The sequence below is a fragment of the Pseudomonas sp. SYWMCR5 genome (genome assembly GCF_057197165.1).
This window is the reverse complement of record NZ_JBXUNH010000001.1, coordinates 1,190,636-1,248,306: the sequence shown is the minus strand read 5'-3', so window position 1 is coordinate 1,248,306 and position 57,671 is coordinate 1,190,636. Positions and strand designations below refer to the sequence as shown.

Below are 57,671 nucleotides of genomic sequence, written 5' to 3'. Positions count from 1 at the left end.
CAGCGGCTGCGCGCCGAGGTGCTGGTGATCGGCGCCGGGCCTGCTGGCTGCGCAGCGGCCAACCGCGCCGCGCAGGAGGGGCGCGAGGTGCTGCTGGTGTCCCGTGGCGAGTCGCCCGCGCGGTATGCCCGGCAAGCCGGTGCTGCGCTGGCGCCGCTCGATCCGCGGGTGCGCTGCCTGTTCGGAGTGGAGGTGTTCGGTGCCTACCGTGAAGGTCGCCTGCTGCTCGGTGCGCCGATCGATCCCGCACGCGGCGCCGTGGCGCTGGAGGCCGACGAGGTGATCCTGGCCACCGGGCGCAGGGTGGTGCCGACCCTGGTCCCCGGTGCCTGGTTGCCCGGGGTGATGGATGCGCGCACGGCGCTGGCACTGGCTGCCGACCGTCGCATTGCGCCGGGCAAATCGGTGGTCGTGCTTGGCGACGGACAGCAGCAGGCCCTGGCCACTCGCCTGCGTCAGCTGGGTGTGCAGGTGGTGGCGGTGGCCGAGGTCGCTGAGCTGCAGCGGGTCATTGGGCACAACCGGGTCAGGGCTGTACAACTCGAGCGCCTGCAGCCCTGCGATGCGCTGGTGTTGGCCGGCCCCGGGCTGTTCGACGACAGCCTGAGCTTCCAGGCCTCGGCCAGCGGGCGGCTGCAACTGGTCGGCGCGCGTTCTTCGCTGCGCCGCGCAGGCAGTGCCGCCGAGCCCGACCCGGCGCTGGCCCCCGCCCAGGACGCAGCCGTGCTGCTGTGTCCGTGCTTCGATGTGTCCGGGCGCGAGGTCGATGAACTGCTGGAGCAAGGCATCGACGACCTGGAGGTGATCAAGCGCCTGACCTCCTGCGGCATGGGCCCGTGCCAGGGCCAACCGTGCTGGGACTCGCTGCGAGCCTACGTCGCCGGACGCCTCGGCGTGCCGGTGCTGCAACTGGCCCGGCCGACCCTGCGCCCGCCGCGCCGGGCCCTGACCGTGGCCCAGGCTGCCGGTCTTTGCGACGTCGTGGAGCCACTGCAATGAACCTGAATGCCCAACTGCCCAAGCGTTGCAGCATCCTTATCGTCGGCGCCGGTATCCAAGGCCTGTCGCTGGCGTTCAACCTGGCCGAGCGCGGTGTGCGCGACATCCTCGTGCTGGATGCCGGCTACTGGCAGGGCGGTGCGTCGGGACGTAACGGCACCCTGATCCGTGGCGCCTTCAGCTCGGTGGAGTGGACGCGCTTCTTTGCCTACTCCAACCAGCTCTGGCATGGCCTGTCGCGGCGCCTGGGCGAGAACGTCATGTACTCGATGCGCGGCTACAGCATGATCGGCGAGCGCACGGCCACCGCCGAACTGCTGCATCGCACCCGCGAAGTGCACCGCGAATGCGGCATCGATTCGCAGTTGCTCGACCCGGCACAGTTGCGCAATGTGCTGCCGGCCCTGGCCCACGAGCGGGTCAGCGCCGCCCTGCACCTGCCGGGCAGCGGCGTGGCGCCGCACCATGCGGCGATGCATGCCTATCACAAGGCCTGCGAGCGCTTGGGCGTGACCCTTCGCTATCGCACGCCGGTCGCTGCCATCGACCGCAGCGCTGGCCGTGTCAGTGGCGTGCGGGTAGGGGAGCAGCGCATCGATGCCGACGTCGTCGTGCTGGCCGGCGGCGCCAACAGCAATGCCCTGGCGCAGATGGCCGGGGTGCCGCTGGAGGGTTACCCGATGCGCCTGGAAGCCATGGCCCTGGAGCCGACCCGCCCGCTGATCGGCCCGGCCGTGGCCCTGCTCGACCGGCTCTGCTACATGCACCAGACCGCGCGTGGCGAAGTGGTGGGAGGCGCCGAGGTGGCCGAACGTCCACAGGACACCCTCAATGCCGACGTCCCGGTGATGGCCGCGACCGCCAAGGCCTATATGGAGATGTTCCCGCAACTGGGCCAGGCGCGTATCCTTCGCCAGTGGGCCGGGCTGGTCCACATTTCGCCCGATTTCGGGCCATTGCTGGGGGCGCACCCCGCCTTGCCGGGGCTGTTCGTCAGTGCCGGCTGGTGCTACGGCCATGCCGGGGCGCCGGCGGCCGGCGAGCTGCTGGCCAGGGCCATCGTCGAAGGGACGGTGGACGAGCGCATGAAACCCTTCGCTGTCGAGCGCTTCGTACAAGGGCGTCCGGTGGTCGAGCCGGGCATCGTGCTGAGTCATTTCGAATGAACAACCGTGAATGGGAGCATCCTTTCGCGGCGGCCGAGCCGGCCGTCCGGGTTGCCTCCCTCAGAGCTGTCAGAAAAGGATCGAACGCCATGAGCGCCGCTGAAGAATCGCCCCTGTTCGTCACCGCCCTGTCCAAGGGGCTGGCGGTCGTCACTGCGTTTCGCAGTGGCCGGCCGAGCATGAACCTGGTCGAGCTGGCCGAAGCCACGGGCCTGAACAAGAGCACGGTGCAGCGCTCGGTGTACACCCTCGAAACCCTCGGATACCTGGCCAAGGATGCCGTGACCAAGCGCTATCGCCTGACCCCGCGCTCGCTCGACCTGGGCTCTGGCTACCTGCAGACCAGCGAGCTGGTCGAGCGCGCCAACCCCTACCTGCACGAGCTCAACCGCGACACCGGCGAGAGCTGCAACCTGCTCGAACCCTGCGGCACGGACATGCTCTACGTGGCGCGTTTCCCCAGCCACAAGCAGATCCCGATCCACGTGCCGCTGGGCCGTCACCTGCCGATGTACTGCACCGCCGCGGGCCGTGCCTACCTGGCGGCGCTGCCGGAGCGCGAGAGCGAGGCCATCCTCGATGCCTCGCAACTGATGGCGCACACCTCCAGCACCGTGACCGACCGCGAGCGCCTGCGCGAGATCATCGCCAATGCGCGCAAGGACGGCCATGCCTTCGCCAGCGAACAGTACTACGTCGGTGACATCAGCGTGGCGGCGGCGGTGGTCAATGCCGATGGCTACCCGCTGGGCGCGGTCAACGTCGCCGTGCCGCTGGGGCGCTGGAGCCTGGAGGAGGCCAGGAAGGACCTGGCGCCGAAGGTGATCAACACCGCGCGTTCCATTGCCAGTGCCGTGCGCAGCCTGCGCCCCTTGACCTGATCGATACCCCGTAAACCGGGGTCGCTGCGCGCCCCAATCGCGGGACAAGCCCGCTCCCACACGGACAGCTCCCGTCTGTAGGAGCGGGCTTGCCCCGCGATGGCCTCGCAGCAACTCCACCCATGCCAACGCACCCTCGTATGCGTGACGGCCCCCGTTTGTCCGAAATAACCTGGAGTCCCCATGTCCATCCAACGTTTCCAGCCCAACAACAACCGCCTCAGCCACGCGCTGGTGCACAACGGCATCGTCTATGTCACCGGCCAAGTACCGGCCGACCGTACCCAGGACGTGCGCGGCCAGACCGCCCAGGTGCTGGCGCGCATCGACGAGTTGCTCGCTGAGGCCGGTTCCGACAAGTCGCACATCCTTTTCGCCCAGGTGTGGCTCAAGCACGCCGTGCAGGATTTTGCCGAAATGAACGCCGCCTGGGACGCCTGGGTGCCGAAGGATGCACTGCCGGCCCGTGCCACGGTCGAGGCCAACCTTGCTGCCGAGAACATCCTCGTTGAAATCGCCGTTCAGGCCGCGGTCAAGGAGTAAGGTCATGGCGACGATCAAGCATCTGATCCACGGCGAGCCGGTCGCGAGCGGCGGGCGCACCGCCGAGGTGTTTAACCCGGCCACCGGCCAGGTCATCCATCAACTCGAACTGGCCAACCGCGCCACCGTGCAGGCGGCCATCGACTCGGCCAAGGCCGCGTTCCCGGCCTGGCGCAACACGCCACCGGCCAAGCGCGCGCAGGTGATGTTCCGCTTCAAGCAGCTGCTGGAGCAGAACGAGGCGCGTATTGCACAGATGATCAGCGAAGAGCATGGCAAGACCATCGAGGATGCCGCTGGCGAACTGAAGCGCGGGATCGAGAACGTCGAATTCGCTTGTGCTGCACCCGAGATTCTCAAGGGTGAGTACAGTCGCAACGTCGGCCCGAACATCGACGCCTGGTCCGACTTCCAGCCGCTGGGCGTGGTGGCTGGCATTACCCCGTTCAACTTCCCGGCGATGGTGCCGCTGTGGATGTATCCGCTGGCCATCGTCTGTGGCAACGCTTTCATCCTCAAACCCTCGGAGCGCGATCCGAGCTCGACCCTGTATATCGCCCAACTGCTGCATGAAGCCGGCTTGCCCAAGGGCATCCTCAACGTGGTGCATGGCGATAAGGAAGCGGTGGACGCGCTGATCGAGGCACCGGAAGTCAAAGCGCTGAGCTTCGTGGGTTCGACGCCGATCGCTGAATATATCTATGCAGAAGGCACCAAGCGCGGCAAGCGCGTGCAGGCGTTGGGCGGCGCGAAGAACCACGCGGTGCTGATGCCGGATGCCGAGTTGGACAACGCGGTCAACGCGCTGATGGGCGCCGCCTACGGCTCGTGCGGCGAGCGCTGCATGGCGATCTCGGTGGCAGTGTGCGTGGGTGACCAGGTTGCCGATGCGCTGATCGCCAAGCTGCAGCCACAGATCAAGGCCCTGAAGATTGGTGCCGGCACCCAGTGTGGGTTGGACATGGGGCCGCTGGTGACGGCGGCTGCGCGTGACAAAGTGCTGGGTTATATCGACGATGGCGTGGCGGCTGGCGCCGAGCTGGTGGTCGATGGTCGCGGTTTCTCGGTGGCAGGCAACGAGAACGGCTACTTCGTTGGCGGCACCTTGTTCGACCGGGTGACGCCGCAGATGCGCATCTACCAGGAGGAGATCTTCGGCCCGGTGCTGTGCGTGGTGCGTGTGCAGAGCCTGGAAGAAGCGATGCAACTGATCAACGATCACGAGTACGGCAACGGCACCTGCATCTTCACCCGCGACGGCGAAGCTGCGCGGCTGTTCTGCGACGAGATCGAGGTAGGCATGGTGGGTGTGAACGTGCCGCTGCCGGTGCCGGTGAGCTACCACAGCTTTGGTGGCTGGAAGCGCTCGCTGTTTGGCGACTTGCATGCCTATGGGCCGGACGGTGTGCGCTTCTATACCCGGCGCAAGGCGATTACCCAGCGCTGGCCGCAGCGTAAGAGCCACGAGGCGTCGCAGTTCGCGTTCCCTAGCCTTTGAGGTTGATCTGACTGGCGCTTTCGCGGGCAAGCCCGCTCCTACAGAGGGTAAACCTGTAGGAGCGGGCTTGCCCGCGAAAGGGCCGGTCAGGCCACCATAACACTCAGCTACGACACGCCAGCAACGCCAGCAAATGCTCGGCAAAAATCTCCGGCCTCCCTTCGAACAACCGCTGCAACGGCTTCCCGCTCCCCAGGTGCGCATACAGCGCCCCCCGCTGCGCCGGTTCGCTCACCATACGCACCGCCGCCTCGATGTACTGCTCCACCGTCGCGGCAATGGTCCACCCCGGCAACCCCGCCCGCCTGAACAACCCCTCGTCGATATGCTCGAACACCTCCGGCCCGGTCTTGCATACCCCTGGCAATCCCAAGGTGAAGGCGTCGATGATGCCGTTGGTGTTGCCGAACGGAAACGGACTGAGGAACAGGTCGCAATGGTCGAAGGTGTCCAGGTACTGCGCATAAGGCTGGTGCGGGTGCACCGCGGCATCCGGGACATAGCGGCGGATCAGGCGCTGCAGCTGCGGATAGAGCAACCCCTGCGCCTGGCCGATGAGAAAGTGCAGGCGCACGCGGCGGCCATGGCGCTCGCGGCTGCGCTCGACGATCTGCTGGCAGGCCTGGAGAAATTTCGGGTTGAGCTTCATGGTGGTGGCCGCCACGGCAATGGCCACCTCGGGGCTGTCGAGGCGTTCGCGGGCACCGAGCCTGACCTCGATCGCCGAGGGCCGGTACGGCTGGCCGTCGCTGGGCAACAGCAGCAGGCGCTCGCTGAAGCACGACGGGTCGCCGACGAAGTCCTCCTCGACACTGATGTAGTCCACATGCCGCGAGCCGGTGGTCGCCGGGTGCCCGAGCGCCGCCACCTGCAACGGCGCCAGGCGCAGGTTGGCGACGAACAGGTTAAGCGGGAACATGCCGACACTGGGCATGTACAGCACCTGCGGTCGCATCTCGTCGGCGAGGGCGCGCACCTGGCGCACACAGGCGAGCAGGTCGTCCGGGGCCTCGAGCTCGATGAAGCGGTCGAACACCTTGCGCCCCAGCTCATCGACATTGCTGGCATAGCCGACCGCCCACAGCTCGAAATGTGCGCGGGCTGCCTCCAGGGTGCGCGAGTGGGTGCGGTAGATCGAATGCGCGCCGGAAAACCACTCCAGCACCACCAGCATGCGCGGCTTGCCCTTGCGTGTGCTGGTGGGCGCAGGCAGCGAGGCGATGCCTTCGGCGTCCAGCTTGCGCTCGATCAGGCGGCAGATCGAGCGCTTGATGCGGTGGCGCTGCGGCAGGTCGGCGTAGCTGCAGTGCATGTACACGTCGTGGATGATCGCCAGCGGCAACTGATCGAGGCTGTCGAGGCTGTCCAGCCGCTCGGGCAGCCAGGCCAGCAGCGCCTCGCGCTTGGAGTGCGCCGCAGGCGTGCCGAGAAAACGCGGCGACAGCAGGGCCATGAACAGCGCCATCGCCAGTTGCGGGTTCTGCGTCCACAGCAGCTCCACATCCAGCGGCAACTGCGACTCCGGCGAGTAGAGGATGCAGAACTTCACCAGTTGTTCCGGTGCCACCTCGAAGCGTTGGCTGTCCTGACCATGCAGGTTGAGGGTACGCAGGATGTGGTCGGCATTGATGAAGGCGCTGGCGGCGAACAGCGCCGACAGCCAGCGCTGGAAGTTGATCAACTGGTCGAAGCCACCGGGGCTGATCTGGAACTGCGGATCGCTGAACAGCGCGCTGATCGCACAGGTCAGGCGCGTCAGCACGTGGGCTTCGAGCTCGTCCTCCGGCACGGCCGGCGACACCGACAGCCTGAACTCCCCGGACAGCCTGCCGTAGTGGCGGTCGATGATCAGCAGCAGGCGCACCAGCTCGCGCGCCGCCTCCTCGTGCTGGCGCGTGTAGCAGAGCTGCTCGAAGTGTTCCAGGGCGAATGGGGTCTGGTTCATCACGGGCCTCAGTCTTGCACGAGCGTGTCGTCGCCGAGCAGGGCCAGGTCCAGGCGGATCTGGTCGAGCTGCGGCTGCAACGGCGTTTGCCGGTAGTCAGGGTAGAGCACCTGGCTCCAGTTGGCGTAAGCCATCTCTTTTTGCTGGTAGCCACGCACATCGGCGCTGCTGCGTTCGAGCAGCGTGGCGTTGACCCGCCCGCCCAGGCGCTGCACCACCGCGCCGCCGTTGGCGGTGAGGGTGGTGCTGTCGCTGCCGCGGACGATATAGGTGCCGCTGTTGCTGTCGGCATCGATCAGCAGCACACCGTCGTCGACCTGCAGCAGGTTGCTGCCGCTGGCGAAGTTCAGCGCCGTACCGCTGTCGCTGCGGGCGGTGACGGTCAGGTTGCCCTGGCCCGTGCTGATCAAGCTGTTGGCGCCAGTGCCCGAGCCGTTGAAGGTGATGCCAGTGGCGCCGTTGCTGCCGGTGCCGCTCAGGCTGATATCGCCACCTGCCGACTGGATCATCACACCATTGGGGCCGGTGCGCAGGAACACGCCGTTGCCATTGGCGCCGCCGTCGCTGCGCCCGTTCAGGCTGATGGCGCCATCTTGGGTGGCGATGGTGACCGAGCTGCTGGCGCTCGAGGGGTAGAAGTGGATGCCGTTGGCTTGCTGCGAATAGCCCTGGAGGCTGATCGAGCCGCTGCCGGTGGCGCGCAGGTTGGTACGTCCGGTGAGCATGCTGATGCCATGGGCGGCGGTCGCGCTACCGTCGAGGCTGAGGGTGCCGTTCTCGACGCTCAGGCGGTTGATGCCGCTGCTGTAGAAGTCGATGGCATCACCTGCGGCGGTAGTGCGGCCGACCAGGCTGACATTGCCGGAGCCGGTGGTCTGAATGATGTTGGTGACGCTGAGCAAGGCGATGCCGTGGTCCAGTTCGTTGTTATGGGGCGAGTGGAAGTGGCCATTGAGCAGGATGTTGCCGCCTTTGGAACTGATGCGGTTGGTCGAGGCGGTGCCTTTGCCCCCCAGGGCGATGGCGTCGGAGGTGCCGACCGAATCGCCACGCAGGGTGATGTTGCCAGTCCCTGTGGTGATGGCTACGCCGCGCGAGTTTCCGGTGGAATTGAGGAAGATGCCGTAGCCGCCCCATTGGGTGCTGCTGGTGCCGCTGATCAGCACATCGCCGCTGTTGCTGCTCAGATCGATGGCGGCGCCACGGCCGGATGGCGCGATGTCCACGCCGCGCCCCGAGGCGCTTGTGCCTTCCAACACCAGCTTGCCGCTGATGCTGTTGACGCGGATGTTCGAGTAGTCGCCGCTGGCATCCAGGTAGAGCGCACGGAACGAGCCGGAGCCGGTGTTGATCACCGCGTTGTCGGCCTTGAGCCGCACATCGCCGGCGCTACTGGCGATGTTGATGCGTGAACCCGGTGTGTTGGCGTTGCCGTTGCCCGCGGCGATCAGCGCCAGGGCCGGGGTTCTGCCGCCGGAGGTGTTGCCTTCGACGCTGATGTTCCCGGCGCTGGTCAGGTTGATCGAGGCGCGGGCGCTGGTGACGCTGAGCGTGGTGCCATAGCTGCCACCGCTGTTGCCGCCCAGCACGATGCGCCCGCCGCTATCGCCGCGCAGGTTGACCGCCCCGGTGCCGGAGGCGGCCACGTACAGGGCGCGGTTGCTGGCGCTGCTGCCCTTGACCGTGAGCGTACCGCTGCCCACCGAAAGATTCTGCGTGGAGCCTGCGGCGGTGGAGCAGACCAGCACGCCGAAACCTGAAACGGCATTGCCGCTCAAGGTGACATTGCCCGCGCCGCGGGCGGCGATGTTGTTGCTGGTGCTGAATACCCGAGCCCCGTTGCCGCCGCCGAGGTTGTCGGCGCTGATAGCGATGGAGCCTGCGCCATCGGTGAGCAGGTGGCTGCCGCCCCTGAGGATGAAGGCATCGCCTGTGCCGCGGGTGCTGGCCTGGCGAGCAATGATGTCGATATTGCCGCCACCGGCGTCCAAGGTGCTGGCGGAGATGTTCACCGCCGTGGCGCTAGAGCCTGATGCCAGGGTGGTCGAGGTCGCGCCACGGATGCTGATGTCGCCGCCGTTGGTGGTGATCCGCGTGCCGTTGCTGATGGCCACGCCCGTGCCGTTGCTGACGTTGGTGCTGGCGTAGCCATTGACCGGGTCGGCCGCGCTGCCGAGGGTGAGCTTGCCTCCGTTGGTGTTGATGGTGGCGTTGTTCAGGGCGATGGAGCCGTTGCCGCTGTTGTTGAAGTTCGACAGCATCGAGACGTTCAGCGACTTGCCGTCGGCGTTGCTGATGCGGGTGCCCTTCATGTTGACGTTGCGGTGGGCGATCAGCGTCAGGCTGGCATTGCCCTGGGCCTTGACGTTGTCCAGGACGTTGATGTCACCGGAGGTGCCTGCCCCGGAAGAGGTCTGCACGATGATATTGGCGCCTTCGCTGAGCGAAGCGTTGAGCGTCGCCGAGCTGAGGTTGGAACTGCGCCGTGCGTTGGGGGTGAACGGGCTGGTCCGGGAGGTGCGAGTGCTGGCACCGCTGGTGATATTGATGTTGTACGGATCGAGTAGCCAGGTGCCGCCCTGGCCGGACGCTGCGGCCAAGTTGACCAGGCCGGTAACGTCCAACGCGTTGCCGGAGGTCTCGACCAGGCCGCCCTTGCCGGCGCCCGTGGCGCTGATCACCCCTTCGAAGCGGGTGCTGTCACGCGACCAGAGGATGACCTTGCCACCGTCGCCGTCGCCCAGTCCGTTGGCCTCGATGCGCGCATCTTTGCCCATGTAGGTCGCCGTGGCCTGGTGCAGCGGGCCGCTGCCCTGGTAGTCGCCGCCCAGCAGCACGGTGCCACCGCCGGTGCTGCCGGAGGCCTCGATGCGACCTTGCTCGAACAGGCCGACGTATTCGCCGGTCAGGGTCACGTTGCCGCCATGCTCGCCTGCGCCACGGCCGGAGGCGTCGATCACCCCGCTGTTGGCGACCACGCCGTTGTCGCCGCCGTCCAGGACGATCCGGCCGTTGCGCTGTTGCAGGCTGCGCGCCTCGATCATGCCTTCGTTGTTGACCACGCTGCCGACCATTGCATCGCTGGTGCGTGCGCTCATCAGCACGGTGCCGCCATCGGCCTGCAGCAGGCCGCGGTTGGCGACGCTGGCGCCGACCGCCGCTTCATCGACCTGCAGGTTGATCAGGCCGTCGCCGTTGTAGTCGAGGGTAATCTTCTCGCCGCCACCGAGCACCACCGAGCCCATCCGCGCGATCACCGCGCCTTCGTTGCGCACCTCGCCGCCGAGCAGGGCAACGCTGCCACCGTCGGCGGCGCGCAGGGTGCCCTGGTTGATCACCGCGCCGCGCTGGCCGTCACCCTGGAAGCGCAGGCGACCAGCCTTGAAGTCGTCGTCGTTGATATCCAGGGTGCTGGCGACCAGGCCGCCAACGTTGACCGACGCACCGTTGCCGAACAGCACGCCGCTGGGGTTGATCAGGTACACCTGGCCGTTGGCGTTGAGCTGGCCGAGGATCTGCGAGGCGTCGCTGGCGGTCACCCGGTTCAGCGCCACCGCCGAGGCGTTGGGCTGGTGGAAGTTGACCTGGGCGTCCTTGCCGATGTTGAAGCGCTCCCAGGTGGCGATCATCTGCTGGCTGTTCTGGGTCACGTCCAGCACATTGCCGGCCTGGCTGATGCCGCCGCTGCCGGAGGTGATCTGGCCGTTCGTCGGCAGGGCGCCTGCGTCCAGCGCCATGGCCTGCAGCGGCATCAGCCCGTGTACCGCGCAGAGTACCGCCAGGGCCAGGGGTTTGAGTGTCGGTCGTTGGGGACGACGGGGAAGGGTGGCGTGCATGGTCGTCTCCTCAGAACGAATAGTTGAAACCGGTGCCGATGGCGTTGATCGTGGTGCCCACGCCCGGCGAGTAGCCGCTGGCAGCAAAGGCGCCGACCACGGCGAAGTTGTAGTTGGCCAGCGACTCGTTCTTCAGCAGCACGTAGTGGGCGAAGATCTCGCTGTTGCGGCTCAGGCGATAGCCCACGCCCAGGGCGTACTGGCGTGCACCCATGCCACTGGTGTCGCACTGGTAACCGGCGGCCGAGATCATCTTGCAATCGCCGGCCAGGGCGCGGGCGTAGCTGGCACGCAGGCGCCAGGCGCCGAGGCGGTGGCTGACGCCGAGCATGTAGGCGCGGCGCTTGTAGTCGGACAGGTCGCTGACGTTCTGGCTGTTGTTCACCACGCCGTCCTCGGCGTAGTGCAGCTCATCGGCCACCAGCGATAGCTTGGTATTGCCGATCTGGTAGCCCAGGCCCAGGCGGTAGCTGTAGTCATTGGACGAGGTGCCGTTAGTGACATGAGTGTTGCTGCCGACCCCACGCGAGTTGCGGCCAAGGCTTGCGACGCCGAAGTAGTCGACATGGCGCTCGGCGGCAGCCACCGCGGTGAAGCCGCCATTGGTGTAGGTCAGGCTGCCGCCATAGATATAGCCGTTGTCGACGTCTTCAGCGGCGCGGGTGCCATTGTTGGAGTAGGCGAGCTTCAGGGTCAGGCCGTTCCACTCCGGCGACCACCAGGCGACCATGCCGGACTGGCGTCGGTTGAACGCGGCATCCGAACGTTCGCTGCTGTCGGCCTTGCTGGCCGGGCCGTTGACGTTGCTGGCCATGCTGACGTTAAAGCCCGGTGAGCCGATGATGTTGTAGTAGGCGCCAGCGGTCTTGCCGCTGAACGGGTCGAGGCTGGTGGTGCTTTCCTTGAGCGGCATGTCCCAGACCCCGTAGAGCAAGGTGCCGTAGCGGTCGTCGTCGAAGGCCACGGCGGAGTTGCGCAGGCGGGTGTTGGGCGAGATCGACTTGGGCGCGGTTTCGTCGCCCGACAGCGTGTAGTTGACCGAGATGCCATATTCGAGCTGCCACAGGAAGCGCGAGGTGTCGTTGATCGGGATACCGGCGCGGGCACCGACATATGAGACGTTGTCGCGGGCACGCAGGTAGCTGTTCATGTTGCGCCCGTTGGGCGTGGCCAGTTTGCTCCTGTCGACGGGGGCCGCGCGGGTCGAGTTGCGCCGGTCGACGTACTCGGGCACCAGGCCCAGCGAGCCGTAGAGGGTCAGCTCTGTGCTCTTGTCACGAAAGTCCTCGCGGGTGCCGAGGTCTTTGGCCAGGCCCGCGAAGGCCTGCGGCGAGCCACTGACCGAGAGCCAGAAACGCCTGGCGTCGCGCTCGTCGCTGGTCGGATCGTCGCTGTTGGAGAAGGCCAGGCTGGCGTTCATCACCAGGTCGCGGTGATAGATGTTCAGGCCCACCCCGTAGCCGTGGCGGCTGAGGCTGTTCTCGCTATCGTCCCAGGGCTTCTTGTTGACCTTCACCCGACCCGCATCGGCGAACAGCGCACCTTCGGCGATGGCGCCATGGATGTTGCCCAGGTACTTGCGCAGCTCGACCCGGCCGAGCAGGCCTTCGTCACCGGCCGCTTCGCCGACTCCGTAGGCGCGCACGCCGTTGGGGCCGCCGAGGGTGAATTTCTCCGAGCTGTCGAGGTTCTTGTCGGCCCACTGGCCGCTGATGGCGGCGTACAGCGAGTAACCGCCGCCGAGCGCCTGCAGGCGGCTGAACGACAGGGTGCCCTTGTGGTAGGTGCCGGCGGCCTCGGCGGTCAGCGCGTCGAGGGCTGCGTCGAGCGGGGTGTTCTTGTCCAGGCGGCCGATGCCGTAGCCCAGGCTCCAGCGGTTGCTGCCGGCCCAGCCGTCACGCCAGTCGCCGTACAGGGTCAGGCCGCGGAACACGGCGCTCTTGCGCACCTCGAAGGCGCCAGCGGCGTCGTCGAAGTAACGGTGTTCCTGAGCCAGGTTCAGGCCGATGTTGGCGTCGCGGCTGCGCAGCAGCGAGGCATCGGCGAACAGCGACGACACCTGGGCGCTGCCGCTGGCGTTGGCGGTCTTCAGGCCTTTGCCGATGCTGTAGTCCATCTCGGCGTAGCTGGCACCGACGCTGATGCCGCTGGCGCCCAGTGGCAGGCGCATGCCCACGCCCTTGATATCCAGGCCCTCGAAGCTGGCCTGGTTGTTGAAGTACAGGCTTTCGCCGAAGCCGAAGGCGTCGTTGAGGCTGACGTTGGTGCTCATCCGGTTGCTGCCGGTGTAGTAGTTGCCGTAGTTGTCGAAACTGACCCGGCCGGTCCAGGCAGTCATCTCGCTCAACTTCAGCACGATGTCGGCGGCGCCGGGCTGGCGCGAGGGCTGCAGCACTGCGCGCACGGACACCCCGGCGATATCGGACAGGCGCAGCAGTACGCGCTCCATGTCCTGCTCGCGAATCACGCTGCCGCTGGGCAGTGCGTCGACGAAACGCTGCTGCATGCCGGCATTCAGGCGCACACCCGGGCCCGGCTCGGTGCGTACCGTGCCGACCTTGCCCTCACGCACCTCAAGGGTGACCACGCCGCCTTCGATTTCCTGCGGCGGCAGGTAGGCGCGGGCCACCAGATAACCGCGGCTGCGGTACAGCGCGGTAATGCGGTCAGCGGCGGCGCGCAGGCCGGTGAGATCGAGTTCGCGGCCGAGGTCGTTCTGCAATTCCTGCTGCAGGCGCGATTCGCTGATCTCGCGGTTGCCGGTGAGCTTGAAGGCCGTGACCTTGAAGCTGAACGAGGGGGCCGCCGAATTACTGCCTTGGGCCTGGCGCTGGTCGTCCTCGGCCTCGATGCGCACGCTGCCTTGGGGCTGCTGGCTGCGCTGCGCCGGGCGCAAGCTGTCGCGGTTGGTGTCGAACAGGGAGCCGGCACTGGGCAGGGTTTCACCCTGGGCTTGGCCGGCGAGCACGGCGGCGGTGAGTAACGTCAGGGCGCGCGGGTGCAACGCCCGGCGCACGGAGGCGGCGAGATAAGTCCGGGTCATGGCAGATTCTTTTGTTGTTTTTGTAGGAAGTGCGAACGGCGTCAGCGGGTCGGGAACAGGGTCCTGGCAACGCTTTTCGCGGCGAACAGGCGGGCGGCGTTATGGCCGACCTTGCTGACCTGGAATTGCAGATGGTCGATGGGGATGTGCCATTTCTGCGCGAGGAAGGCTTCGTAGCGCAGGTAGTTGAGCTGGCGCTCGACACGGGTAGCGCCCTGCATGGCAGCACCACAGGCGCGGTCCATGACCCGATCGTCCGGCTTGTCGTCGAGTTCGCCGACCATGTAGGTCAGATCGCGTGCGGCATAGCGCTGGAACACTTGGGTGGCGTTCAGGCCCTGGCGGGTGAAGTACGCCGGTGCTCGCTCCAGGCCATAGCGGTACCGCGTGTAGCTAGGGCACATGACCGTGAGCACCGGCTTGAAGGCGCCGTCCTGCAAGCGGTTGTCGTCCAGGTAGAGGTAGGACGAGGGGCTCGACACCACGTAGCGCACCTGGATGCCACTGGCGCGCAGGCGTTGGTCGCCGTCGCCGAGCAGGGTGTAGCGCTGCATCAATTGACCCCCGGCGGAGTGGCCGATGAACACGATTTCCTTCAGCGCAGGGAAATGCTGGCGATTGCCGAGGTAGGCGAGCAGGTCGTCGAGCACGGTGAACCCGGCGATACCGGCGCGCCCGCTCTGCGACTCGGTGCCGTGCATCCACTTGTCCTTGGGCCACAGCGGCATGTCATCGCCGGCACGGCGGTCGCTGGGGGTGAGGAAGTTGGGGGCCAGCAGCAGGGTGTCGCTGGCGCTGAAGCCTGCGTTTGCCAGCAGCTTTTCGCCGCTGTCGTAATAGTCGTCGGCGTTGCGGCGCACACCATGCAGCAGCACCACGGCGCGCTGTACGGGCAGGCTGGCAGTGTTCAGGTCGTTGTTGGCGAAGGCGACGAAGTTGTAGGGGGCCGTGTCGCCCAGGCGCAAGGTCTGGGGGGCGGCGACGGCCTGGACTGCCAGCAGGCTGGCGGCCAGGAGCAGCAGGGAGCGGGTGAGTGTGCGCAGAACGTGATGCCGCATGTAACCACCTCGTAAGAGTGCGGTGCCGGTCGTATCCCGTGGCAGTGTATGGGGATCGGCCGGTTTGATTGGAGTTATGGCGCCGATCCTAGCAGTGGTTTTTGCCGAGATAAAATATCTTGAATCGAGTGTCTTGATATTTTGAAAGTATCAAGTTGTCGTTGCCGACCTCCATACTAGAGAGATATTGGTTGGATATTTTTAATATATTTTTAATCTTCAAGCCCCGCCGCTAGCATCCCGCCATGTTCGCCCCTCCTGAGCGACACATTCGCGGATCCGAAACCATGACAACAAGAAAGACCCCGCTCTACCTGGCCATCGCCTACGCCCTGTTCGCCGCTGCCACGGCCCAAGCCGCCAACACCGCCGACCTGCCGTGCAAGACCACCGCCGAATGCGCCGAACAGGCGCGCAAGATCGGCGCCAGCGTGGACAAGTCCGCGCTCAAGGGCGGCCAGCAGGAAAGCCAGTTCGACTGGCTCAACCGCATCAACAAGGCGTCCATCGTCATGCTCACCGAGCAGGGCATCGTGCCTGCCGACCAGGGCAAGGTGATCGCCGGCGGCGTGCGCTATGCCATCGACCAGGCCAAGCAGCCCGACGGCAAGCGCCCCAGCGATGTGTTGCAGCTCGAGCAGGTGATGATCGACAAGATCGGCCCGCAGGCTTCGCTGATCCACTCCGGGCGCAGCCGCCAGGACATGTACGCCACCTATCGCCTGGCCTCGCTGCGCGCCGAAGTGCTGGACTACAGCGACGCCCTGAACGCCACCCGCCAGCGCCTGCTCAAGCTGGCCTCGGTCAACGTCGACACTCTGGTGCCGGCCTACACCAATGGTGTGCAGGCCATGCCGATCAGCTACGCCCACTACCTGCTGGCGTACGAGGCGTCGTTCCAGCGCGATGCCCAGCGCATCCACGACCTCTATGCACGCCTGAACCTGAGCCCGATGGGCACCGCGGTGCTGGCCAACTCCGGCTACCCGCTCAACCGCGAGCGCCTGGCCACGCTCTTGGGCTTCGATGGCCTGCGCGAGAACTCGCTGGATGCCAGCCAGGTCTCGACCTACGACATTCCGCTGGAGGCTGCCAGCATCGCCTCGTCGTCGGCCATTCGTGTGGGCGCGATCATTGGCGACATCCACACCCAGTACCACCAGACCCGCCCCTGGCTGCTGCTCGACGAGGGCTCGACCTACACCAGCAGCGCCATGCCGCAGAAGCGTAACCCGGGCCTGCTGATGCGCACCCGCGAGTCGGCCTCCGATGTGGTCGGGCTGGCCAACGCCACCACTGTGCGGGCACATAACGTCACCACCGGCATGACCGACTACAAAGCCGCGTTCGACGACCTGGGGCTGTTCAAGTCGGCCAACGAGATGTTCGAGCGCATGGACCTGGTGCTCGATGCCCTGCAGATCAACGCTGCCCGCGCCGAAGAAGAGCTGGACGCCGACTGGACCACGTCGATGGAGCTGGCCGACACTCTGGAGCGTCAGCACCACGTGCCGTTCCGCATCGGCCACAGCTTCGCCTCGCTGATCGTCGAGAAGGCCCGCGCCGAGGGCACGCTGCCCAAGGACTTCGCCTACGCCGATGCCCAGGCGCTCTACACCCAGGCGGCGAAGAAGTACAAATGGCAGGATGACCAGTTGCCGCTGAGCGAGGCTGCGTTCCGCGCCAGCCTTTCGCCACGGGCGATGGTCGAGAGTCGCCAGGGCACTGGTGGGCCGCAGCCGAACGAAGTGCGGCGCATGCTGATGGAGGCGGGCAAGCGCCTGGCGGCGGATCAGGACTGGATGAAGCTGCACCGGCAGAAGCTGGTGGATGCCGATGCTGCGTTGGACAAGGCCTTCGACAAGCTCGCCGGGCAATAACGGCATCGCAATCTCAAAAATCTAAGGCGTGCCCAGTCCCTGCGGGAACAACTGTCTTGCTCAAAATTTAAAGTCCAGCCCAATTCCTGTGGGAGCGGGCTGGCCCTTAGATTTTGAGCAAGACTGTTGCTCCTACAGATGTGGTGGATGCCTGGGAAACAGCGGTGTCCCCATACCTCAGAAAATTCCGAATCTTGTCGGCATCCCTTCAGTTCAAGGTTGCTTGGGAATTATCCTACGCACCACTCAGCCGTTTCTCTGTTGTTGGAGATAAGCATCGGGACTAACTTCCCCGGGTCGCCCATATGGCGACCGGGTGTGAGAGCCCGGCATCCAATACTGAGTAACGCTGTTATGGCAGCTGTGCGTGGGCAGGCTTTTGCTCTGTGTTGGTCCGGTCTCTCACCCCACCACAGCTGCCACCCTGGGGAAAGGTGATGTCCCCAGGCCTCAGAAAATTCCGAATCTCGCCGGCACCGCTTCAGTTCAAGGTGTTTGTGTAGAGGCTGACAGGTGCTTGCCGAAAGCTTTTCAGCGCCTATGAGATCGAGCGCCGCCCGCGCGGCGCTCGATCTCGTAGGCGCTGAAAAGCTTCAGGCAAGCACCTGTCAGCCCTCACGCAATCACATGCGAACACCTTGAAAGGGATGGGTGTGAGAACCCGCTATCCATTTGCAGTTCAACGGCTGCCATGGCAGCTGTGCGTGGGCAGGCTTGCGCCTGGCCGGCTGATTGATCTCTATGGACCGGCCTCTCACCCCACGTAACAGCTGCCACCCATTTGACAGCGAGCTTGTCCTAGCCCAACACCTCGCGCAATCTCGCCCGATCCACCTTCCCGTGCCACCAGGCAATCGCCAGGCACGCCACGCAATTGCCCACCACATTGGTCACCGACCGGCATTTCATCAGCCGCTCCACGCCAATCAGCAAGCCAATGCTCTCCAGCGGCACGATGTCCAGCACGCTCAAGGTCGCCGCCAGGGTGACGAAGGCCGAGCCAGCCACGCTGGTCGAGCCGAGCGAGGTGAACAGGCTGACCAGCACGATGGTCGCCAGCAGCGAGGGCGTCAGGTCGATATGCCCAAGCTGTGCGAGAAACAGCACCGCAACCATCAGGTACAGGCTCGAGCCGTTGAGGTTGAAGCTGTAGCCGGCAGTGAGGGTCAGGCGCAGGGGCTGGCTGTCGCAACCGGCCGCTTCGAGCTTTTCCACCAGACGCGGCAGGGCGGCCACCGACGAGCCGGTCGAGATCACCAGCAACAGTTCTTCCTTGATGTAGCCCACCAGCCGCGCCAGGCGACAGCCGAGCAGACGCATCACCAGCAGCGGCACCAGCAGCAGGTAGGCCAGGCACGCGGCGTAGGCGGCAATGACGAACTTGGCCAGGGGAATGGCGGCGTCCAGGCCGTACTTGCCGATGATGAAGGCGATGGCACCAAACGCCGCCAGCGGCGCGAAGCTGACGATCAGGCGCATGATGCGGAACATCCAGGCCATGGTCCGGTCGAGCTGGCGGGCCAGGCGTCGGCCGGTTTCGCCGCTGCGCCCTAGCAGCAGGCCGCACACCAGTGCGGCCAGCAGCACCTTGAGGATGGGGCTTTCTTCCAGCGAGTCGAGCAGCAGGGTGGGCAGGCGCGAGAGCATCGGGCCGTCACCGGCCAGCAGCGGCACCGACCACACGTGGCTGGAGCTTTCCAGGCCGGCGCCGGGGCGCAGCAGCAGGGCGACCACCAGGCCGATCAGCAAGGATAGCAACGACATCAGTTGCCAGTAGGCCATGGCCTTGAGGCCCAGGCGCGCCGTCGAGCGGTAGTCGCTCAGGGCGGCGGTGCTGGAGCAGACCAGGATGAACATCACCACCGGGGCGCAGACGCCGATGATGGAGATGAACAGGTCGCTGAGCGGCTTCATCTGCACCGCCAGGTCCGGCTGCCAGACACCCAGCAGCGCACCGGCCAGCAGGGCGAGCAGGAGCAAGGCAAGATCGGAGCGGGGACGGTTGCGGATCATCGGCGGTTTTGTTGTTTTTTTGATTTTGCCGATTCTAGCGTGAATGGTGCGAGGACTGCGCATGCGCCACAATGCCCCTCGCCACCCGCCCCCGGAGCCTGCATGGAACTTCGTCACCTTCGTTACTTCGTCATGGTCGCCCAGGAAAAGCACTTCACCCGTGCCGCCGCGCGGCTGAACATGCAGCAGCCGCCGCTCAGCCAGCAGATCCGCGCACTGGAGCAGGAGCTGGGATTCGACCTGTTCATCCGCCATGCCAAGGGTGTCGACCTGACCGCTGGCGGCGAGGTCTTCCTTCAAGAGGCGCTGGACATCCTGCAACGGGTCGAGAACGGTGCGCAGAAGGCCGCGCGCACGGCCAAGGGCATCGAAGGCAATCTCAAGGTCGGCTTCACCAGCTCGGCAGCGTCTCATCCACTGATCCCCCGCATCATCCGGCGTTACCGAGATCTCTACCCGGACGTCGATATCGCCCTGCACGAAGGCAACGCCCGCGAGCTGACCGACGAGGTGAGCGACGACAGCGTCGATATCGGAATCCTTCGCGCGCCGGTCGATCGCCCACGGGGCATCGCCTATCACCGGTTGCTCAACGAAGAGCTGGTGCTGACCCTGCCGGTCGGTCATCGCCTGCTCGACAGCGGTGCGGCCATTGCCCTCAAGGACCTGGCCGACGAGCCGTTCATCCTGGTGCGCCGTCCGGGGGCGCCGGGGATGTACGCCAATTTGCTGCAGGCCTGTCGTAATGCGGGATTCGAGCCGAAGGTGGCGTTCGAGGTCGAGCGCATGCTGACCAACGTCAGCCTGGTGGCCGCCGGTGCCGGGGTGTCGGTGGTGCCGACTTCGATGCGCGGCTTTCACGAACACAGCGTGGCCTACCGGCCAATCCGCGACGCCCGGCCACGGCTGGCGGCGCCCATTACCTTGCTGTGCCGGCAGGACAACCCGTCGCCGCAGGCGGTGAATTTCGTGGCGTTGGCGCGGGAGCTGGGCAGCGAGTTGCGCCGTGAACGGCGGGAAGCCAGTGGTGGTGCGTTAGCTACAGGCTAATGACAAAGCGGCGCCCGGCTAACAAGGGCTGGGCGTTGGGAGGGTAGGGTGGTGGCAACACTGCAAGGCCTGTGGCGAAGTGATTTTGGCCGACAGGCTTGTGGTGGCTGTTCCGGCCTCATCGCGGGACAAGTCGCAGCGGCGGTTCGCCGCTGCGACTTGTCCCGCGATGAGGCCCTGAAGATCACCCCCCTTCGGGAGCCTCACCATGTCATCCGCCCGCTTCACCCTGTTCACCGCCTCGGCGGTGTGCGCGCTGATCATCCTCGACACCAATATCGTCGCAGTCAGCCTGCCCAGCATCGCCCGCGACCTGTCCGGTTCGTTCGCCGACATCGAATGGGTGGTCAGCGCCTACCTGCTGGCCTTCGCCGCCGCCCTGCTACCGGCCGGCAGCCTGGCCGACCGCTTTGGCCGGCGGCGCATGCTGCAACTGGGCCTGGGGGTGTTCGGCCTGGCCTCGCTGGCCTGCGGCGCCGCGCCGACACTGATGTTTCTCGACCTCGCCCGGGCCGCCAAGGGCCTTGGTGCGGCGCTGCTGCTCACCGCCGCGCTGGCGGCCATCGGTCACCGTTTCCACGAGCCCGAGGAGCGCATGCGCGCCTGGGCATTCTGGGGCGCGTGCATGGGTGCGACCATCACCTTCGCACCGCTGCTTGGCGGCCTGATCGCCAGCACCCTGGGTTGGCGCTGGATCTTCTACATCAACCTGCCGCTGGTGGTGGTGCTGGCGGTGATGGTCCGGCGCAGCGTCGAGGAATCGCGCGACAGCGCCGCCGCCCGCCTGGATCCGTTCGGCAGCCTGACCTTCGCGGGTGCGCTGGGCTACCTGATCTGGGCGCTGATCGATGCCAACCGCGTCGGCTGGGACAGCGCGCCCACCCTCGGTCGCCTGGTGATCGCGGCGTTCCTGTTCTTCCTCTTCGTGCTGGTCGAACGTAACCAGTCGCGGCCGATGATCGACCTGCAACTGATGCGCAGCGGGCGCTTCATCGGCGCTCTGCTCGGCATGTTCGCCTATGCCGCCTGCGCCCAGGTGATGATGACCTTGCTGCCGCTGTACCTGCAGAACGGCCTGCAGCTCCCGGCGCTGGCTGCAGGCGCAGGCATGCTGCCGTTCGCCCTGGCGATGCTGCTGACACCCCGCCTGGGCATGCGCCTGTCGGCGCGGCTCGGCTCGGCGCGGATCTTCGCCCTCGGCCTGTTGCTGGTGGGGGTGGGCAACCTGCTGTGCGCCGTGGCCGCCGCCCAGGGCGGTTATGCCGCCTTCGCCCTGGCCAGCCTGGTGCTTGGTGCCGGGGCTGGGCTGCTCAATGGCGATACGCAGAAGAACATCATGGCCTGCGTACCGCGCGAGCGCACCGGCATGGCCTCGGGGTTGAGCACCACCACACGCTTCGGCGCGATCGTGCTGGCCATCGGTGTGCTGGGCGGGATCCTGGCCAGCCGCAGTGGGCAGTTGCTGCGTGAGGCGGTGGCGGGGGTGGCGCCGGGGCAACTGGACAAGGTCGGCGACATGGCGACCCGGGTCGCGGCGGGCGATCTGTCGGCGGCGCTGGCGGTGGTCGATCCGGGTCTGCGCGACACCCTGGCGCCGCTGGCGCGCCAGGCCTTCGTCGGCGGTTTCGAAGCGGTGCTGACCAGTGCGGGCGTGGCGGCGCTGGTGTTCGCCGTGGTGGTCGGGCTTCTGCTGAACCGACCACTCCCCGTGCCAGTCACGCAGCCGGCCTGATGATTTAATTTCATGGTCGCTATCAATCAACGCGATTAGAAGGCTTCACATTCTCTGGGTATAAAGCATGCAAAAAATGATGGCAAAAAGCTTTTATGCACTCGGGGGAGGACACCATGTTCAGAGGAATCAGCATCACCATGAGGTTGGCGCTGGGGTTTGCATTGGTCGTTGGGTTGATGCTGGTCATCACCGCCATCGGCGTGCACCGGGTGGGCGGGATCGACGCGCTGCTCACCGAGGTCAGCGGCAACACCACGGTCAAGCAGCGCTATGCGATCAACCTGCGCGGCAGCGTGCATGACCGCGCCATCGCCATCCGCGATGCCGTGCTGACCCACGATGACGGCCAGCTTTCGGGCTTCCTCCAGGACATCAAGCGCCTGGACGACTTCTACCAGACTTCCGCAGTGCCGCTGGCCAAGTTGCTCGGCGAGCCCCAGGCCGGCGCCGACGAGCAACGCCTGCAGCAGCAGATCCAGGGTATCGAGCGTACCGCCCAGGCCGCCACCGCACAGCTGCTGGAACTGCGCCACAAGGGTGACTTCGAGCAGGCCCAGGCGCTGTTGCTGGCCCAGGTCGCGCCGGCATACAAGGAATGGCTGCGCAGCATCAACGCCTTCATCGACCTGCAGGAAAAGGACGTGGTGCGCGACATCGGCATCGTGCGTGACAGCGCTTCGGGCTTTGCCGGGTTGATGCTCTGGGCGGCGGCCCTGGCTGCACTGCTCAGCGTCGGCGCCTCGCTGCTGATCATCCGCAGCATTCGCTCGACCCTGGGCGCCGAGCCCGAAGAAGTGGCGCAATTGCTGCGTGGCCTGGCCCGTGGCGAGATCGACCAGAGTGTGCGCAGCCAGCACCCGGACAGCGTGATGGGCGCACTGGGCACCACCAACCGTCACCTCACCGAGATCATCGCCCAGGTCAACCAGGTAGCGACCGACCTGGTTGCCTCGTCCAGCCGCATGAGCCAGGGTGCTGCCGCCAACCAAGGGCGCATGCAGCAGCAGAGCGACGATACCCAGCACATGGCCAGCGCCGTGTCTCAGCTGGTGGCCGCCATCAACGAGATCGCCGGTTACGCCGCTGCAGCCGCACGGGCCTCCGAGGCGGCCGACCAGGAGGTGGACGCTGGCAAGACCGTGGTCGAAGGCACCGCCAGCTCCATGCACGAACTGGCCCAGGTACTGGAGTCGGCCACCGAGGCGGTGTTGCAGGTCGCCTCTGACAGCCAGGCCATCGAGAGCATCATCGAGGTGATCAACTCCATCGCCGAGCGCACCAACCTGCTGGCGCTCAATGCCGCGATCGAGGCCGCACGTGCCGGCGAGTTCGGCCGGGGCTTCGCTGTGGTCGCCGACGAGGTGCGCTCGCTGGCCAACCGCACCCAGGAGTCGACGCGCGAGATTCGCGGCATGATCGGCAAGCTGCAGGAGGGAGCCGGCAAGACTGCACAGATCGTCGGCGACAGCCGCGAACTGGCGCAGGACACGGTGGAACGTACCCAGGTCGCGCAGCGTTCGTTGAACGAGATCCGTCGCGAGGTGGCAGCGATCAGCCAGATGAACAACCAGATCGCCGCGGCGTCGTCGCAGCAGGATGTGGCGGCGAGCATGCTCAGCCAGGACATCAATCGCATCCACGCCTCCTCGCGTGATGCCCATGCAGGTTCGACGCGCCTGGCCGGAGACAGCCAGGAACTGCTGGAACTGGCGGATGCGCTGGGCAGCCGGATGGGCTTCTTCAAGACTGCCGGGTAGTTCCGCCAGGCCTGGCCTCTTCGCGGGTAAACCCGCTCCTACAGGGATCGCTGTGGGAGCGGGTTTACCCGCGAAAAGGCCAACACCGCCCTCAACCCTGTTCGATAAAAAAGAACGCTCACCCACCCCTTCGATAAACCATACTGCGGAAAAAACAACAGGTCTTTTCCGCATGATGACCCTGCGCCAGATCCGCCACTTCATCGCCGTTGCCGAAACCGGCTCGATCTCCGCCGCCGCGCAGGCGGTGTTCATCTCCCAGTCGACCCTCACCCAGGCGATCCAGCAACTGGAAGACGAAATCGGCGTGACCCTGTTCACCCGCCACGCCAAAGGCATGAGCCTGACCCACCAGGGGCACCAGTTCCTGCGCCAGGCGCACCTGATCCTGGCCACTGTGGAAAACGCCAAGCGCAGCCTGCAGCAGAGCACCGACCAGGTCGATGGCCTGCTCACCATCGGCGTCACCAGCCTGGTCGCCGGCTATTACCTGGCCGACCTGATCACCCGCTTCCAGCACGCCTACCCCAACGTACAAACCCGCGTGGTGGAGGACGAACGCCCCTACATCGAGCACCTGTTGGTGGCCGGCGAGATCGATGTCGGCGTGCTGATCCTGTCCAACCTCGAAGACCGCCACGCCCTGCAGACCGAAGTGCTCACCCACTCTCCGCACCGCCTGTGGCTGCCGCCACGCCATCCGCTGCTCGAACGCGACAGCATCAGCCTGGCCGATGTGGCAGGTGAGCCGCTGATCCAGCTCAACGCCGATGAAATGGGCCTGCACACCCAGCGCATCTGGAGTCGTGCGGGGCTTACGCCCAAGGTCACCTTGCGCACCGCGTCGGTGGAAGCGGTGCGCAGCCTGGTGGCGGCGGGGCTCGGGCTGTCGATCCAGGCCGACATGACCTACCGCCCCTGGTCGCTCGAAGGCGACATCATCGAAGCCCGCCCGCTGGTCGACCTCAACGAGACCCTCGACGTGGGCCTGGCCTGGCGCCGGGGCACGGCGCGCACGCCGCTGGTGGACCCGTTCCTGACATTGGCCAGGGGGCAGGGCAGCCAGCGCAAGGTATCGATTTAACCGAACGAGACTTTCAATATTTAGAATTTGTGAAGCTGGCTGTCGGGCCCTAGTCTCGTTTCAAGTGGACGCGCCCGACCCACCGCGGAGGCGCCATGCACGACGACACGAAAAAAAGAAGAAGTCCGAAAATGCCCACCAGTCTTCCGCTGTACAGCGCGCAGTTGATCGATGGCCACCTGGTTGCTGGGGAAGGGCTGGTCGAGCCCATCGTCAACCCGGCGACCGGCGAGTTGCTGCTGAATGTCGGCGAGGCTTCCCTCGAACAGCTTGAGCGCGCAGTACAGGCGGCCCAGCGCGCTTTTGCCGGCTGGTCGCGCACCACCCCTGCACAACGCGCCGCCACCTTGCTGGCCATCGCCGACGCCATCGACGCCAATGCCGACCTGCTTGCCCGTCTCGAGGCACTGAACTGCGGCAAGCCCCTGCACCTGGCGCGCCAGGACGATATTCCCGCCACTGCCGATGTGTTCCGCTTCTTTGCCGGTGCCGTGCGCTGCCAGCAGGGCCAACTCACTGGCGAGTACGTCGCCGGGCACACCAGCATGGTGCGCCGCGACCCGGTGGGTGTCGTCGCATCGATTGCGCCGTGGAACTACCCACTCATGATGGCCGCCTGGAAGATCGCCCCGGCCCTGGCCGCAGGCAACACCTTGGTGTTCAAACCCTCCGAACACACGCCGCTGTCGATCCTGGCGCTGGCGCCGCTGCTGGCCGATATCCTGCCGGCGGGCGTGCTGAACATCGTCTGCGGTGGCGGCGAGGCGGTCGGCAGCCATCTGGTCGGCCACCCCAAGGTGCGCATGGTGTCGCTGACCGGCGATATCGTCACCGGCCAGAAGATCCTGCAGGCCGCTTCACGCACGCTCAAGCGCACCCATCTGGAACTCGGCGGCAAGGCTCCGGTGATCGTCTGCGACGATGCCGACCTGGAGGCCGTGGTGCAGGGCATTCGCACCCATGGTTACTACAACGCCGGGCAAGACTGCACCGCCGCCTGCCGCATCTATGCCCAGGCCGGCATCCACGACCGGCTGGTGGCTGCGCTGGGCGATGCGGTGGGCAATATCCGCTTTGCCCGCAAGAAAGACGTCGACAACGAGATCGGCCCGCTGATCAGCGCCCGCCAGCGCGACCGCGTGGCCAGCTTCGTCGAGCGCGCCCTGGGCCAGCCACACATCGAACGGGTGACCGGTGCCGCCGTGCATTCGGGCCCCGGTTTCTACTACCAGCCGACGCTGCTCGCCGGCTGCCGCCAGCAGGACGAAATCGTCCAGCGCGAAGTGTTCGGGCCGGTGGTCACAGTGACCCGCTTCGAACAGTTGTCCCAGGCGCTGGACTGGGCCAACGACTCCGAGTACGGCCTGGCCTCTTCGGTGTGGACGCAGAACCTCGACAAGGCCTTCCAGATCGCCAACCGCCTGCAATACGGCTGCACCTGGATCAACACCCATTTCATGCTGGCCAGCGAGATGCCCCATGGCGGGCTCAAGCGCTCCGGCTATGGCAAGGACCTGTCCAGCGACTCGCTGCAGGACTACAGCGTGGTGCGCCACATCATGGCGCGTCACGGCGAGCTGCTCGACTGACACAAGAATCCGCTGGCGCCGCCAGGGACGTTGTTCGCTTGATACTGCCCCGACAATAGAAAGAACAATTTGGGAGATGAACGATGTACAAGACAGCGTTGCTCAGCGGGCTCGCCACCGCGCTCCTGGCCAGTGGCAGCCTCCAGGCCGCCGAAGCCCTGAAGGAAGTCGGCAAGGGCGAGGGCCAGCTCGATATCGTCGCCTGGCCGGGTTATATCGAACGTGGCGAGTCGGACAAGGCCTATGACTGGGTCAGCAAGTTCGAGCAAGACACAGGCTGCAAGGTCAACGTCAAGACCGCTGCCACCTCCGACGAGATGGTCAGCCTGATGGCCAAGGGGGGCTACGACCTGGTCACCGCGTCGGGGGATGCCTCGCTGCGATTGATCTACGGCAAGCGTGTACAGCCGATCGATCCGAAGCTGATCCCCAACTGGAAGAACCTCGACCCGCGCCTGCACGACGCGCCGTGGTACACCGTCGATGGCAAGACCTACGGCACCCCCTATCAGTGGGGCCCGAACCTGCTGATGTACAGCACCAAGGTATTCCCCACCGCACCGGACAGCTGGAAAGCCGTATTCGAGGCCGAAAACCTGCCCGACGGCAAGCCGAACAAGGGCCGTGTGCAGGCCTACGACGGCCCGATCTACATCGCCGACGCCGCGCTCTACCTCAAGGCGACCCAGCCGGCGCTGGGCATCAGCGATCCGTACCAGCTCGACGAGAAGCAGTACGCCGCCGTGCTCGACCTGCTGCGCAAGCAACACGCCTTGATTCACCGCTACTGGCATGACACCACGGTGCAGATGAGCGACTTCAAGAACGAAGGCGTCGCCGCCTCCAGCGCCTGGCCGTACCAGGCCAACGCGCTCAAGGCCGAGGGCCAGCCGATCGCCACGGTGTTCCCGAAGGAGGGCGTCACCGGGTGGGCCGACACCACCATGCTGCATGTCGATGCCAAGCACCCCAACTGCGCCTACAAGTGGATGGACTGGTCGCTGCAGGCCAAGGTGCAGGGCGATGTGGCGGCCTGGTTCGGCTCGTTGCCGGCGGTGCCGCAGGGCTGCAAGGCCAGCGAGTTGCTCGGCGCCGAGGGTTGCAAGACCAATGGCTTCGACCAGTTCGACAAGATCGCCTTCTGGAAGACCCCGCAGGCCGAGGGTGGCAAGTTCGTGCCCTATAGCCGCTGGACCCAGGACTACATCGCGATCATGGGCGGGCGCTAGGCCTGGCGTTTGCCTGGGCCGGCCTCATCGCGGGGCAAGCCCGCTCCCACAGGATACTTTGCAGCCCTGTGGGAGCGGGCTTGTCCCGCGATGAGGCCGGCAGCGACACCACAAAACCACCCTTCACCCCGGAGCCTCCACCATGCCCCCAGCCGTCCAGTTCACCCAGGTCTCCCGTCAGTTCGGCGAGGTGAAGGCCGTCGACCAGGTGTCGATCGACATCCAGGACGGCGAATTCTTTTCCATGCTCGGCCCTTCGGGCTCGGGCAAGACCACCTGCCTGCGCCTGATCGCAGGTTTCGAGCAGCCCAGCGCCGGCTCCATCCGCATCCATGGCCTCGAAGCCGCTGGCCTGCCGCCCTATCAGCGTGACGTCAACACGGTGTTCCAGGACTACGCGCTGTTCCCGCACATGAACGTGCTGGACAACGTCGCCTATGGCCTGAAGGTCAAGGGCGTGGCCCGCACCGAGCGTTTGCGGCGCGCCGAGCAGGCGCTGGAGATGGTCGCCCTCGGCGGCTATGGCTCGCGCAAGCCGGTGCAGCTTTCCGGTGGCCAGCGCCAGCGCGTGGCCCTGGCCCGCGCGCTGGTCAATCGCCCGCGCGTGCTGCTGCTCGACGAGCCGCTGGGCGCGCTCGACCTCAAGCTGCGCGAGCAGATGCAGGGCGAACTCAAGCGCCTGCAACGGCAACTGGGCATCACCTTCATCTTCGTCACCCACGACCAGAGCGAAGCGCTGTCGATGTCCGACCGTGTCGCGGTATTCAACAAAGGGCGCATCGAGCAGGTCGATACCCCGCGCAACCTGTACATGAAACCGGCCACCGCCTTCGTCGCCGAATTCGTCGGCACCTCCAACGTGCTGCGCGGCGAGCTCGCCAGCCAACTGGTCGGCGATGCCCGGCCGTTCTCCATTCGTCCCGAACACATCCGCTTCGCCTTGGGCGAACGGGGAGCCAGCGAAGTGGAAGTCAGCGGCCTGCTGCACGATATCCAGTACCAGGGCGCCGCAACCCGCTACGAGATCCGCCTGGACAACGGCCAGCACCTGAGCCTGAGCCAGGCCAACAGCCAGTGGGGCGACGGCCCGGCCAGCCACCAGCCGGGCCAGCGTGTCACCGCCCGCTGGGCACGCGAGGCCATGGTGGCGCTGAGCGAGGGCGTGTGAGATGAGCCTGACCCTCGATGCCACGGCGCCGGAAGCCCGTCACGGCGCCCTGCGCGGGCTGTCCAACCTGCTCTACCGCAAGCCGACGCTGTACCTGTCGCTGCTGCTGGTGCCGCCGCTGCTGTGGTTCGGCGCGATCTACCTGGGCTCGTTGCTGACCCTGTTGTGGCAGGGCTTCTACACCTTCGACGATTTCACCATGACGGTGACGCCGAGCCTGACCTGGGCCAACTTCGCCGCGCTGTTCACCCCGGCCAACTTCGACATCATCCAGCGCACCGTGCTGATGGCCGTGGCGGTGTCCATCGCCAGTGCTGCGCTGGCGTTCCCCATCGCCTACTACATGGCGCGCTACACCAGCGGCAAGACCAAGGCGTTCTTCTACATCGCGGTGATGCTGCCGATGTGGGCCAGCTACATCGTCAAGGCCTACGCCTGGACCCTGCTGCTGGCCAAGGGCGGGGTGGCCATGTGGTTCGTCCAGCACCTGGGCCTGGAGCCGTTGCTGAACCTGCTGCTGAGCGTGCCCGGGGTGGGCGGCAACACCTTGTCGACTTCGAACCTGGGGCGCTTCCTGGTATTCGTCTACATCTGGCTGCCGTTCATGATCCTGCCGATCCAGGCGTCGCTGGAGCGCCTGCCGCCGTCGTTGCTGCAAGCCTCGGCCGACCTGGGGGCGCAGCCGCGCCAGACTTTCATGCAGGTGATCCTGCCGCTGTCGGTGCCCGGCATCGCCGCGGGCTCGATCTTCACCTTCAGCCTCACGCTGGGCGACTTCATCGTGCCGTCGCTGGTCGGGCCGCCTGGCTACTTCATCGGCGGCATGGTCTACGCCCAGCAGGGTGCCATCGGCAACATGCCCATGGCTGCGGCCTTCACCCTGGTGCCGATCGTGCTGATCGCCGTCTACCTGTCCATCGTCAAACGCCTGGGGGCCTTCGATGCACTCTGAAAAAGCGTCCTGGGGCCTGAAGCTTGCGGCCTGGGGAGGGCTGGTGTTCCTGCACTTCCCGATCCTGATCATCTTCCTGTACGCCTTCAACACCGAAGACGCTGCGTTCAGCTTTCCGCCGCAGGGCTTCACCCTGCACTGGTTCAGCGTGGCCTTCGCCCGTCAGGACGTGCTCGATGCCGTGACCCTGTCGGTGAAGATCGCCGCCCTCGCCACGCTGATCGCCATGGTGCTGGGCACGCTGGCGGCGGCTGCGTTGTACCGGCGTGATTTCTTCGGCAAGGAAAGCATCTCGCTGATGCTGATCCTGCCGATCGCCTTGCCCGGCATCATCACCGGCATTGCGTTGCTGTCGGCGTTCAAGACCCTGGGCATCGAGCCTGGCTTCATGACCATCGTCGTCGGGCACGCGACCTTCTGCGTGGTGATCGTCTACAACAACGTCATCGCCCGCTTCAGGCGCACTTCGCATAGCCTGATCGAAGCCTCGATGGACCTGGGCGCCGACGGCTGGCAGACCTTCCGCTACGTGATCCTGCCCAACCTCGGCTCGGCGCTGCTGGCCGGCGGCATGCTGGCATTCGCCCTGTCGTTCGACGAAATCATCGTCACCACCTTCACCGCCGGTCACGAACGCACCTTGCCGATCTGGCTGCTCAACCAGCTCGGTCGCCCGCGCGACGTACCGGTGACCAATGTGGTGGCGATGCTGGTGATGCTGGTGACCATGCTGCCGATCCTGGGCGCCTACTACCTGACCAAAGGTGGCGAAGGCGTTGCCGGCAGCGGCAAGTGAACACGCGAACAAGAACCTGAGAAAAGGAGCGCTTCATGCAAACCAAACTGCTGATCAACGGCCAACTGGTCGCCGGTGAAGGCGAGTCGCTCGCCGTGCTCAATCCGGCGCTTGGCACCACGCTGGTGGAGATTGCCGAAGCCACGCCGGCCCAGGTCGACACCGCCGTGCGTGCAGCCGACGCGGCGTTCGAAGGCTGGTCCCAGACCGCCCCCAAGGATCGCTCGCTGCTGTTGCTCAAGCTGGCCGATGCCATCGATGCGCACGCCGAGGAACTGGCGCGGCTGGAGTCGAACAACTGTGGCAAACCCTACCAGGCTGCGCTGAACGACGAGTTGCCGGCAGTGGCCGATGTGTTCCGTTTCTTCGCCGGCGCCAGCCGTGTGCTGCAAGGCTCGGCGGCGGGTGAGTACCTGCCGGGGCACACCTCGATGATCCGCCGCGACCCGGTGGGTGTTGTGGCTTCGATCGCGCCCTGGAACTACCCGCTGATGATGGCCGCCTGGAAGCTCGGCCCGGCCCTGGCGGCGGGCAATACCGTGGTGCTCAAGCCGTCCGAGCAGACGCCGCTGACTGCCCTGCGCCTGGGCGAGCTGATCGCGGGCATCTTCCCGGCGGGCGTGGTCAACCTGGTGTTCGGCCGGGGCCCGAGCGTAGGCGAGCCGCTCACCACCCATCCCAAGGTGCGCATGGTCTCGCTGACAGGCTCCGTGGCCACTGGCAGCCGCATCATCGCCGGCACCGCCGACACCGTGAAGCGCATGCACATGGAGCTGGGCGGCAAGGCACCGGTGATCATCTTCGACGATGCCGACATCGATGCCGCGGTCGAAGGTATCCGCGCGTTCGGCTTCTACAACGCCGGGCAGGATTGCACGGCAGCCTGCCGGCTGTATGTGCAGAAGGGCGTGTACCAGGCGTTCGTCGACAAGCTCACGGCTGCGGTGGCGAGCATTCGTCTTGGCGAGCAGGACGATCCCGAGACCGAACTGGGGCCGTTGATCACCCAACAGCACCTGGAGCGCGTCAGCGGTTTCGTCGAGCGGGCGCGGCAGGTGCCGCATATCCAGGTCACCACGGGCGGCAAGCGTGCCGACCGGGCGGGGTTCTTCTTCGAGCCGACGGTATTGGCGGGCGCGCAGCAGGACGATGAAGTGGTGCGGCGCGAGATCTTCGGGCCGGTGGTGTCGGTGACCGAGTTCACTGACGAGGCCCAGGCGCTGGAGTGGGCCAACGACTCGGACTACGGGCTGGCGTCGTCGGTGTGGACCCAGGACGTTGGCCGCGCGCACCGGCTGGCGGCGCGCTTGCAGTATGGCTGCACCTGGGTGAACACCCATTTCATGCTGGTCAGCGAGATGCCCCATGGCGGTGTGAAGCTGTCCGGGTATGGCAAGGACATGTCGATGTATGGGCTGGAGGATTACACGGCCATTCGGCATGTGATGATCAAGCACTGATAGGCGATGGGGGCATCCCTGGGAGCCAGCCCAATCCCTGTGGGGGCGGGCTGGCTTTTAGAGTTTGAACAACACCGTTGTCCCCATACGGTACTGAGCGGCAGCAGGGGAGAACCCGCATACCGCCTTGAATCAGTTGCTCGGCCGCTGCTTGGTCGCATCCAGCTCGGCTTTCTTGCCTGTCGTCACTTCAGTGATCTTTGCCGAATTCTCGATCGCCAGGTCGAAGGTTTCCTGCATCTTGGCGATGGCGTCGGTCGGGGTGCCGGCCAGGCCGCCCTTGGCCGCCCAGTCGAAGTTCCACACCCCGGACAGGTTGTCGGCGCCGGGGACGTCATGGGTTTCGATGGCGGTGAACACATCCGGGTGGCGCTGCATGTATTTCGCCGCATCCGACACATTGGCCGGTACATTGCCGGACTTGTTGTCGGCCAGCTTGTCGAGTTCGTCCTTGGTGATGGCCGACTTGCCGGTCTGGCGCATGTAGTCGGCGATCACCTGGCTCGACTTGGCGGTGTCCAGGCGGTTGTCGAAGGCCGAGCTCGAGGCTTTTGGCGTGTTGGACCCGCCACCAGCGGGTGTGATGGTAGACATTGGCGCTGCTCCCGAAACGGAAATGAAGGGTCGTCTTGATGACGGCTCCGGACGGTAGCATGGGCAATTGGCTAGTACTGTGAGGCTTCACAACGATTCACAACAGCTCACAGCTTTCACAGCGCAGGGCAATCACTCCATACCTGGCGGATGCCCGTGGTAGGCCTTGTAGGCGTTGCTGAAATTGGCCGGGTTGGCGTAGCCCAGGCGATAGGCGATCTGCGCGACCTGCCATTTGCGTTGCAGCAGCAGCGTGCGGGCCAGCTCCATGCGCTGCTGGCGCAGGTACTGCAGCATCGACTGGCCGAACACCTTGGCGAACGCGCGGCGCAGGGTGGTTTCGCCCACCCCGAGTTGCCGGGCCAGGGCCAGGCTGCCGGGCGGATCGACCAGGTCCAGGTCGAGCAGGCGCCGTGCTTCGTGGGCCAGGTCCCGTTGACCCCGTACCGTCGGCGTAGGTGCCTGTGGGCTGCCACCGAGGTGCACGGCCAGTTCCACCAGCAACCCCAGGCTCAGGCTCTCCTGGTGCAGGCGCTTGAGCGTGCCGTGGTAGGGCGAGTGATAGAGCTGCAGCAGCAGGCGACCCAGCGCCGGGCAGCGCTCGAAATCGGTAAAGCGCATGCCGTCGGCGAGCAGCCCGAGCAGGGGTTGCAGGTGTGGGTCTTGCTCGGCCAGTTCGCGCAGGTAGTCGGCACCGACGCGCAGCCCGGCCATACGCGCGTGGCTGTCGGCGGGTAGCTGGTCGAAGGCTTCCATGTGCTCGCTCAGGCCCAGCGCGTGAGTCTTGCCGCTGAGGTAGTGGTTGAGTCGGCCGTCGACCCGGTGCTGCCATTGGCCGCTGAGCATGTGCACCAGGCACAGGCTGTCGGGCAAAACCTTGTGGATGCGCAGCGGCTCGGGAAACTGCAGGTCGCAGTCGAAGTACTGCAGGTGTGCGCGCACGGTGTGGGCGCGATAGTGACCGATCGCACTGCCCATGACCTGGCTGGCGGCGCTGTCGAGGACGCCCGCCTGGGCCAGCGAGCCTGGGCGGTCGAAGCTGAACTGCATGTCCAGGTAAGGGGTCCAGCGTTCCATCGGCCAAGCCTGTCCATAGGGTGTCGTGGCGGGTGGCGGAATGTTAACGCGAACACGCTTCGGGCGTCAGCCATTGTGCGCAACGGCCTGTTTGTTGTGCGCAGCGGCCAGGCCGGTTGGCAGGCTGGCCCACGCCCCTTTCAATACAAGGCCCCCCAGGATTTCGAGGAGCAAGCAGGATGTCGATTCATCGCAGATGGGCGGCCGGCATGGTCGCAGCATTGGCGCTCGTGGGCGCCATGGCTCAGGCCCAAGAGCGACCATCGGTGGCCGACAAGGTCGTGGCCTATGCCGGCGAGCAGGGCGTGAAGGTCTGGACCCTGCGCATCGGCGATCGCAGCGCCAACGAGGCGCTGGTGCAGGTCGAGGGTGTCGATCACGACTGGAACATGCGCATCCAGAAGATGAACGTCGAGAAGACCGACAAGCTGACCCGCTACTACACCACGGTCGACGGGCAAAAGTTCGCTGCACTGGTGATCCAGGGCTCGAACAGCTGGAGCGCCAGCGAACTGTATCTGCCCGGCGAAGCCCAGGCGCTGAAGATCGGCTACTCGCAGGCCCTGTCCGAACAAGGCAACGCCCAGGCGTTCCTGACCGATTACCTCAATGCCGGTACCGAGTAAGCCATGACCACGCCACAACATCCCGATCCATCCATTTCTCCCGACGAATACGGTCAGTCCCGCGCCGCCCAGCGCGACCGCGTGATCGCCGAACTGCGCCTGATGATCGAGCGAGTTCCGGAACAGACCGAATTCACCAACTCCCGACGCTACAAGCTGTGGGGGCCGATCATGTTGCTGGTATCGCTGGGCATGCTGGCGATGGCCGTCAACATGGGGCGAACCGGGCTGACGGTATGCGCCGGCTTCCTGGTCGTGTTCTCCCTGCTCGTCACCTGGCAGCACCGGGACGCGGGCAAGCAGGTGTTCATGCGCCTGACTCGCCGCCAGCTGTTTGTCGATACGCTCGATGCGCCGATCGAAATGGCCGAGGTGCAAGACATTCTGGTCAAGGACGAAGGCTTGCTGACCTTGCAGAAACTCACGCTCGACTCTAACGCCCATCTGCCCAGGCATCACGTCGCCAGGCTGCAGGTATTCGGCAACCAGGCCATGTCGCTGAAAAAGCCCGAGCCGCATGTACGCATCCACTCTGCCGGGCTGATGACCGGTGGGCGCAAGCTGGGCTGCGACGAAATCGCCGCACTGCTGGGTGCCTACCGCGACGCCGCTTGTGCACAGCAGCAACTGGATGCCCTGCAGGCTGATGGCTGACACCGACCGGGAAACCTTGCTGGCCTGGCTCGGGGCTCACGCGGAGGAGTCCTGCAAGCCTTTGGCGCTGCACGAATCCTCGCGTGGCAAGGCGCTGGCCTGTGCGTTGCTGGCGTTTTCGCTGGTGTTGATCGGCGGCTGGCTGGCCAGTTTGCCTGCGCAGTGGCAGATGCAATCCGGGCAATGGTTGCTGTGGGGGCCTGGCGTGCTGCTGCTGGTTGCCGGCGTGGCTGGGCTGGCGCTCGCCGAGGGGCTGCGCCGAAGACATGGCAAGTGTGTGCTGAGTGTGACTGACGACTGTGTGCTGTTCGCCAACTCGCACGCGCCGACGCCCTTGTACTGTTTCGATGGGTTCGAAATCGACCAGCGTCACCTGAGCATGACGCTGGTGTTTTCGCTGGCAGCCATCAGCCGTGCGCCGCAGCTTGCGCCTGCCTGCTTCAAGTCACTGGTGGCGCCGGATGCGTGGCCAGTGGCCGGTGGCTTGCGGGTGAAGTTGTGGGTGTGCACGCCGGTGGTGGACGGGCGGCGCGTCGATCTGCAGGCGCTGACCGACCGGCTGTATGTCTGCATGGAAGCAGCCCAGGCGCGGCGCACGCTGGGGCAGTTGGGTGTGTGATCCTGATGGGCCTTGGTGGAAGCGGCGGTTCGCCGCTGCGACTTGCCCGCGAACACGGGCGTAGCCCGTGCCAGGCAGCGCGGTGTCTTTTTCGCGGGCAAGCCCGCTCCTACACAGGCTGTGTAGGCGCCTCAGCCGGCATCAAGGTCGCGATCAACGCCCGTACCGTCCCCGGCAACGCATCCAGCTCGCGTACCAGGATGCTGCGTTCACGCACCGCCCAGGGCTCGTCCAGGGCGATGGTGACCAGGTTCATGGTGTGGCTGTGGCGCACCGCCGCAGACTCGGGAATGATCCCGATCCCCACACCCGCCTCGACCATCCGGCAGATCGCCTCGAAGCTGGACATCTGGATCCGCAGCGCCAGGCTCTGGCCAATACGCTCGACGTGGTCGTGCAGGAACGTCAGCAAAGTGCTGCCGTCATGCAGGCCGATGTGCTGGTAGGCCAGGGTCTGCTCGAGCGTCACCTGGCGGCGGCCCGCCAGCTCGTGACCGGCCGGCACGATCAGCACCAGCCGGTCGGTACTGAAGCGCATCACCTGTAGACCCGCCGCCTCCACGGGCCCGGCGATGATGCCCATGTCGCTGCTGCCATCGAGCACCCCGCGCACGATATCGCGCGACAACCGCTCCTGCAGATCGACCGTCACCCCCGGCCGCTGGGCGAGAAACCCGGCCAGCACTTCGGGCAGGAACTCGGTCACCGCAGTGGTGTTGGCGAAGATGCGGATGTGCCCGGCCGAGTCGGTGCCGAACTGGGTGAACTCGGCCTTGAGGTACTCCACCTGACGCATGATCAGGCGCGCATGGGTCAGCAGTTTCTGACCCGCGGGCGTCAGCTCCACGCCACGGCTGTCGCGGTACAGCAGGCGGGTATCGAGCTGCGCCTCGAGGGCCTTGATCCGCGCGCTGGCCGCGGCGGGGGAGAGGAACGCACGGCGCGCGCCTTGGGTGAGGCTCGGCGATTCGCCGATGTGGATGAAGAGCCGCAAGTCAGCCAGGTCGAAGTGCATGGGGTGTCCTGTCGTAGCAGAGGCGTTCGGCATTTATGAACGCTGGTTTACGCAAATGCAAATTCACAGAATGCCGGGCGCCTCGCATGATCGGCCCATAACAACAAATGCAGAGGCCCATGCTCATGACTGCTTCGACTTTGCCCACCGACTTCAGCGCCTGGATCGGCCGCACCGAAGAGGCCTGGGATGTGCTCAGCCGCAACCTGGTCAAGCGCATCGCCGCGACCTTCGGCGAGGCCGCGCCAGGCCATGGTGACGCGCTGCCGCACCTGTGGACCTGGTGCTTCTTCCAGGAGCCGCTGCCGGAGTCGCAACTGGGCACGGACGGTCACCCTGCCCGTGGCGGCTTCCTGCCACCGGCCGACAACCGCAACCGCATGTGGGCGGGCGGGCGGGTCGAGTTCATCGTGCCGTTGAAGGTTGGCGGTGAAGCCCACCGCCTGTCGACCATCCTGCACATCGAGGAAAAGCACGGGCGCACCGGCGCACTGCTGTTCGTCACCGTGCGCCACGATTACTCCCAGGACGGCCGCCTGTGCATCCGCGAGGAACAGGACATCGTCTACCGCGAGCCCAACCCGCCCAAGCGCGGCAGCGGCACGCCGAGCGAGGCGGGCGAGTGGAATGAAACCATCACCCCGACGCCGACGCTGCTGTTCCGCTACTCGGCCATCACCTTCAACGGCCACCGCATTCACTACGACCACCCCTACGTCACCGAGACCGAGGGCTACCCCGGCCTGGTGGTGCATGGCCCGATGATCGCCACCCTCAACCTGCGCGCCTTCGTGCGGGCCCACCCCGACAAGCCCGTGCGCCACTTCGCCTACCGCGGTGTGCGGCCGCTGACCCTGCCTGCAGCGTTCCAGGTCAGTGGCTGCATCGAAGCACCCGGCAAGGCACGCCTGTGGGCCGGCAATGCCGACGGCACAGCCCAGAGCGCCGAAGTGATCTTCGACTGACTTCCTTAAGCCTTCGCAGAGAATCCACACATGCACAGCTACGACAGCGATGACCTCAATGCCATCCGCGAGGGCGTGCGCGCCCTGTGCGCCGAATTCCCCGCCGAATACTGGCGCAGGATCGATGAAGAAAAAGGTTTCCCGGAAGCCTTCGTCAAGGCCATGACCGATGCCGGCTGGCTGTCGGCGATGATCCCCGAAGAGTACGGCGGATCGGGCCTGGGCCTGGCCGAGGCTTCGGTGATTCTCGAGGAGGTCAACCGCTGTGGCGGCAACTCCGGCACCATCCACGGGCAGATGTACAACATGTTCACCCTGCTGCGAAACGGCAGCGACGAGCAGAAGCGCTTCTACCTGCCCAAGCTTGCCAGTGGCGAGCTGCGTCTGCAGTCGATGGGCGTGACCGAGCCGACCACCGGCACCGACACCACCAAGATCAAGACCACCGCCGTGCGCCAGGGCGACAAGTACGTGATCAACGGGCAGAAAGTATGGATCTCGCGCGTGCAGCATTCGGACCTGATGATCCTGCTGGCACGCACCACGCCGCTGCCGGAGGTGAAGAAGAAATCCGAAGGCATGTCGATCTTCCTGGTCGACCTGCGTGAAGCGATCGGCAACGGCCTGACCGTGCAGCCGATCGCCAACATGGTCAACCACGAGACCAACGAGCTGTTCTTCGACAACCTGGAAATCCCGGCCAGCAGCCTGATTGGCGAGGAGGGCAAAGGGTTCCGCTACATCCTCGACGGCCTGAACGCCGAGCGCACGCTGATTGCCGCCGAATGCATCGGCGATGGCCGCTGGTTCGTCGAGAAGGCCAGCCAGTACGCCCGCGACCGCGTGGTGTTCGGCCGCCCGATTGGACAGAACCAGGGCGTGCAGTTCCCCATCGCCGAAGCCCATATCGAGATCGAGGCCGCCGACCTGATGCGCTGGCGTGCCTGCGCCGAATACGACAGCGGCGCCAACGCCGGGGCGGCGGCGAACATGGCCAAGTACCTGGCGGCCAAGGCCTCGTGGGAGGCGGCCAATGCCTGCCTGCAGACCCATGGCGGCTTTGGTTTCGCCAACGAATACGACGTCGAGCGCAAGTTCCGCGAGACCCGCCTGTACCAGGTGGCGCCGATCTCCACCAACCTGATCCTGTCGTACGTGGCCGAGCACCTGCTCGAGCTGCCGCGCAGCTTCTGAGGAGCCGACCATGCGTGATACCCAAGCCCTGGCCAGCTTCCTGGCCGACCTGCGCTACGAGGCCATCCCCGGCGCCGTGCTGGATCGCACCGAAGACCTGTTTCTCGACTGGCTCGGCTCGGCCCTGGCCAGCCAGGGATCGCACCCGATCCCGCTGTTCGAGCGTTACGCCGAGCGCATGGGCCCATCGTCGGGGCGCGCGCGCGTGCTGACCAATGGTCGGCGCACCTCGGCCTATTTCGCCGCCCTGGTCAACGGCGCCGCCTCGCACCTGGTCGAGCAGGACGACCTGCACAACAGCTCCGTGCTGCACCCGGCCACCGTGGTGTTCTCCGCCGTGCTGGCGGCCGCGCAAGACCTGGGCAAGTCCGGACAGGACCTGCTGCTGGCCTCGGTGGCCGGCTACGAGGCCGGCATCCGCATCGGCGAATTCCTCGGCCGTTCGCACTATCGGATCTTCCACACCACCGCCACGGTCGGCACCCTGGCTGCCGCCGTGGGCGTGGGCAAGCTGCTGGACTTCAACCAGGAGCAGTTCATCAATCTGCTCGGCAGCGCCGGCACCCAGGCTGCGGGGCTGTGGGAGTTTCTGCGCGACGCTGCCGACTCCAAGCAGTTGCACACCGCCAAGGCCGCCGCCGATGGCCTGCTCGCCGCTTACCTCACCGCCGATGGCCTGAGTGGGGCGCGCAACATCCTCGAAGGCGACCAGGGCATGGCCGCAGGCATGTCCAGCGATGCCGACCCCGCGCGGCTCTCCGACCGGCTCGGCACACGCTGGGCGCTGGCGGAAACCTCGTTCAAGTTCCACGCCTCGTGTCGTCACACCCACCCGGCGGCTGATGCACTGCTGCACCTGATGCAGCGCGAGGAGCTGGGCCACGAGCAGATCGCCGAAGTGATCACCCGCGTGCACCAGGGCGCCATCGATGTGTTGGGGCGGGTGACCACACCGACCACCGTGCATCAGGCCAAGTTCTCCATGGGCACGGTACTGGGCCTGATCGCCGTGCATGGCAGTGCGCAGTTGCTGGAGTTCCGCGACCTGGCACTGACCGATCCGCGCATCGCCGCGTTCCGCGACAAGGTGCGCATGCAGTTGGACCCTGAGGTGGACGGCGCCTATCCGGCGCGCTGGCTGGGGCGGGTCGAGGTGCGCTGCGTCGATGGCCGGCAGTTCAGCGCCGCCATCGACGAACCCAAGGGCGATCCGGGCAACACCCTGTCGCGCCCAGAGCTGGAGGCCAAGTTCCAGCGCCTGCTGGCCTATGCCGGGCAGCGCAGCGAGGCCGAGGGCCGAGCGCTGATCGAGCGCGTCTGGCAACTGCGCGACGCGCAGTCGCTGGCGGACCTGCATTGAACACCGAACAGGAATTTGCCATGACCCAATCCGCTCCCCGCCCGCTGGACGGCATCACCGTCGTCAGCCTGGAACATGCCATCGCCGCGCCGTTCTGCACCCGCCAACTGGCGGACCTGGGCGCGCGCGTGATCAAGATCGAGCGCCCCGGCAGCGGCGATTTCGCCCGCGGCTACGACCAGCGTGTCGATGGCCTGGCCTCGCACTTTGTCTGGACCAACCGCTCCAAGCAGAGCCTGACCCTGGACCTCAAGCAGGACGAGGCGGACGACATCCTGCTGGCGCTGCTGGCCAAGGCCGACGTGCTGGTGCAGAACCTCGCACCAGGTGCGGCGGCGCGCATGGGGTTGTCGTTCGAGGCCCTGCACTCGCGCTTTCCGCGGCTGATCGTCTGCGATATCTCCGGCTACGGCGAAGGTGGCCCGTACGAGAAGAAAAAGGCCTACGACCTGCTGATCCAGAGCGAGGGCGGTTTTCTCTCGGTGACCGGCGGGCCGGGCGAGGAACAGATGGCCAAGGCCGGATGCTCGGTCGCCGATATCGCTGCCGGTATGTATGCCTATACCGGCGTGCTGTCGGCGCTGCTGCTGCGTGACAAGACCGGCGTCGGCAGCCGCATCGACGTGTCGATGCTGGAGAGCCTGCTGGAATGGATGGGCTACCCGATGTACTACGCCTACAACGGTGCGCCGCCACCACCGCGGGCGGGCGCGTCGCACTCGACCATCTACCCGTACGGGCCATTCCCCACTGGCGGTGGCGGCACGATCATGCTGGGGCTGCAGAACGAGCGGGAATGGCAGCTGTTTTGCGAGAAGGTGCTGCTCGACCCGGCGCTGGCCAGCGATGCGCGGTTCTCCGCGAACTTCCGTCGCTCGGAGAACCGCGAGGTGCTGCGCCAGATCATCATCGACCGCTTCGCCGCGCTGTCGCTGGACGAGGTGGTGGCGCGTCTTGAGGACGCGCAGATCGCCAACGCCCGGGTCAACGACATGCAGGGCGTCTGGCAGCACCCGCAGCTCAAGGCCCGCGACTGCTGGCGCGAGGTCGACAGCCCGGCTGGCAAGCTGCCGTCGCTGCTGCCGCCGGGGCGCAACGCCGCCTTTACCCCGCGCATGGACCCGGTGCCGGGGCTGGGCCAGCACAGCGCAGCGATTCTCGAGGAGCTGGGTTTCTCGGTCGAAGACCAGGCCCGGCTGGCGGCTGCTGGTGTCGTTTGATGACAAGGAGTGATTGCTGATGCCGCAAACCATCGTCCGTTCCGCGCTGTTCGTGCCGGGCAGCCGCCCCGAGCGTTTCGCCAAGGCCCTTGCTGCCGGTGCCGATGCTGTCATCGTCGATTTCGAGGATGCCGTCGAGGAGCCGCTCAAGCGCCAGGCGCGCGACAACCTCGCCGCCTTTCTGGCAGCCCATCCGCAGGCGCGGGTGTGGGTCAGGGTCAACGCCCCGGAGCATGCCGGGCATGCCGATGACCTGGCGTTCTGCGCGCAGCAGCCCGGCGTCAGCGCCGTGTTGCTACCCAAGGTCGAGAATGCCGCCCAGGTGGCGGTGGCCTGGCGCACCGGCAAGCCGGTGCTGCCGATCATCGAGACGGCCAAGGGCTTGCTGGCGCTGGAGCGTATTGCCGGTGCCGACGGGGTCGAGCGTTTGTCGTTCGGTAGCCTGGACCTGGCGCTGGACCTGAACCTCAACACTGACAGCGCCTCGGCCCAGCGCTTTCTCGACCAGGCGCGCATGGCGGTGCAACTGCATTCGCGCGGCGCCGACCTGGCGCCCCCGCTGGACGGGGTGTTCCCGGCCATCGGCGACCCGCAAGGGCAGCAGCGGGCCATGCGCCATGCCTACGACATGGGCTATGGCGGGGCGCTGTGCATCCATCCCAGCCAGGTGCCGTTGATTCATGGCGTGCTGGCGCCGAGCAGCGAAGAGCTGGCCTGGGCACGGCGGGTGGTGGACGCCAGTGTAGCGGCCAAGGGTGCCGGAGCATTCCAGCTCGATGGGCAGATGGTCGATGCGCCGGTGCTGTTGCGGGCGCAGCGGCTGTTGGCATTGGCCGAAAGCACCTAGGCCTTTCGCGGGGCAAGCCGGTGCCCGACACCGCGGTGTCCTTTTCGCGGGCAAGCCCGCTCCCACAGGAGCTGGGCTGGTTTAAGACTTTGAACAAGACAGTGGCAGGTACAGCGCTGACTCTGGGCTAAACGCTGTACCTGTAGGAGCGGGCTTGCCCGCGAACACCGGCAAAGCCGGTGCCATATCCACTGATGTATCTGTGGGAGCGGGCTCGTCCCGCGATCACCGGCATAGCCGGTGCCATCCCCCAGCCACCCAGGAGCGTTCACCCCAGCCAAACGCAGGCTTACACAAAAGCAGATTCTCGAAACACGCCCGATTGGGCCATCGTACCCTTGGCAACGCTTCCCTGCTGACCCCTTCCAACAACAATAAAAGGTGACACCGATGTTGAAGCTGACCCAGGCGCTGTTGTGCGCCGCCGCCGTGTCCATGGCCGGGCTCGCCCAGGCTGCCGATCCTGTGATCATCAAGTTCGCCCACGTGGTGGCCGACAGCACGCCCAAGGGCCAGGGCGCGCTGATGTTCCAGAAACTGGTCGAGGCCGACCCGCAGCTCAAGGGCAAGGTCAAGGTCGAGGTCTACCCCAACTCCTCGCTGTTCGGCGACGGCAAGGAGATGGAAGCCCTTCTGCTGGGTGACGTGCAGATGCTCGCGCCTTCGCTGGCCAAGTTCGAGCACTACAACAAGCAGGTGCAACTGTTCGACCTGCCGTTCCTGTTCAACGACCTCGCTGCCGTCGACCGCTTCCAGCAAGGCCCGCAGGGCAAGGCGCTGCTGACCTCGATGGAAGACAAGGGCATACGTGGCCTGGCCTACTGGCACAACGGCCTCAAGCAACTGTCGGCGAACAAGAAGGTGATCCTGCCCAAGGATGCCCGCGGCCTGAAGTTCCGCGTGCAGGCCTCCAGTGTGCTCGAAGAGCAGTTCAAGGCCATTCGCGCCAACCCGCGCAAGATGAGCTTCGCCGAGGTCTACCAAGGCCTGCAGACCGGCACCGTCAACGGCACCGAGAACACCTGGTCGAACTACGAAAGCCAGAAGGTCAACGAAGTCCAGCCGTTCTTCACCGAGACCAACCACGGCCTGATCGACTACATGGTGATCACCAACGCCAAGTTCTGGAACAGCCTGCCTGAAGATGTGCGCAGCGAGCTGCAGACGATCATGGACAAGGTCACCGTCGAGGTGAACAAGCAGGCCGAGGAGCTCAACCAGGCCTCGCGCCAGAAGATCATCGACGCCAAGACCAGCGAGATCGACCCGCTGACGCCCGAGCAGCGCGCCCAGTGGCGTGAAGCCATGCGCCCGGTGTGGGACAAGTTCTCCGACCAGATCGGCGCCGACCTGATCAAGGCTGCCGACGACGCCAACAAGCCGTCCTGATCGCTTCCATCGCCCATGGCCACCTGCAGCGCAGGTGGCCCGGCTTCCTTCTGTCCGGAGAATGCCCATGCACAGGATCAGACGCGTCTGGGAGCACTTCGAGGAGGGCATGATCGCCTTCCTCCTGGCGGCCATGACCTTGATCACCTTCATCTACGTGGCGCTGAACAACCTCTACACCCTGTTCTACACCCTCAGCGACCACTGGAGCTTCGCCAGCGAGCTGCTGCTCGACATCGGCGACCACTTGATGGGCTACGCCCAGGAAATGACCTGGAGCATCGCCCTGACCAAGGCGCTGTTCGGCTGGCTGATCTTCTTCGGCATCGCCTACGGCGTGCGTACCGCCGGCCACCTCGGCGTCGACGTGCTGGTGCGGCGCACACGCAAGCCGGTGCAACGCATCCTGGCGATGATCGCCTGCGCCTGCTGCCTGGCCTATGCCGGGTTGTTCCTGGTCGCCAGCATCAAGTGGGTGAATGCTGTGTTCGTCGCCGGCATCGGCGCCGAAGACCTCGACCGCTACGGCATCAAGATCGGTCACATCGCGCTGATCGTGCCGTTCGGCTTCGCCCTGATCATCGTGCGCTACCTGGAAATCCTCTACCGCATCTTCACCCACCGCCAGACCGGTCTAGGCCTGGCGGATGAAGCCGCAGAGGCGAGCAAACTGGCCAACCCGGGCGAGGAGTCACACTGATGACCGTTATCTGCCTGTTCCTGCTGCTGTTCGTGTTCATGTTCCTCGGCGTGCCGATCGCCATTTCCCTTGGCCTGTCGGGCGCGGTGTCGATCCTGCTGTTCAGCCAGGACTCGCTCAGCTCGCTGGCGATCAAGCTGTTCGAGACCTCCGACAGCTACACCTTCCTGGCGATCCCGTTCTTCCTGCTCTCGGGCGCGTTCATGACCACCGGCGGCGTTGCCCAGCGCCTGATCGATTTCGCCAACGCCTGCGTCGGCCACATTCGCGGCGGCCTGGCCATTGCCGCAGTGCTGGCGTGCATGCTGTTCGCCGCGCTGTCCGGCTCCTCGCCCGCGACCGTCGCCGCCGTCGGCTCCATCGCCGTGGCCGGCATGGTGCGCTCGGGCTATCCGAAGGAGTTCGGCGCCGGGATCATCTGCAACGCCGGCACCCTTGGCATCCTCATTCCGCCGTCTATCGTCATGGTGGTGTACTCGGCCGCCACCGAAACCTCGGTGGGCAAGCTGTTCATGGCCGGTGTGATACCCGGGATCCTGCTCGGCCTCGCCTTGATGGTGACCATCTACATCGTCGCCCGCGTCAAGAAACTCCCCGCCCAGCCGCGTGCCAGCTTCGCCGAATGGCTGCGCACCGCCCGCCGCGCGTTCTGGGGGCTGTTGCTGCTGGTGATCATCCTCGGTGGTATCTACAGCGGCATGTTCACCCCGACCGAAGCGGCCGCGGTGGCGGCGGTGTACTCGGCGTTCATCGCGCTGTTCGTCTACAAGGACATGCGCCTGCGCGACTGCCCCAAGGTGCTGCTCGAGTCCGGGCGCCTGACCATCATGCTGCTGTTCATCATCGCCAACGCCATGCTCTTCGCCCACGTGCTGACCACCGAGCAGATTCCCCAGCAGATCACCCAGTGGGTGCTCTCCGAAGGCCTGACGCCGATCGGCTTCCTGATCATGGTCAACGTGGTGCTGCTGGTGGCGGGGAGCTTCATGGAGCCTTCGGCGATCATCCTGATCCTGGCGCCGATCTTCTTCCCGATCGCGATGAAGCTGGGCATCGACCCGATCCACCTGGGGATCGTGATGGTGGTGAACATGGAGATCGGCCTGGTGCATCCGCCGGTGGGGCTGAACCTGTTCGTGACCAGTGCGGTGACTGGATTGACGCTGGGGCAGACGATTCGTGCGGCGCTGCCGTGGTTGTCGATTCTGTTGCTGTTCCTGGTGCTGGTGACCTATGTGCCGTTTATTTCGCTGGCGTTGCCGGAGTGGTTGGGGATGCCGTAGGGGCGGTTGGCATTTCGGACCAGAAGGCGCTGACGATGATCGTCAGCGCCTTCTGGTCGCAGCACTCAGGAGCCTTTGATCTTGGCGAATCCATGGGTGACGGAGGTCAAACGCATACTCACGTCGGATGCTTCCACGGAGCCTTCGTAGACCGCTCGATGGATACCGGCGCCGGAATACTTCACAAAGGTGTCGCCATCAGCACGGGCAGCGTGCAGCTCCTTGCCGTCTTTGTCATAGATACGCACGCAGCTGTAGCTCCGGGAAGGAGAGTAGCAATCCAGCTCTAGTTCGTTTGTGGGGTTGGCGAAGGTCAGTTCAATGGAAGCATGAGCCCCGAAACGTACGGCTGTTCCGCGGACAGAGATGATGTTCCCGTTGATGCCTGCGTGCACGCTGAATTCGACGCTGTCGTCGTTGGAACTCAGCTTGAGCGTGTATCCCTGCCTTTGCACTTCACCTTTGAGTCCACTATCGGGTTTCAGATCCTTAAAATAATCAGTTAAGTTGGATATTTGGGAGTCCTTATGAGGCTCATTCATCTTGGTCATCGTCTGCTCCTGAAGGGCGAACCCCTGAGTTTCGGTTGGGATAACGACGAACGCATGAGGGCTGGCTGTATTCCAGGCTAAACAAGAAGGAGACCTACCCGCCCATACAGGCTCGGGGTTCATGTTGGGTGAGGAATAACAGGGTCGGCAACTGGCAGACTTGTCAGTTGCCGGTTGCCTGTAGGGCTTCTATGTTCAGCGATTTTGTCTGCATTTGGCTTGAGTCGGCTGCGAGTACTCACAAAGCCAGCACCCTGTGCCGGCAGGGCAGGAGCATTCAGTCATACAGCCACGGCTTGAGCTCGGCCAGGTTGCTGATGACCACCTGTTGTACCAATTCACTCCGTGGCTGTCATCCTGCTGCTGTTGCTGGTGCTGATGACCTACGTGCCTTTCTTTTTGCCGGCGCGCCCTGCGCCGGGTCGGATAATCGACCGATATCGGTGCGGAATGCTGCGCAGCAGAATCTTGGGTTCCTACTGACACTCAGGCACTGAACGCATGCAGCAACTGACTGATCACACTTACGATTTCATCGTCTGTGGCGCCGGCACCTCGGGGTGCGTGGTCGCCGCCCGCCTTGCCGACCAGCCCGGCGCCCGGGTCCTGCTGATCGAAGCCGGCAGTGCCTACACCGGCCCGCAGGTCACCGACCCCGCGCAATGGCCGGCGAACCTCGGTTCCGAGCGCGACTGGGGTTTCGAGGCGCAACCCAACCCCGCCTTGAACGGCCGCCGCATGGCGTTGAACATGGGCAAGGGCCTCGGTGGCGGCTCCAGCATCAACGTGATGGTGTGGGCGCGCGGGCACCGCACCGACTGGGACCACTTCGCCGAGGAAAGCGGCGATCCTGGCTGGGGCTACGAATCGGTGCTCGGCTACTACCGCCGCATCGAAAACTGGCAAGGCCACCCCGATCCCCTGCGCCGCGGCTCGACCGGACCCGTGCACGTCGCCCAACCTCGCGCGCCCCAGGCCCTCGCCTTGGCCACCCTGGAGGCCGCCAGCCAACTGGGCATCCCCCATTTCGACAGCCCCAACGGCGAGATGATGGAAGGCCCCGGCGGCGTCGCCATCGCTGACCTGCGCATCAAGGAAGGCAAGCGTGACTCGGTGTACGACGCTTATATCGTGCCGCGGCTGCACAACCCGAACCTGCACATCCTCACGCAGGCGCTGGTGGCTCGCGTGTTGTTCGATGGCCGTAAGGCGAGAGGTGTCGAGGTCGTGGTCGAAGGCCAACTGCAGCGTTTCTACGTGACGGGTGAAGTGATCCTGTCGATGGGCGCGGTGAACACCCCCAAGGTGTTGATGCAGTCCGGCATCGGCCCGGAAGCCGAGTTACGCGCGCACGGCATCCCATTGCTCAACGTATTGCCAGGCGTGGGGCAGAACCACCAGGACCACGTCGCCTTCGGCTGCACTTGGGCGTACTCGCAGCCGCAGCCAGTCGGCGGCGGAGGCTGCGAGGCGACCCTGTACTGGAAGAGCGACTCCCGCCTGGACGCGCCGGACTTGCTGCACTGCCAACTGGAATTCGCCGTACCTTCCCCCCCCGAGGTCGGCATTGCCCCGCCGGCGCAGGGGTGGACGATGTTCGCCGGCTTGGCCAGGCCCGTCAGCCGCGGGCAGTTGCGGCTGTCGGGCGCTGGTGTGCTGGACAGGATGCTGATCGAGCCGAACACCTTGAGTGCGCCTGAGGACATGGCCGCCGCGTTGGCTTCGGTCGAGTTGTGCAGGGAGTTGGGGAACCATCGGGCGTTTGCCGGGTTGGTGAGCGGGGAGGTGGTGCCTGGGCCGCAGGATAGGCAGGGGATGGAGCGGTTCTTGCGCAACTCGGCGGTGAGTTTTTGGCATCAGTGCGGGACGGCGAAGATGGGCCAGGATGAGATGGCAGTGGTGGATCGCGCGTTGAGGGTTTATGGGGTGAGCGGGTTGCGAGTGGTGGATGCTTCGGTGATGCCGCGGATCACGGTGGGGAATACGATGGCGGCTTGTGTGGTGATTGGGGAGCGCGGGGCGGACCTTTTGGTGGGCAGTCGAGCGGTGTTGTAAGGGGGCTGCTGATACGCAGCTTTCGAGGGGACGGGGGGCGTGCGCTGTTGGCATTCTGTGTCGGCACGCGCGGACATTCAGTCTTCCAGCCACGTCTTGAACGCGGCCAGGTTGCTGATGGCCAACTGCCGTGGCAATTCAACCCGTGGCTGCCGGGACTGGATCTGTGAAGTTCACCGATCGTTGCGTAGCGACGGTGAATGAGCCGTCAGTTCCGCCAGAGACTGTGGCGCTACCGCATTCGTCAGAGCATGAGCCGCCGAGGGAACTGTCGGGATAATGCACCGATGGAGCGTGTACTTCGCAGTTTGAAATCAGAGTGGATACCGAGCACGGGCTACCTGACCGGGCAACAAGTTCAACGAGACATTGGCCAATACCTGATGAGCCACTACAACTGGATCCGACCTCATCAGTTCAACGATGGACTGGCTCCGGCGAAAGCTGAAGAAAAACTCAAAACCGTGTCCGGGATGAGTTGACCACTACAAAATGTCTACGGCGTCGCGGGCTGACCAGTACCTCTGCCGTGCTCTGTAGGAAATTTCCTACAGAAAAACTTCCTATCGCTCTCAATAATCACCTCATCTACCGTAATCGGCTTATCCAGGCGATGCGTCTAACGATCCAAGCACTTGAAAAGTTAATGCGGGGGCAATAGTTGAATCCTCTGCGCGTGCAGCGATAGTTATTTTAAATTTGTGAAACCATCAATCAAAATATGAACTCATGCAGCGCTGGCTGTAAGAAAATTATTTGAAATGAGGTGCGGGGAAAGTGGAGAGCGGTGACGATTTTAGCGTGATAGATGAGCTGATTGAAGAGCGGTCGGATTCGCTTCTTTCAGCGGTGAAATTTGTTTGTAAGTTTTATAATAAAGAAGTCAGTGAGGCTGTTTTATACGCGGGTCTACCGCGTGGTAAAGCGTTGTCGCCGATCGCGGCAGTGCGGATGCTTGAACAGGTAGGTATGAAGGCCGGCTGGGTTCAGCGTTCACTTGATCAGATTTCTGATTATTTGTTGCCCGTTGTGCAAGCCTGTGGAGATGGACGTTACTGTGTCATTCTCCGGAAACATACAGATAAAGGTAAATGGGTGTACGATGTTGTTTTTCCAGAGCATGGAGGACGGGTCGTTATCGATGAGGCAGAGCTGCTGAAGCAGTGTACGGGGTACTTTTTATTGGTCGGCGCCGTTCCGAAATTGGAGGCGTGCAGTCAAGACGATCTACTGTATACCAAACCCAGCCAATCCCATTGGTTGCTGTCCGTCATCTGGCGTTTTCGATTTTACTTTTACAGTGCCGCGCTTGCGGCGTTGCTGGCGAATATCCTGACGTTGGCCATCACTTTTTTCACCATGAACGTCTACGACCGCGTTGTGCCTACGCAGGCGTATGTATCGTTGTGGTCAATGGCAATCGGTGTGTTGATCGCGATAAGCCTTGAATTTGCTTCGCGGCAGATTCGTGCATATTTACTGGATGTGGCGGGAAAAAAAGCGGATTTGATTTTAGGGGCCAAGTTATTTCGCCAGGTCATGGCGGTGCGATTAGAAAGCAAACCGGGGTCTTCTGGGGCATTTGCCAACCAATTCCGTGAATACGAGTCCGTGCGGGACTTCATCACCTCGGCCACACTGGCGACATTGTCAGACTTGCCTTTCTGTCTTATGTTCCTCGGCATTATTTATTGTATTGGCGGGGCGCTGAGTATTATTCCGCTGTTGGCAGTGCCTTTGATTGTGCTGGTGAGTATTGCCTGCCAATGGCCGTTGTCACGTTATATGCAGGAAAACTTGCGAGAGATTTCTTTACGACAAGGATTGTTGATTGAGACGCTGGAAGGCATGGAGGCATTAAAGGCTTCGCGTGGCGAAAGTGTTATGCAGAAACGTTGGGATGATTTTAGCGCACTCGCTACTGCATCTGCGATGAAAAGTCGGTTCTTATCAAGTCTAACCACTAACTTCGTGATGTACGTGCAACAGATGGTCACGGTACTGATCGTCTTAACCGGTGTCTATATGATTCATGACGGCCAGCTTACAATGGGCGCGATGATTGCTGTGGTCATCCTCTCGGGTCGGTCACTGCAACCATTAGGCGCCGTGGTGGGGTTGGCGCTGCGTTATCAGCAGGCTAAAGCGGGTATGAAATCGCTGAGTATGCTGATGAGCCTGCCGGTGGATCGGGACCCGCAGGCAACCTTTCTCCCTGCGCCTAACCTTGAAGGTCATCTTAGTCTGAAAAAAATCAGTTATGTTTATCCGATGCCTGGAGTCGTGGCGCCTCCGAAAGCGCTGGACAACATCAATTTAACCATCGCACCGGGTGAACGGGTAGTAATACTTGGCAATATTGGCAGCGGAAAATCTACGCTACTCAAACTGATGGCGGGACTTTATAGGCAGAGTGAAGGCCGCTTGGCGTTGGATGATATTGATGCATCGCAAATAGACCCTGCCGATTGGCGGTCGCTCGTGGGGTACGTAGGGCAGGACTGCCAATTGTTCTTCGGCTCTTTGCGCGAAAACGTGATGATTGGTAATCCGGGTGCAACTACCCAGCAATTTCTGCGCGTCGCCAAAATCACCGGATTGGACAAAATCGCTTCACGCCATCCTTCGGGTTATGACATGCCGATTGGTGAGATGGGGCGTAACTTGTCTGGTGGGCAAAAGCAATTGATCGCGCTGGCCCGTTGCTTGATGCTGGAGCCCAAGGTGCTCTTGCTGGATGAGCCTACCAGTGCGATGGATGGTTTAAACGAGGCTCAGTTCATTGAGCAGTTGGGAAACTTGAGTGCCTCGCACACCTTAGTAATCGTGACTCACCGTATGTCGATGCTCAGTATCGTCCAGCGTCTTGTCGTGATTGAGAATGGATGCATTGTCGCTGATGGTCCTAAAGAGCAAGTGCTTGTGGCGCTGAATGGTCAGCATCGATCGCCCGAAGATACTCACCTCGGCACATCTCAATGATAGGGCGTTCTGCTTACCCGCTCTGCATTGCCAGGATAATTTTCCATGTCATTTAAAAAGTTAATGCGCTTGCTTGGTAAAGGTCGGCCCGTGCATCTAAAAAAAGTTCAGCATGCTTTACGCGTTGAAGATGAAGCATTCATGCGAGACTTAAAAGGTGCGTTGATTGAGCAGCGCACCCCGGCCAGCGCGTTAGTATTATGGCTGATAGCGGCGGCGATGGTGTTCGGTATTCTTTGGGCTAATTTTTCGCGTGTGGAAGAGGTCACCCGTGGAGAGGGAAGAGTCATACCAGCCAGCCGTGAGCAGGTGATCCAGAGTTTGGAAGGCGGGATCATGAAAGATCTCTTTGTCAAGGAAGGTGATGTTGTAGAGCCGGGGCAGAAGTTGTTGCAGATCGATCCGACGCGGGTGGGTGCCAATTATGGTGAAGCGTTATCACGGGTCCAGGGGTTAAAAGGAGCTATTGCTCGTTTGCGTGCAGAAGCTTATGACACGCCGCTCGTGTTTCCTGAAGATATTAAGCAGAACGCGTCTATCGTGCGCGATGAAACCCAAGCTTTTAACTCTCGCCAGAGAACGTTATTGGAAAGTGTTAAAGCTCTGCGTCGAAGCTTGGAGTTGGCAGACGGTGAAATCAAACTGTCCGCGCCCATGGCGCAGCAGGGCCTCGTGTCCGAAGTGGAAATTATGCGCTTACGTCGTCAGGCTAACGAGTTCAATTTGCAAATTGCCGAGCGTCTCAACCGATTTCGCTCGGAAGCCAACAACGAGTTGACACGTTCGGAAAGCGAGTTGGCACAAGCTTTGGAGGTACTCAAGGGGCGTGAAGATATTGTGAATCGCACGACGATCACGGCTCCGGTACGAGGAACGATCAACAATATCCAGGTCACTACACGTGGTGGGGTAATTCAACAAGGGGCGGAAATCATGACGCTGATTCCGCTGGAAGACCGGTTACTGGTCGAAGCCAAGATCAAGCCTGCAGACGTGGCGTTTATTCGTCCTGGCCTGACAGCGACGGTTAAGATCTCGGCCTACGACTACGCGGTTTATGGTGGACTCGTTGGCAAGGTTGAACACATAAGCCCCGATACTTTATTTGACGAAGACAAAGCCCGTTTCGGCAGGGATAACTCGACTTACTACAAAGTCTATGTTCGAACAGACCGTGCTGTCTTGGAGGCGGGTGGACACAAGCTCCCAATCATTCCCGGTATGATCGCCAGTGTTGATATTAAAACTGGAGAAAAAACGATCCTGTCCTATCTGCTGAAACCCATATTCAAAGCACAAGAAGCCTTTCGGGAGCGATGACATGAACAGCTCACCCTTGACGTTTAGGAAAATGACTTTCATATCAATAGGGTTGGCCTGCGCTTATGTAAATTTCAGCGGTGTAGTACTCGCTCAAGAAAATAAACAGCTGCGACTGGACGATCGTCAAATCGCGGCGTTAATTCACCGGTTTCCTTCCTCTGCAACGGTGCCCGCCTCACCGACCACTGGTCATATACTCGCGACGACTCCAGCCGTGAAAAGGCAAGACCTCGCCATCAATCCCACGATTTCTACGCTTCAGGGGCCCACGTTGCGTTCAGTGGCGGTAGGTAGTGAGCTGCCCGTGAATAGAGAATTGCGTTCGTTGATGAGAGATTTTGTGGCCAAGGCATTACGTCACAGCCCAGAGGTGCGGGTGTCTATTGCAAATGAAAACGTTGCCGCTTACGAAATTGATGAGGTCAAAGGGCGACGCTGGCCTCAAGTGCGTTTGGGGATGAATTCAGCATTAACTAAGAATGACAGCGGTAGCTCGAATAGTAACCGTACGGCGGGTACCTTGAGCGTCATCACGAATGTGTGGGATTGGGGGAAAAACGCCAGAGATACAGGCGCGGCTACGGCGTCACTTGAAGTTAAAAAGCAGAACAGCCAAGCGGAGCGGGAGCGGGTGGCGTTCAATACGACGTCCGAGTTGATCAATCTATTGCGCGCCATACGAAGTTCCGAAGTGGCTGAGGATTATGTACGGCAGATGAGCGACCGAGTCGATATGTTGTCTAAAATTACTCAAAACGACAAAGGTCGGGCGAGTGAGTTGGTCCAGGCTCGTGCCAGGTTGTTATCGGCGCAAGCTAGTCGTGAACAGATAATTGGCCAGCAGCACATTTCTCAGATTCGACTTCATCGGATTTTGGGTGAGGAGGTGCCAGAGGTATCCGGCGCTTTACTGGTTCTCAGTCGCCCTATGATTGACCAAACAGCCGCATTATCGTCGCTTGATGTTCACCCTTTGTTGCTGCAACTCAAAGCCCGGGCGGACGTCGAAGGCGAGCGCCAAAAGGCGCTCAAGGCTCAGGGACTTCCCGGGCTCAATCTCGTCGTACGTAAAGAGCAAAGGGATTCAATGGGAAGTCATGCGAGAGGCCCAAATGATTGGTATGCCGGTGTAGATGTGCAGTGGGATATCTTTAGTGGTGGTTCCAATACGGCAGCCCAGAAGGCTGCAGGAGAGCGTAAAACTTCAGCATTGGAAGAGTATCAAAAAACGGAGCAAGATTTGCGCCTGGAGATCATGCGTTCGACTCAAAACCGAGCGAACGCCTTGCAACAGGCAAGAAACTATCAGCAGCTAGCCATAGAAACCGATCGTGTGCGCAAGATGTATTATGAGCAGTGGTATCATTTAGGAAAACGCACATTGCTTGATGTGTTGGTGGCTGAAAATGAGCACTTTAACAGTCAGTTGCAAGCGATTGGAGCTATCAGTGATAGCCTAATCAATGACCTGAGTATTTTATCTAGCTCGGCACAATTGCTGAGCCATTTGTCTGTTGGGGAGTAGCGATCTGATCTACAGCGGTCAACCATTCGCGGGCACAGAATCGATTTTTCCTTCGCAACTGTCGGCGGCACAAAGCCATTGCGTTTAGGCGGTTTCATTCATGAATCCTCTGATCTTGAAGCATCCGACCTCAACACCTTCATCCCGGAGCATGGCAGTGGTGGGCTGTGTACAACGGACCTGCCAAAACTATTCAAGCCTGGTAGTGAAATTCTGACTGATCAGCTCTCGACCCATAGCCGAGTCAGGAGTCGCCAGCACACTGGCTGTGCGCAGGATGCCATGACCACAATGGCCATTAATCTGATCCAGCACCCTCATTACCCTCGACGTGTCTGGAGGTGGCGACACTGCAAACAGATCGTCGGTGGATTCACCTGGCTGGGACAGGTTTGGCAAGACGATCTCAGCTTTGCTGTGCTTGAAGCCCGGCCGGAATACCTGATCCAGCGCCTCGAAGGCGGCTTTTTTTACTCACTGCACATCATCGGTGGGGTAGGGCAGATCCGCCACTACACCATTTGCATACGTTGCTTCCTCGGGATTGAACATTTCCGTCTTGTAATATATGAATCAAATTTGCTCGGAAAAGCGTTCTTGTGTAACGGCTTGAGCAACACCCAAGCCGTTACACTTTTCGTGAGCTAAAGTGGGTTACAAGTCAGTATTACACCCAATTAACATTGATTGTTTGTTCTATCAATAACTGCCCTTGGTGATCACCCACACTATTGTAGACATTATAGGCATGGCCTTCAGAGTAAATGGTTTTTGTGCTTTCAGTTTTCCACTCACCTTTATCTTTCACCTCAACCACGTTGTCGCTACTACCTTTTATAACAACCTGGTTGCGCGAAACAGCCTCATCCAACCCAGAGCTGAAGTTGCTTTTATTAAACATATTCATGCCAGACGTCATATCCATAACATGCTTCAAGTCAATCGTCAGCTTCATTTTGTTACCCCCATTCAAGTCCAAGACTTCCATGTTGGCAAGACGCGAAAGCCCGACGCCAGTCTTGATGGTGCCTAGCCCTGTTGTAGTGATTTTGGTGAGATCGAAGTCGTTGACATCCTTCTCAAAGGCCAGCGTATCGATACCGTTGCCGCCATCAATTCGAGCCAAGCGCCCATGCAATCCCGCACTTTCCTGGAAACCTTTAAGCAGAAAAGACAGGTTATCTTTATTCAAGATAATCACGTCATCTCCGGAACCTGCATAGATGACGTCGGCACCTCCCTTGCCATAAATAGTGTCATTGCCTGCCGTTCCTTTAATGAAATTGCTATCCGCATTTCCCATTGCAAGTCCGGTGGTGTTATCAACACTGATGGACGGTTCTGCCCCGAGAGACGTGCCACCCAAGTACAGTTTTCCGCTAGATTGGTATGAGCCAACGTAAATATCCGGCAAACCATCGCCATTAATATCTAGACGACCGGCGATCGATGCGCCATCTGCCTGCTCTTTTGGCACAACGATACCCTGTTTGGGGGTGAATTTCGCCATATCAATTTTTTCGTTATCGGCTTTCCCGAAAATAATATAGGAATTCTGGTAGCTGCCGTAAGAACCACCCTGTTTAGCGGCTCCAGCTCCTGAATTACCATAGGTGGAATAAGCGAAATCCATAAGACCATCACCATTGATATCACCCAGGGCGCGGACGTCGCCATACTTTGTCGGCTGCGCCGCAAGCGCACTCGAAGCATCAATCATATAGCCGCGATTATTTTCCTTAAGCCACTTTTCCTCCAGCACGATCTTATTGCGGAACTTGCTGAATTCTGCCAGCGTGCCCCCATATACGACAAACAAGTTGGTGCCATCATTCACCAAAACGTCTGAAAAGCCGTCACCGTTAGTATCGCCTACCCCCGCAACCGACTGAACCTGGTTAACCTCACGGGCACCGGTTCCTGTTACCCATTCAAAGTCCGTCGTTTTACTGATGCTCCCCCGATCAGGGTTTCCGATAGTAATACCTCGAGCGGTCACAATACCTCGGCTACCACCACCTAAAAAGTCACCGGTAGCCGATACGTATTGCGCACCACTGTAAAAGGCATCGTAGCTGTTGACGTTTGTATCAGAGGCGCCAAATTTAAAATCCGTTACAGTGTTTTTAGGATCAACCTGCTTCCCCCCAAATACGACAGTGGAGGTTCCATTTTGCCCAAATGCCCCATATCCGCCCAAAACAGTATCCATCAGGCCATCGCCGTCCAGATCGCCCGCGCCGCTAACAAAATACCCGGTACCAATAACTTTCGGGTTTTCAAACATTTTCATGTATTTTTCTGATGTAACCCCAAGGTTTTGGGCTCCATTGTAAACACGTACATCTGCCCTGGATCGGCTATTCGTCCCGCTGTGCACCGATGCAATATCGTTAAGACCATCGCCGTTAGTATCACCCAAGCCAGCCGTATGAAAACCGGTATCAATATTTCCAAGTTGATACTTAGGATGCTGACTTTCGGAAACATTGGCGTTACCTCTTAACAGGGCATTATAATTTCCACTGTCGTAACCCAGGCCTGCAACAGAATCGAATCCACTGCCATCCACGTTGCCTGCAGAATCTACAGACCAGACTCCTTGGCTACCTGTAATTGCGATAGGCTTATTGGTTGGTCCGTTGAAGGTAACTTGCGAAACGCTTGAAGCCTCACTGAGGTTAGAGGCTGCATCCAGCGCGTTGACATAGTAACTGTGCTGGCGGTTACTTTGAAAAGGCAAAGCAGCTGTCCACTCACCATTGGCGTCAGCGACAACGCGCATTAGTTCGACATTCTTTCCATCCGCATTTTTGTGGAAGATAATAACCGTTGCATTAGCTTCCGCATGACCGCGAAGTGTCGGGGTATTATCAACAGTGGCTTTACCACTTTTGACATCCACGCCATCTTTGGTCACGATGCTGTCCAAGGTGGGGGCGGGCGGGGGAACCGTATCAATGGTTAAGTTTACCGTCACTTGCGCACCTTTCACATTACGGGCGCCATCGATGATCCTGACGTCATAGTTATAAACCCCATCCGAATGTGCCGGTAACTTAATACTCCAGTTCCCGTCGCTATCGACGGCCCCTAGCGCAACACGCTTGCCGTCGCCCTTGCTGATGATTTCTATACTGTTGCCACTACCGACCCCTGTTGCTCGTCCGTGTAAGGTGGGAGCTGGGTCATTAGTTGGCACATTCAGGGGGTGACGTTCAAATTTATTGTTTGCAATTATTTGACCGTCAGAACCGACCGTATCGGTATAACTCTCAACCTTCACTTCATACTTTGTAAAAGGGTTTTCGTAACTTTTTACAGTCGCAGCGCTTTCGCGCCCCTGTCCATCAATGGCAACCGCTTTAAACTCGGAAGTCCCCTGAGGCGCAGGGCCAGAAAGGGTAAAGTTCCCGTCAGCGTCCACGACAACCGTTTTGGTCACCTTGTTCGGGAGTTCTATGCGGACTTTCAGCCCAGGTGCTGATTTGCCCGTCAACGTGAATTCGCCAGTCGCTTGGTCCGTGGCGATATCATAAGTCGGCGCCGACGGTCTAGCCAAATTGTACGTCAAGTTTGCCGGCACGCTTTTGTTACCGGCAGCATCGATTGCAACGGCTGATATATTACCGTTTGGCTGAGGATCGTTGATGTCCAACTTGAAATTGCCGTCGGGACCGGCTTTCACGTTGTGGGTCTTGCCGTCCGGTGAGGTTATGTTGACCGTGCTGTTGGGCTCGGCTTTACCGGTGATGGCGATCCCCTCATTGGGCTTGCTGATCACGTTCAGCCCTGTCGGGGCATCCGGTGGCGTAGTATCAATTTTCGGGTCTGCAATGAACTCCAGAATTGCAGGCAAACTTTTGTTATTTGCTGCATCCGTTGCAGTGATGATGATCTTGCCGTTTGGCTGAGGATCGTTGATATCCAGCATGAAATTGCCGTCGGGGCCGGCTTTTACGTTGTGGGTCTTGCCGTCCGGTGTGGTGACGTTGACCGTGCTGTTGGGC

At 63.0% G+C, this 57,671-nt stretch carries 41 protein-coding genes and 3 pseudogenes (1 of these 44 cut by a window edge); 33 read left to right on the top strand and 11 right to left on the bottom strand.

What is annotated here, in order from left to right; translation table 11 throughout:
- The 5 genes from AC2CGW_RS05715 to AC2CGW_RS05695 form a co-directional block, all read left to right on the top strand.
- Window positions 1-999 carry the 3' portion of a 2Fe-2S iron-sulfur cluster-binding protein gene (locus tag AC2CGW_RS05715; RefSeq protein ID WP_484573661.1) on the top strand. The gene continues 465 nt to the left of window position 1, outside the view, so only the last 999 of its 1,464 coding nucleotides appear in the window; its start codon lies off the left edge, out of view; its stop codon occupies window positions 997-999.
- Window positions 996-2,165, top strand: a complete 1,170-nt coding sequence (locus AC2CGW_RS05710; RefSeq protein WP_484573660.1) for an NAD(P)/FAD-dependent oxidoreductase — start codon at window positions 996-998, stop codon at window positions 2,163-2,165. The genes AC2CGW_RS05715 and AC2CGW_RS05710 overlap by 4 nt, the downstream gene beginning before the upstream one ends.
- 89 nt (window positions 2,166-2,254) lie before the next feature.
- The gene (locus tag AC2CGW_RS05705; RefSeq protein WP_426352561.1) at window positions 2,255-3,046 is read left to right on the top strand and encodes an IclR family transcriptional regulator; all 792 of its coding nucleotides are present in this window, start codon (window positions 2,255-2,257) and stop codon (window positions 3,044-3,046) included.
- A 183-nt stretch (window positions 3,047-3,229) separates the two neighbouring features.
- Complete coding sequence (locus tag AC2CGW_RS05700) at window positions 3,230-3,589, top strand: RidA family protein (protein ID WP_054894294.1); 360 nt, start codon at window positions 3,230-3,232, stop codon at window positions 3,587-3,589.
- Window positions 3,590-3,593: 4 nt separating this feature from the next.
- Window positions 3,594-5,087, top strand: a complete 1,494-nt coding sequence (locus AC2CGW_RS05695; protein ID WP_186722033.1) for a CoA-acylating methylmalonate-semialdehyde dehydrogenase — start codon at window positions 3,594-3,596, stop codon at window positions 5,085-5,087.
- A gap of 103 nt (window positions 5,088-5,190) precedes the next feature.
- On the opposite strand, the gene AC2CGW_RS05690 is transcribed toward AC2CGW_RS05695, so the two are convergent.
- The 4 genes from AC2CGW_RS05690 to AC2CGW_RS05675 are packed head-to-tail and all read right to left on the bottom strand — an operon-like array spanning window position 5,191 to window position 14,969.
- Window positions 5,191-7,032: a peptide transporter gene (locus AC2CGW_RS05690; protein WP_484573659.1), complete on the bottom strand. Its 1,842-nt coding sequence runs from the start codon at window positions 7,030-7,032 to the stop codon at window positions 5,191-5,193.
- Between the two features lie 8 nt (window positions 7,033-7,040).
- Window positions 7,041-10,868 (bottom strand): two-partner secretion domain-containing protein, encoded by a 3,828-nt coding sequence (locus tag AC2CGW_RS05685; protein WP_484573658.1) that lies wholly within the window; start codon window positions 10,866-10,868, stop codon window positions 7,041-7,043.
- Window positions 10,869-10,878: 10 nt separating this feature from the next.
- The gene (locus AC2CGW_RS05680; protein WP_484573657.1) at window positions 10,879-13,911 is read right to left on the bottom strand and encodes a porin; all 3,033 of its coding nucleotides are present in this window, start codon (window positions 13,909-13,911) and stop codon (window positions 10,879-10,881) included.
- A 41-nt stretch (window positions 13,912-13,952) separates the two neighbouring features.
- A complete protein-coding gene (locus AC2CGW_RS05675; RefSeq protein ID WP_484573656.1) occupies window positions 13,953-14,969 on the bottom strand; it encodes a hypothetical protein in 1,017 nt (338 codons plus the stop codon).
- A gap of 287 nt (window positions 14,970-15,256) precedes the next feature.
- On the opposite strand from AC2CGW_RS05675, the gene AC2CGW_RS05670 reads away from it, so the two are divergent.
- Window positions 15,257-16,849, top strand: coding sequence for an argininosuccinate lyase (locus AC2CGW_RS05670; protein WP_426351482.1), 1,593 nt, complete (start codon window positions 15,257-15,259; stop codon window positions 16,847-16,849).
- A gap of 798 nt (window positions 16,850-17,647) precedes the next feature.
- Here the strand turns inward: AC2CGW_RS05670 and AC2CGW_RS05665 are convergent.
- Window positions 17,648-18,862 (bottom strand): cation:dicarboxylate symporter family transporter, encoded by a 1,215-nt coding sequence (locus AC2CGW_RS05665; RefSeq protein ID WP_484573655.1) that lies wholly within the window; start codon window positions 18,860-18,862, stop codon window positions 17,648-17,650.
- 102 nt (window positions 18,863-18,964) lie between these two features.
- Here AC2CGW_RS05665 and AC2CGW_RS05660 point away from each other — a divergent pair, with 102 nt between their 5' ends.
- The 11 genes and pseudogenes from AC2CGW_RS05660 (at window position 18,965) to AC2CGW_RS05610 (ending at window position 31,682) form a co-directional block, all read left to right on the top strand.
- Window positions 18,965-19,912 carry a LysR family transcriptional regulator gene (locus tag AC2CGW_RS05660; protein WP_186711892.1) on the top strand — a complete coding sequence of 316 codons (948 nt, stop codon included), beginning with the start codon at window positions 18,965-18,967 and terminating at the stop codon, window positions 19,910-19,912.
- Between the two features lie 208 nt (window positions 19,913-20,120).
- Window positions 20,121-21,644, top strand: a complete 1,524-nt coding sequence (locus tag AC2CGW_RS05655) for an MFS transporter (RefSeq protein ID WP_484573654.1) — start codon at window positions 20,121-20,123, stop codon at window positions 21,642-21,644.
- A gap of 95 nt (window positions 21,645-21,739) precedes the next feature.
- Window positions 21,740-22,276 (top strand): annotated as a pseudogene (locus AC2CGW_RS05650) (MCP four helix bundle domain-containing protein); the annotation flags it as partial.
- Between the two features lie 66 nt (window positions 22,277-22,342).
- Complete coding sequence (locus AC2CGW_RS05645) at window positions 22,343-23,404, top strand: methyl-accepting chemotaxis protein (protein ID WP_484573692.1); 1,062 nt, start codon at window positions 22,343-22,345, stop codon at window positions 23,402-23,404.
- 172 nt (window positions 23,405-23,576) lie between these two features.
- Entirely contained in the window at window positions 23,577-24,488 is a 912-nt protein-coding gene (locus AC2CGW_RS05640; RefSeq protein ID WP_186670355.1) for a LysR family transcriptional regulator, read from the top strand.
- Between the two features lie 131 nt (window positions 24,489-24,619).
- On the top strand, window positions 24,620-26,077 hold the full coding sequence (locus tag AC2CGW_RS05635) for a gamma-aminobutyraldehyde dehydrogenase (protein WP_238343440.1): 1,458 nt from the start codon (window positions 24,620-24,622) through the stop codon (window positions 26,075-26,077).
- Window positions 26,078-26,160: 83 nt separating this feature from the next.
- Entirely contained in the window at window positions 26,161-27,306 is a 1,146-nt protein-coding gene (gene ydcS, locus AC2CGW_RS05630) for a putative ABC transporter substrate-binding protein YdcS (RefSeq protein ID WP_186670359.1), read from the top strand.
- Window positions 27,307-27,448: 142 nt separating this feature from the next.
- On the top strand, window positions 27,449-28,474 hold the full coding sequence (locus AC2CGW_RS05625; protein ID WP_288374902.1) for an ABC transporter ATP-binding protein: 1,026 nt from the start codon (window positions 27,449-27,451) through the stop codon (window positions 28,472-28,474).
- A gap of 1 nt (window position 28,475) precedes the next feature.
- The gene (locus tag AC2CGW_RS05620) at window positions 28,476-29,426 is read left to right on the top strand and encodes an ABC transporter permease (RefSeq protein WP_186670363.1); all 951 of its coding nucleotides are present in this window, start codon (window positions 28,476-28,478) and stop codon (window positions 29,424-29,426) included.
- Entirely contained in the window at window positions 29,416-30,222 is an 807-nt protein-coding gene (locus AC2CGW_RS05615; RefSeq protein WP_186711580.1) for an ABC transporter permease, read from the top strand. Before AC2CGW_RS05620 ends, AC2CGW_RS05615 begins: the two co-directional genes overlap by 11 nt.
- Window positions 30,223-30,257: 35 nt before the next feature.
- Complete coding sequence (locus AC2CGW_RS05610; RefSeq protein WP_186670367.1) at window positions 30,258-31,682, top strand: gamma-aminobutyraldehyde dehydrogenase; 1,425 nt, start codon at window positions 30,258-30,260, stop codon at window positions 31,680-31,682.
- Window positions 31,683-31,814: 132 nt separating this feature from the next.
- Here the strand turns inward: AC2CGW_RS05610 and AC2CGW_RS05605 are convergent, their stop codons facing one another.
- The gene (locus AC2CGW_RS05605; RefSeq protein ID WP_484573653.1) at window positions 31,815-32,276 is read right to left on the bottom strand and encodes a hypothetical protein; all 462 of its coding nucleotides are present in this window, start codon (window positions 32,274-32,276) and stop codon (window positions 31,815-31,817) included.
- 132 nt (window positions 32,277-32,408) lie between these two features.
- Entirely contained in the window at window positions 32,409-33,353 is a 945-nt protein-coding gene (locus AC2CGW_RS05600; protein ID WP_186670369.1) for a helix-turn-helix transcriptional regulator, read from the bottom strand.
- 179 nt (window positions 33,354-33,532) lie between these two features.
- Between AC2CGW_RS05600 and AC2CGW_RS05595 the strand changes: the two genes are divergently transcribed.
- The 3 genes from AC2CGW_RS05595 to AC2CGW_RS05585 are packed head-to-tail and all read left to right on the top strand — an operon-like array spanning window position 33,533 to window position 35,252.
- Window positions 33,533-33,979 (top strand): hypothetical protein, encoded by a 447-nt coding sequence (locus AC2CGW_RS05595; protein WP_186711577.1) that lies wholly within the window; start codon window positions 33,533-33,535, stop codon window positions 33,977-33,979.
- Window positions 33,980-33,982: 3 nt separating this feature from the next.
- A complete protein-coding gene (locus AC2CGW_RS05590; protein ID WP_186670371.1) occupies window positions 33,983-34,633 on the top strand; it encodes a hypothetical protein in 651 nt (216 codons plus the stop codon).
- The gene (locus tag AC2CGW_RS05585; RefSeq protein WP_484573652.1) at window positions 34,626-35,252 is read left to right on the top strand and encodes a hypothetical protein; all 627 of its coding nucleotides are present in this window, start codon (window positions 34,626-34,628) and stop codon (window positions 35,250-35,252) included. The genes AC2CGW_RS05590 and AC2CGW_RS05585 overlap by 8 nt, the downstream gene beginning before the upstream one ends.
- Before the next feature lie 109 nt (window positions 35,253-35,361).
- Here the strand turns inward: AC2CGW_RS05585 and AC2CGW_RS05580 are convergent, their stop codons facing one another.
- Window positions 35,362-36,267: a LysR family transcriptional regulator gene (locus AC2CGW_RS05580; protein WP_484573651.1), complete on the bottom strand. Its 906-nt coding sequence runs from the start codon at window positions 36,265-36,267 to the stop codon at window positions 35,362-35,364.
- 125 nt (window positions 36,268-36,392) lie between these two features.
- On the opposite strand from AC2CGW_RS05580, the gene AC2CGW_RS05575 reads away from it, so the two are divergent.
- From AC2CGW_RS05575 to dctM, 8 genes are all read left to right on the top strand, one after another.
- Window positions 36,393-37,232, top strand: coding sequence for an HTD2 family dehydratase (locus AC2CGW_RS05575; RefSeq protein WP_426351545.1), 840 nt, complete (start codon window positions 36,393-36,395; stop codon window positions 37,230-37,232).
- A gap of 30 nt (window positions 37,233-37,262) precedes the next feature.
- Entirely contained in the window at window positions 37,263-38,426 is a 1,164-nt protein-coding gene (locus AC2CGW_RS05570; RefSeq protein ID WP_054895253.1) for an acyl-CoA dehydrogenase family protein, read from the top strand.
- A 10-nt stretch (window positions 38,427-38,436) separates the two neighbouring features.
- Window positions 38,437-39,786, top strand: a complete 1,350-nt coding sequence (locus AC2CGW_RS05565; RefSeq protein ID WP_426351546.1) for an MmgE/PrpD family protein — start codon at window positions 38,437-38,439, stop codon at window positions 39,784-39,786.
- A gap of 20 nt (window positions 39,787-39,806) precedes the next feature.
- Window positions 39,807-41,006, top strand: a complete 1,200-nt coding sequence (locus AC2CGW_RS05560; RefSeq protein ID WP_484573650.1) for a CaiB/BaiF CoA transferase family protein — start codon at window positions 39,807-39,809, stop codon at window positions 41,004-41,006.
- A 19-nt stretch (window positions 41,007-41,025) separates the two neighbouring features.
- Window positions 41,026-41,853, top strand: coding sequence for an HpcH/HpaI aldolase/citrate lyase family protein (locus AC2CGW_RS05555; protein ID WP_484573649.1), 828 nt, complete (start codon window positions 41,026-41,028; stop codon window positions 41,851-41,853).
- Window positions 41,854-42,243: 390 nt separating this feature from the next.
- Window positions 42,244-43,242 carry a TRAP transporter substrate-binding protein gene (locus tag AC2CGW_RS05550; RefSeq protein ID WP_426351759.1) on the top strand — a complete coding sequence of 333 codons (999 nt, stop codon included), beginning with the start codon at window positions 42,244-42,246 and terminating at the stop codon, window positions 43,240-43,242.
- Between the two features lie 67 nt (window positions 43,243-43,309).
- On the top strand, window positions 43,310-43,942 hold the full coding sequence (locus tag AC2CGW_RS05545; RefSeq protein ID WP_426351758.1) for a TRAP transporter small permease: 633 nt from the start codon (window positions 43,310-43,312) through the stop codon (window positions 43,940-43,942).
- Entirely contained in the window at window positions 43,942-45,225 is a 1,284-nt protein-coding gene (gene dctM, locus AC2CGW_RS05540) for a C4-dicarboxylate TRAP transporter large permease protein DctM (protein ID WP_186670429.1), read from the top strand. Before AC2CGW_RS05545 ends, dctM begins: the two co-directional genes overlap by 1 nt.
- 65 nt (window positions 45,226-45,290) lie before the next feature.
- On the opposite strand, the gene AC2CGW_RS05535 is transcribed toward dctM, so the two are convergent.
- A complete protein-coding gene (locus AC2CGW_RS05535) occupies window positions 45,291-45,776 on the bottom strand; it encodes a hypothetical protein (RefSeq protein WP_426351757.1) in 486 nt (161 codons plus the stop codon).
- Between the two features lie 501 nt (window positions 45,777-46,277).
- On the opposite strand from AC2CGW_RS05535, the gene AC2CGW_RS05530 reads away from it, so the two are divergent.
- From AC2CGW_RS05530 to AC2CGW_RS05510, 5 genes and pseudogenes are all read left to right on the top strand, one after another.
- Window positions 46,278-47,831: a GMC family oxidoreductase gene (locus tag AC2CGW_RS05530; RefSeq protein ID WP_426351756.1), complete on the top strand. Its 1,554-nt coding sequence runs from the start codon at window positions 46,278-46,280 to the stop codon at window positions 47,829-47,831.
- 203 nt (window positions 47,832-48,034) lie between these two features.
- A pseudogene (locus AC2CGW_RS05525) lies at window positions 48,035-48,313 on the top strand (integrase core domain-containing protein); the annotation flags it as partial.
- Between the two features lie 295 nt (window positions 48,314-48,608).
- Entirely contained in the window at window positions 48,609-50,813 is a 2,205-nt protein-coding gene (locus AC2CGW_RS05520; protein WP_186722072.1) for a type I secretion system permease/ATPase, read from the top strand.
- 45 nt (window positions 50,814-50,858) lie between these two features.
- Window positions 50,859-52,133: an HlyD family type I secretion periplasmic adaptor subunit gene (locus tag AC2CGW_RS05515; protein ID WP_484573648.1), complete on the top strand. Its 1,275-nt coding sequence runs from the start codon at window positions 50,859-50,861 to the stop codon at window positions 52,131-52,133.
- Window position 52,134: 1 nt separating this feature from the next.
- Window positions 52,135-53,661 carry a TolC family protein gene (locus AC2CGW_RS05510; protein ID WP_186722074.1) on the top strand — a complete coding sequence of 509 codons (1,527 nt, stop codon included), beginning with the start codon at window positions 52,135-52,137 and terminating at the stop codon, window positions 53,659-53,661.
- A gap of 189 nt (window positions 53,662-53,850) precedes the next feature.
- Here AC2CGW_RS05510 and AC2CGW_RS05505 read toward each other — a convergent pair.
- Together AC2CGW_RS05505 and AC2CGW_RS05500 are read right to left on the bottom strand one after the other, a co-directional pair.
- Window positions 53,851-54,222 (bottom strand): annotated as a pseudogene (locus AC2CGW_RS05505) (DUF4113 domain-containing protein); the annotation flags it as partial.
- A gap of 106 nt (window positions 54,223-54,328) precedes the next feature.
- Window positions 54,329-57,671: Ig-like domain-containing protein (locus AC2CGW_RS05500; protein ID WP_484573647.1), on the bottom strand; the 3,343-nt coding region annotated here is incomplete at its 5' end.

Bases quoted from the DNA above. Each gene is read 5' to 3' on its own strand.
- AC2CGW_RS05710 (WP_484573660.1), top strand. From the start codon at position 996: ATGAACCTGAATGCCCAACTGCCCAAGCGTTGCAGCATCCTTATCGTC.
- AC2CGW_RS05705 (WP_426352561.1), top strand. From the start codon at position 2,255: ATGAGCGCCGCTGAAGAATCGCCCCTGTTCGTCACCGCCCTGTCCAAG.
- AC2CGW_RS05700 (WP_054894294.1), top strand. From the start codon at position 3,230: ATGTCCATCCAACGTTTCCAGCCCAACAACAACCGCCTCAGCCACGCG.
- AC2CGW_RS05695 (WP_186722033.1), top strand. From the start codon at position 3,594: ATGGCGACGATCAAGCATCTGATCCACGGCGAGCCGGTCGCGAGCGGC.
- AC2CGW_RS05690 (WP_484573659.1), bottom strand. From the start codon at position 7,032: ATGAACCAGACCCCATTCGCCCTGGAACACTTCGAGCAGCTCTGCTAC.
- AC2CGW_RS05685 (WP_484573658.1), bottom strand. From the start codon at position 10,868: ATGCACGCCACCCTTCCCCGTCGTCCCCAACGACCGACACTCAAACCC.
- AC2CGW_RS05680 (WP_484573657.1), bottom strand. From the start codon at position 13,911: ATGACCCGGACTTATCTCGCCGCCTCCGTGCGCCGGGCGTTGCACCCG.
- AC2CGW_RS05675 (WP_484573656.1), bottom strand. From the start codon at position 14,969: ATGCGGCATCACGTTCTGCGCACACTCACCCGCTCCCTGCTGCTCCTG.
- AC2CGW_RS05670 (WP_426351482.1), top strand. From the start codon at position 15,257: ATGACAACAAGAAAGACCCCGCTCTACCTGGCCATCGCCTACGCCCTG.
- AC2CGW_RS05665 (WP_484573655.1), bottom strand. From the start codon at position 18,862: ATGATCCGCAACCGTCCCCGCTCCGATCTTGCCTTGCTCCTGCTCGCC.
- AC2CGW_RS05660 (WP_186711892.1), top strand. From the start codon at position 18,965: ATGGAACTTCGTCACCTTCGTTACTTCGTCATGGTCGCCCAGGAAAAG.
- AC2CGW_RS05655 (WP_484573654.1), top strand. From the start codon at position 20,121: ATGTCATCCGCCCGCTTCACCCTGTTCACCGCCTCGGCGGTGTGCGCG.
- AC2CGW_RS05645 (WP_484573692.1), top strand. From the start codon at position 22,343: ATGCTCTGGGCGGCGGCCCTGGCTGCACTGCTCAGCGTCGGCGCCTCG.
- AC2CGW_RS05640 (WP_186670355.1), top strand. From the start codon at position 23,577: ATGATGACCCTGCGCCAGATCCGCCACTTCATCGCCGTTGCCGAAACC.
- AC2CGW_RS05635 (WP_238343440.1), top strand. From the start codon at position 24,620: ATGCCCACCAGTCTTCCGCTGTACAGCGCGCAGTTGATCGATGGCCAC.
- ydcS (WP_186670359.1), top strand. From the start codon at position 26,161: ATGTACAAGACAGCGTTGCTCAGCGGGCTCGCCACCGCGCTCCTGGCC.
- AC2CGW_RS05625 (WP_288374902.1), top strand. From the start codon at position 27,449: ATGCCCCCAGCCGTCCAGTTCACCCAGGTCTCCCGTCAGTTCGGCGAG.
- AC2CGW_RS05620 (WP_186670363.1), top strand. From the start codon at position 28,476: ATGAGCCTGACCCTCGATGCCACGGCGCCGGAAGCCCGTCACGGCGCC.
- AC2CGW_RS05615 (WP_186711580.1), top strand. From the start codon at position 29,416: ATGCACTCTGAAAAAGCGTCCTGGGGCCTGAAGCTTGCGGCCTGGGGA.
- AC2CGW_RS05610 (WP_186670367.1), top strand. From the start codon at position 30,258: ATGCAAACCAAACTGCTGATCAACGGCCAACTGGTCGCCGGTGAAGGC.
- AC2CGW_RS05605 (WP_484573653.1), bottom strand. From the start codon at position 32,276: ATGTCTACCATCACACCCGCTGGTGGCGGGTCCAACACGCCAAAAGCC.
- AC2CGW_RS05600 (WP_186670369.1), bottom strand. From the start codon at position 33,353: ATGGAACGCTGGACCCCTTACCTGGACATGCAGTTCAGCTTCGACCGC.
- AC2CGW_RS05595 (WP_186711577.1), top strand. From the start codon at position 33,533: ATGTCGATTCATCGCAGATGGGCGGCCGGCATGGTCGCAGCATTGGCG.
- AC2CGW_RS05590 (WP_186670371.1), top strand. From the start codon at position 33,983: ATGACCACGCCACAACATCCCGATCCATCCATTTCTCCCGACGAATAC.
- AC2CGW_RS05585 (WP_484573652.1), top strand. From the start codon at position 34,626: ATGGCTGACACCGACCGGGAAACCTTGCTGGCCTGGCTCGGGGCTCAC.
- AC2CGW_RS05580 (WP_484573651.1), bottom strand. From the start codon at position 36,267: ATGCACTTCGACCTGGCTGACTTGCGGCTCTTCATCCACATCGGCGAA.
- AC2CGW_RS05575 (WP_426351545.1), top strand. From the start codon at position 36,393: ATGACTGCTTCGACTTTGCCCACCGACTTCAGCGCCTGGATCGGCCGC.
- AC2CGW_RS05570 (WP_054895253.1), top strand. From the start codon at position 37,263: ATGCACAGCTACGACAGCGATGACCTCAATGCCATCCGCGAGGGCGTG.
- AC2CGW_RS05565 (WP_426351546.1), top strand. From the start codon at position 38,437: ATGCGTGATACCCAAGCCCTGGCCAGCTTCCTGGCCGACCTGCGCTAC.
- AC2CGW_RS05560 (WP_484573650.1), top strand. From the start codon at position 39,807: ATGACCCAATCCGCTCCCCGCCCGCTGGACGGCATCACCGTCGTCAGC.
- AC2CGW_RS05555 (WP_484573649.1), top strand. From the start codon at position 41,026: ATGCCGCAAACCATCGTCCGTTCCGCGCTGTTCGTGCCGGGCAGCCGC.
- AC2CGW_RS05550 (WP_426351759.1), top strand. From the start codon at position 42,244: ATGTTGAAGCTGACCCAGGCGCTGTTGTGCGCCGCCGCCGTGTCCATG.
- AC2CGW_RS05545 (WP_426351758.1), top strand. From the start codon at position 43,310: ATGCACAGGATCAGACGCGTCTGGGAGCACTTCGAGGAGGGCATGATC.
- dctM (WP_186670429.1), top strand. From the start codon at position 43,942: ATGACCGTTATCTGCCTGTTCCTGCTGCTGTTCGTGTTCATGTTCCTC.
- AC2CGW_RS05535 (WP_426351757.1), bottom strand. From the start codon at position 45,776: ATGACCAAGATGAATGAGCCTCATAAGGACTCCCAAATATCCAACTTA.
- AC2CGW_RS05530 (WP_426351756.1), top strand. From the start codon at position 46,278: ATGCAGCAACTGACTGATCACACTTACGATTTCATCGTCTGTGGCGCC.
- AC2CGW_RS05515 (WP_484573648.1), top strand. From the start codon at position 50,859: ATGTCATTTAAAAAGTTAATGCGCTTGCTTGGTAAAGGTCGGCCCGTG.
- AC2CGW_RS05510 (WP_186722074.1), top strand. From the start codon at position 52,135: ATGAACAGCTCACCCTTGACGTTTAGGAAAATGACTTTCATATCAATA.